The 57,671-nt window shown below is 31.2% G+C and carries 56 protein-coding genes and 1 riboswitch (2 of these 57 running past the window's edge); of the genes, 45 read left to right on the top strand and 11 right to left on the bottom strand.

The genetic code is table 11. The annotated features are described in order from the left end of the window. Positions 1-375 carry the final stretch of a Cof-type HAD-IIB family hydrolase gene (locus GQF29_RS00905; protein WP_008788715.1) on the top strand. 441 nt of this gene lie to the left of the window's left edge, so the window shows 375 of its 816 coding nt (coding positions 442-816); its start codon lies beyond the left edge, outside the window; the stop codon is at positions 373-375. Between the two features lie 223 nt (positions 376-598). On the opposite strand, the gene GQF29_RS00900 is transcribed toward GQF29_RS00905, so the two are convergent. Then, positions 599-1,219: a C39 family peptidase gene (locus GQF29_RS00900; RefSeq protein WP_017144234.1), complete on the bottom strand. Its 621-nt coding sequence runs from the start codon at positions 1,217-1,219 to the stop codon at positions 599-601. A gap of 273 nt (positions 1,220-1,492) precedes the next feature. On the opposite strand from GQF29_RS00900, the gene GQF29_RS00895 reads away from it, so the two are divergent. The 7 genes from GQF29_RS00895 to GQF29_RS00865 all read left to right on the top strand — a co-directional run bounded on the left by GQF29_RS00895 (position 1,493) and on the right by GQF29_RS00865 (position 8,762). Beyond that, complete coding sequence (locus GQF29_RS00895) at positions 1,493-3,874, top strand: FtsX-like permease family protein (RefSeq protein ID WP_008788717.1); 2,382 nt, start codon at positions 1,493-1,495, stop codon at positions 3,872-3,874. A gap of 10 nt (positions 3,875-3,884) precedes the next feature. Continuing rightward, the gene (locus GQF29_RS00890; protein ID WP_008788718.1) at positions 3,885-4,655 is read left to right on the top strand and encodes an ABC transporter ATP-binding protein; all 771 of its coding nucleotides are present in this window, start codon (positions 3,885-3,887) and stop codon (positions 4,653-4,655) included. A gap of 3 nt (positions 4,656-4,658) precedes the next feature. Next, positions 4,659-5,339: a response regulator transcription factor gene (locus GQF29_RS00885; protein WP_008788719.1), complete on the top strand. Its 681-nt coding sequence runs from the start codon at positions 4,659-4,661 to the stop codon at positions 5,337-5,339. Beyond that, positions 5,326-6,597: a sensor histidine kinase gene (locus GQF29_RS00880; protein ID WP_008788720.1), complete on the top strand. Its 1,272-nt coding sequence runs from the start codon at positions 5,326-5,328 to the stop codon at positions 6,595-6,597. The genes GQF29_RS00885 and GQF29_RS00880 overlap by 14 nt, the downstream gene beginning before the upstream one ends. 105 nt (positions 6,598-6,702) lie before the next feature. After that, entirely contained in the window at positions 6,703-7,338 is a 636-nt protein-coding gene (locus tag GQF29_RS00875; RefSeq protein ID WP_008788721.1) for a TetR/AcrR family transcriptional regulator, read from the top strand. 1 nt (position 7,339) lies between these two features. Further along, positions 7,340-8,041, top strand: a complete 702-nt coding sequence (locus GQF29_RS00870; protein ID WP_008788722.1) for a flavodoxin family protein — start codon at positions 7,340-7,342, stop codon at positions 8,039-8,041. Beyond that, the gene (locus tag GQF29_RS00865; RefSeq protein WP_008788723.1) at positions 8,034-8,762 is read left to right on the top strand and encodes a hypothetical protein; all 729 of its coding nucleotides are present in this window, start codon (positions 8,034-8,036) and stop codon (positions 8,760-8,762) included. The genes GQF29_RS00870 and GQF29_RS00865 overlap by 8 nt, the downstream gene beginning before the upstream one ends. A 65-nt stretch (positions 8,763-8,827) precedes the next feature. On the opposite strand, the gene GQF29_RS00860 is transcribed toward GQF29_RS00865, so the two are convergent. Further along, positions 8,828-9,133 carry a PTS sugar transporter subunit IIB gene (locus GQF29_RS00860; RefSeq protein ID WP_008788724.1) on the bottom strand — a complete coding sequence of 102 codons (306 nt, stop codon included), beginning with the start codon at positions 9,131-9,133 and terminating at the stop codon, positions 8,828-8,830. Positions 9,134-9,343: 210 nt separating this feature from the next. Here GQF29_RS00860 and GQF29_RS00855 point away from each other — a divergent pair, with 210 nt between their 5' ends. From GQF29_RS00855 to GQF29_RS00795, 13 genes are all read left to right on the top strand, one after another. After that, entirely contained in the window at positions 9,344-10,711 is a 1,368-nt protein-coding gene (locus GQF29_RS00855) for an MATE family efflux transporter (RefSeq protein WP_008788725.1), read from the top strand. Positions 10,712-10,737: 26 nt separating this feature from the next. Beyond that, complete coding sequence (locus tag GQF29_RS00850; protein WP_017144235.1) at positions 10,738-13,299, top strand: translation factor GTPase family protein; 2,562 nt, start codon at positions 10,738-10,740, stop codon at positions 13,297-13,299. Positions 13,300-13,398: 99 nt separating this feature from the next. Next, positions 13,399-15,744, top strand: a complete 2,346-nt coding sequence (locus tag GQF29_RS00845) for an HAD-IC family P-type ATPase (RefSeq protein WP_008788728.1) — start codon at positions 13,399-13,401, stop codon at positions 15,742-15,744. A 189-nt stretch (positions 15,745-15,933) separates the two neighbouring features. Beyond that, a complete protein-coding gene (locus GQF29_RS00840; RefSeq protein ID WP_017144236.1) occupies positions 15,934-16,452 on the top strand; it encodes a nucleoside-triphosphatase in 519 nt (172 codons plus the stop codon). After that, positions 16,445-17,467 carry an ABC transporter substrate-binding protein gene (locus GQF29_RS00835; protein ID WP_008788730.1) on the top strand — a complete coding sequence of 341 codons (1,023 nt, stop codon included), beginning with the start codon at positions 16,445-16,447 and terminating at the stop codon, positions 17,465-17,467. The genes GQF29_RS00840 and GQF29_RS00835 overlap by 8 nt, the downstream gene beginning before the upstream one ends. Beyond that, a complete protein-coding gene (locus tag GQF29_RS00830; protein WP_008788731.1) occupies positions 17,464-18,459 on the top strand; it encodes a FecCD family ABC transporter permease in 996 nt (331 codons plus the stop codon). Before GQF29_RS00835 ends, GQF29_RS00830 begins: the two co-directional genes overlap by 4 nt. Then, positions 18,456-19,229, top strand: a complete 774-nt coding sequence (locus GQF29_RS00825) for an ABC transporter ATP-binding protein (RefSeq protein ID WP_008788732.1) — start codon at positions 18,456-18,458, stop codon at positions 19,227-19,229. Before GQF29_RS00830 ends, GQF29_RS00825 begins: the two co-directional genes overlap by 4 nt. 16 nt (positions 19,230-19,245) lie before the next feature. Then, complete coding sequence (locus GQF29_RS00820; RefSeq protein ID WP_008788733.1) at positions 19,246-20,661, top strand: uracil-xanthine permease family protein; 1,416 nt, start codon at positions 19,246-19,248, stop codon at positions 20,659-20,661. Continuing rightward, on the top strand, positions 20,648-21,346 hold the full coding sequence (locus GQF29_RS00815) for a hypothetical protein (RefSeq protein ID WP_017144237.1): 699 nt from the start codon (positions 20,648-20,650) through the stop codon (positions 21,344-21,346). The genes GQF29_RS00820 and GQF29_RS00815 overlap by 14 nt, the downstream gene beginning before the upstream one ends. A 91-nt stretch (positions 21,347-21,437) precedes the next feature. Further along, positions 21,438-22,241, top strand: coding sequence for an FAD binding domain-containing protein (locus GQF29_RS00810; RefSeq protein WP_054325489.1), 804 nt, complete (start codon positions 21,438-21,440; stop codon positions 22,239-22,241). Continuing rightward, on the top strand, positions 22,231-22,701 hold the full coding sequence (locus GQF29_RS00805) for a (2Fe-2S)-binding protein (RefSeq protein WP_008788736.1): 471 nt from the start codon (positions 22,231-22,233) through the stop codon (positions 22,699-22,701). Before GQF29_RS00810 ends, GQF29_RS00805 begins: the two co-directional genes overlap by 11 nt. Then, positions 22,701-24,995, top strand: coding sequence for a xanthine dehydrogenase family protein molybdopterin-binding subunit (locus tag GQF29_RS00800; RefSeq protein ID WP_017144238.1), 2,295 nt, complete (start codon positions 22,701-22,703; stop codon positions 24,993-24,995). The genes GQF29_RS00805 and GQF29_RS00800 overlap by 1 nt, the downstream gene beginning before the upstream one ends. Continuing rightward, a complete protein-coding gene (locus GQF29_RS00795) occupies positions 24,992-25,591 on the top strand; it encodes a nucleotidyltransferase family protein (RefSeq protein WP_008788738.1) in 600 nt (199 codons plus the stop codon). Before GQF29_RS00800 ends, GQF29_RS00795 begins: the two co-directional genes overlap by 4 nt. 108 nt (positions 25,592-25,699) lie before the next feature. Here GQF29_RS00795 and GQF29_RS00790 read toward each other — a convergent pair whose 3' ends face one another. Next, entirely contained in the window at positions 25,700-26,581 is an 882-nt protein-coding gene (locus GQF29_RS00790) for an NAD-dependent epimerase/dehydratase family protein (protein WP_008788739.1), read from the bottom strand. A 183-nt stretch (positions 26,582-26,764) separates the two neighbouring features. Between GQF29_RS00790 and GQF29_RS00785 the strand changes: the two genes are divergently transcribed. The 5 genes from GQF29_RS00785 (at position 26,765) to GQF29_RS00765 (ending at position 32,422) form a co-directional block, all read left to right on the top strand. Next, positions 26,765-27,199: an AraC family transcriptional regulator gene (locus GQF29_RS00785; protein WP_008788740.1), complete on the top strand. Its 435-nt coding sequence runs from the start codon at positions 26,765-26,767 to the stop codon at positions 27,197-27,199. Positions 27,200-27,416: 217 nt separating this feature from the next. After that, on the top strand, positions 27,417-27,878 hold the full coding sequence (locus tag GQF29_RS00780) for a DUF6323 family protein (protein WP_008788741.1): 462 nt from the start codon (positions 27,417-27,419) through the stop codon (positions 27,876-27,878). Next, on the top strand, positions 27,865-28,782 hold the full coding sequence (locus GQF29_RS00775; RefSeq protein ID WP_008788742.1) for a DUF6179 domain-containing protein: 918 nt from the start codon (positions 27,865-27,867) through the stop codon (positions 28,780-28,782). Before GQF29_RS00780 ends, GQF29_RS00775 begins: the two co-directional genes overlap by 14 nt. An 80-nt stretch (positions 28,783-28,862) precedes the next feature. Further along, on the top strand, positions 28,863-31,370 hold the full coding sequence (locus tag GQF29_RS00770; RefSeq protein WP_008788743.1) for a ribonucleoside-diphosphate reductase subunit alpha: 2,508 nt from the start codon (positions 28,863-28,865) through the stop codon (positions 31,368-31,370). 11 nt (positions 31,371-31,381) lie between these two features. Continuing rightward, positions 31,382-32,422 (top strand): ribonucleotide-diphosphate reductase subunit beta, encoded by a 1,041-nt coding sequence (locus tag GQF29_RS00765; protein WP_008788744.1) that lies wholly within the window; start codon positions 31,382-31,384, stop codon positions 32,420-32,422. Positions 32,423-32,488: 66 nt separating this feature from the next. Here GQF29_RS00765 and feoB read toward each other — a convergent pair whose 3' ends face one another. Together feoB and GQF29_RS00755 are read right to left on the bottom strand one after the other, a co-directional pair. Further along, positions 32,489-34,624, bottom strand: a complete 2,136-nt coding sequence (gene feoB / locus GQF29_RS00760) for a ferrous iron transport protein B (RefSeq protein WP_160340689.1) — start codon at positions 34,622-34,624, stop codon at positions 32,489-32,491. After that, complete coding sequence (locus GQF29_RS00755) at positions 34,584-34,862, bottom strand: FeoA family protein (protein WP_054325490.1); 279 nt, start codon at positions 34,860-34,862, stop codon at positions 34,584-34,586. Before GQF29_RS00755 ends, feoB begins: the two co-directional genes overlap by 41 nt. Positions 34,863-34,969: 107 nt before the next feature. Here GQF29_RS00755 and GQF29_RS00750 point away from each other — a divergent pair, with 107 nt between their 5' ends. Together GQF29_RS00750 and GQF29_RS00745 are read left to right on the top strand one after the other, a co-directional pair. Next, complete coding sequence (locus tag GQF29_RS00750) at positions 34,970-35,410, top strand: metal-dependent transcriptional regulator (protein WP_054325491.1); 441 nt, start codon at positions 34,970-34,972, stop codon at positions 35,408-35,410. A gap of 56 nt (positions 35,411-35,466) precedes the next feature. Next, the gene (locus tag GQF29_RS00745) at positions 35,467-35,616 is read left to right on the top strand and encodes an N-acetyltransferase (protein ID WP_160340688.1); all 150 of its coding nucleotides are present in this window, start codon (positions 35,467-35,469) and stop codon (positions 35,614-35,616) included. A gap of 285 nt (positions 35,617-35,901) precedes the next feature. Here the strand turns inward: GQF29_RS00745 and GQF29_RS00740 are convergent, their stop codons facing one another. Next, positions 35,902-36,153, bottom strand: coding sequence for a hypothetical protein (locus tag GQF29_RS00740; RefSeq protein WP_160340687.1), 252 nt, complete (start codon positions 36,151-36,153; stop codon positions 35,902-35,904). 646 nt (positions 36,154-36,799) lie between these two features. Further along, positions 36,800-37,969, bottom strand: a complete 1,170-nt coding sequence (locus tag GQF29_RS00735; protein ID WP_160340686.1) for an IS110 family RNA-guided transposase — start codon at positions 37,967-37,969, stop codon at positions 36,800-36,802. A gap of 259 nt (positions 37,970-38,228) precedes the next feature. Between GQF29_RS00735 and GQF29_RS00730 the strand changes: the two genes are divergently transcribed. From GQF29_RS00730 to GQF29_RS00710, 5 genes are all read left to right on the top strand, one after another. Continuing rightward, complete coding sequence (locus GQF29_RS00730) at positions 38,229-39,413, top strand: IS110 family RNA-guided transposase (protein WP_160340685.1); 1,185 nt, start codon at positions 38,229-38,231, stop codon at positions 39,411-39,413. A gap of 1,612 nt (positions 39,414-41,025) precedes the next feature. Beyond that, positions 41,026-41,421 (top strand): hypothetical protein, encoded by a 396-nt coding sequence (locus tag GQF29_RS00725; protein ID WP_160340684.1) that lies wholly within the window; start codon positions 41,026-41,028, stop codon positions 41,419-41,421. 80 nt (positions 41,422-41,501) lie between these two features. Then, a complete protein-coding gene (locus tag GQF29_RS00720; protein ID WP_160340683.1) occupies positions 41,502-41,783 on the top strand; it encodes a hypothetical protein in 282 nt (93 codons plus the stop codon). Position 41,784: 1 nt separating this feature from the next. Continuing rightward, positions 41,785-42,249 (top strand): hypothetical protein, encoded by a 465-nt coding sequence (locus GQF29_RS00715; protein ID WP_054689039.1) that lies wholly within the window; start codon positions 41,785-41,787, stop codon positions 42,247-42,249. A gap of 81 nt (positions 42,250-42,330) precedes the next feature. Continuing rightward, positions 42,331-42,498: riboswitch (Lysine riboswitch) on the top strand. A gap of 79 nt (positions 42,499-42,577) precedes the next feature. Then, positions 42,578-44,077, top strand: coding sequence for a Na+/H+ antiporter NhaC family protein (locus GQF29_RS00710; RefSeq protein WP_160340682.1), 1,500 nt, complete (start codon positions 42,578-42,580; stop codon positions 44,075-44,077). A gap of 249 nt (positions 44,078-44,326) precedes the next feature. On the opposite strand, the gene GQF29_RS00705 is transcribed toward GQF29_RS00710, so the two are convergent. Further along, positions 44,327-44,890 carry a 3'-5' exonuclease gene (locus tag GQF29_RS00705; RefSeq protein ID WP_160340681.1) on the bottom strand — a complete coding sequence of 188 codons (564 nt, stop codon included), beginning with the start codon at positions 44,888-44,890 and terminating at the stop codon, positions 44,327-44,329. 731 nt (positions 44,891-45,621) lie between these two features. Between GQF29_RS00705 and GQF29_RS00700 the strand changes: the two genes are divergently transcribed. From GQF29_RS00700 to GQF29_RS00690, 3 genes are all read left to right on the top strand, one after another. Beyond that, on the top strand, positions 45,622-46,215 hold the full coding sequence (locus GQF29_RS00700; RefSeq protein WP_160340680.1) for a hypothetical protein: 594 nt from the start codon (positions 45,622-45,624) through the stop codon (positions 46,213-46,215). Continuing rightward, entirely contained in the window at positions 46,212-47,231 is a 1,020-nt protein-coding gene (locus tag GQF29_RS00695; RefSeq protein WP_054325497.1) for a hypothetical protein, read from the top strand. Before GQF29_RS00700 ends, GQF29_RS00695 begins: the two co-directional genes overlap by 4 nt. Before the next feature lie 685 nt (positions 47,232-47,916). After that, positions 47,917-48,906, top strand: coding sequence for a linear amide C-N hydrolase (locus GQF29_RS00690; RefSeq protein ID WP_054325498.1), 990 nt, complete (start codon positions 47,917-47,919; stop codon positions 48,904-48,906). 31 nt (positions 48,907-48,937) lie between these two features. On the opposite strand, the gene GQF29_RS19000 is transcribed toward GQF29_RS00690, so the two are convergent. From GQF29_RS19000 to GQF29_RS00675, 3 genes are all read right to left on the bottom strand, one after another. Then, positions 48,938-49,051 carry an AraC family transcriptional regulator gene (locus GQF29_RS19000; RefSeq protein WP_160340866.1) on the bottom strand — a complete coding sequence of 38 codons (114 nt, stop codon included), beginning with the start codon at positions 49,049-49,051 and terminating at the stop codon, positions 48,938-48,940. 27 nt (positions 49,052-49,078) lie between these two features. Next, on the bottom strand, positions 49,079-49,453 hold the full coding sequence (locus tag GQF29_RS00680) for an AraC family transcriptional regulator (protein ID WP_054325499.1): 375 nt from the start codon (positions 49,451-49,453) through the stop codon (positions 49,079-49,081). 211 nt (positions 49,454-49,664) lie between these two features. Next, the gene (locus GQF29_RS00675; protein WP_054325500.1) at positions 49,665-49,967 is read right to left on the bottom strand and encodes a hypothetical protein; all 303 of its coding nucleotides are present in this window, start codon (positions 49,965-49,967) and stop codon (positions 49,665-49,667) included. A gap of 338 nt (positions 49,968-50,305) precedes the next feature. On the opposite strand from GQF29_RS00675, the gene GQF29_RS00670 reads away from it, so the two are divergent. The 9 genes from GQF29_RS00670 to GQF29_RS00630 form a co-directional block, all read left to right on the top strand. Then, the gene (locus GQF29_RS00670) at positions 50,306-50,470 is read left to right on the top strand and encodes a hypothetical protein (protein ID WP_160340679.1); all 165 of its coding nucleotides are present in this window, start codon (positions 50,306-50,308) and stop codon (positions 50,468-50,470) included. Between the two features lie 62 nt (positions 50,471-50,532). Next, a complete protein-coding gene (locus tag GQF29_RS00665) occupies positions 50,533-50,889 on the top strand; it encodes a CidA/LrgA family protein (RefSeq protein ID WP_054325502.1) in 357 nt (118 codons plus the stop codon). Next, complete coding sequence (locus GQF29_RS00660) at positions 50,882-51,574, top strand: LrgB family protein (RefSeq protein WP_054325503.1); 693 nt, start codon at positions 50,882-50,884, stop codon at positions 51,572-51,574. The genes GQF29_RS00665 and GQF29_RS00660 overlap by 8 nt, the downstream gene beginning before the upstream one ends. Before the next feature lie 36 nt (positions 51,575-51,610). Further along, the gene (locus GQF29_RS00655; RefSeq protein WP_054689030.1) at positions 51,611-52,243 is read left to right on the top strand and encodes a lysoplasmalogenase family protein; all 633 of its coding nucleotides are present in this window, start codon (positions 51,611-51,613) and stop codon (positions 52,241-52,243) included. A 245-nt stretch (positions 52,244-52,488) separates the two neighbouring features. After that, positions 52,489-55,239 carry a PRD domain-containing protein gene (locus GQF29_RS00650; RefSeq protein ID WP_160340678.1) on the top strand — a complete coding sequence of 917 codons (2,751 nt, stop codon included), beginning with the start codon at positions 52,489-52,491 and terminating at the stop codon, positions 55,237-55,239. Further along, positions 55,236-55,697, top strand: a complete 462-nt coding sequence (locus tag GQF29_RS00645) for a PTS sugar transporter subunit IIA (RefSeq protein ID WP_160340677.1) — start codon at positions 55,236-55,238, stop codon at positions 55,695-55,697. Before GQF29_RS00650 ends, GQF29_RS00645 begins: the two co-directional genes overlap by 4 nt. Further along, positions 55,681-56,181: a PTS sugar transporter subunit IIB gene (locus GQF29_RS00640; RefSeq protein ID WP_054325505.1), complete on the top strand. Its 501-nt coding sequence runs from the start codon at positions 55,681-55,683 to the stop codon at positions 56,179-56,181. Before GQF29_RS00645 ends, GQF29_RS00640 begins: the two co-directional genes overlap by 17 nt. A 12-nt stretch (positions 56,182-56,193) precedes the next feature. Then, positions 56,194-57,000 (top strand): PTS mannose/fructose/sorbose/N-acetylgalactosamine transporter subunit IIC, encoded by an 807-nt coding sequence (locus GQF29_RS00635; RefSeq protein WP_054325506.1) that lies wholly within the window; start codon positions 56,194-56,196, stop codon positions 56,998-57,000. Beyond that, positions 56,997-57,671, top strand: the 5' portion of a protein-coding gene (locus GQF29_RS00630) for a PTS system mannose/fructose/sorbose family transporter subunit IID (RefSeq protein WP_054325507.1). 156 nt of this gene lie beyond the right edge of the window; the window shows 675 of its 831 coding nt (coding positions 1-675); the start codon lies at positions 56,997-56,999; the stop codon falls past the right edge of the window. The genes GQF29_RS00635 and GQF29_RS00630 overlap by 4 nt, the downstream gene beginning before the upstream one ends.

The following is a 57,671-nucleotide window of genomic DNA, read 5'->3' as shown; positions in this document are numbered from 1 at the left end:
AAAATCTTTTTAAGCTGCAATGAAGATAATTTTGATATGATCTTAAATGAAATGAAAGAAAAAATTGGACATATTATGACACCGGTAGACTGTGGTCATTTTGGGATTGATTTGATTATTCCAGGAATTAATAAAGCTCATGGCATTCAACTATTAATGGAGAGATGGAATATTGCTGATGAGGATGTAATGGCTTTTGGAGATAGCGGTAATGATCAGGAAATGCTTGAACAGGCAACATATAGCTTTGCTATGGCAAATGCTAAAGAATCAGTGAAAGCCATTTCTAAGTATACAATTTCATCAAATAATGATGGTGGCGTTTTAGAAGCTATTGATTGGCTTATCAATAAAGAGAAGATGTTTCAAGACTAATAAATATTAAATTTGACTTATGAGATTGAAAACTTATAAGTCTTTTTTATTGCATTAAATGTGTTAACATCAGTAACATATAAATTGGAAAATTAATAAAAATTTTCATCTTTCTTTTTATATTCATGAATAAGATCAATATCATTAGGGTGTTTTTTGATTTCTAAATCATTAACACTCATCACCAAAAGTAAGATAATATCACTTTTATAAAAAATTATTTTTATGGCGTAATTATAAAATAAGGAAAATCCCAGATACTATCAATATGATCCCAAAGTTTCTTAAACTTTGCTATTTCAGTTTTACGGTTATATATTAAACCTGATTGATCTTTACAATTTGCTAAATAATCGAGACTTTCAGCAAAATAGAAATAATCTTTATCATAACCGACAATAGGAACATAATGCGTAGCATGAGGATTATCATAAGGTTCTTCAATATGGATAAAAACAATCACAGGTGCACCTTTAGCAATTTCAGATTTAAGACCATCAATCGTACCATTCACAATATATTCTGCTTGATACCCTTGACTTTTAAAGAATTCAGTCACTCCATCTGGTCTGACTCCACCACCTGAGAGTTTACCAGGAAAAGTTTCAAATAGTTTTAAGCCTTCTGCTTCTTGGCCGTAGTAACGCAAAAGGTATGCAGATGAAAAAGCTGCACATTCTAAACCGGGTTGATAATCAAAATAATTGTTTGTCTTTACCATATATGAGTCTGGATAGTTTGATATTTGTGATGAATCTTCAGATTTTGTTTTTGGGAGAAGAAGCAAGCAGATAGAAACAATAAATATAATAATAGTACCTAGAATTGCCATTCTTTTCTTCATAGAATATCCTCCATATTATTTTCATCATTATTATAACATAAATCATTTAAAGATATGTTTTTTAGGATAAGCAGCAATAACATAATATGCATAGTATAAATGATTAATAAACCAAAAGGATATTTTTAATAAACAGAAACAAGTATATAAAAATATTTTTTAATTTATTAATTACAGTTATAATGAATTGAAATAAACTTTTAAAAAGATTTTAATTTAAGGATTTTTTAATAATTGATTCTTTATAATGAAGTTGGATAAAGGAGAAAAATTATGTTATTACAAATACTCAAAAAAGATATGATGAAAAGAAAAGGTGTCAATATGATCCTATTTCTCTTTATCACATTATCAACAGTGTTTTTAGCAAGTAGTATTAATAATATTATGATAGTGGGAACAGCAGTTGATTATTATATGAATTATGCTCATGTTCCAGATGTTAATATTGTTATGAATTCTAAAGAGGATCTTGATAAGATTAATAATTGGTTGGATCAAAAAAAGGTCAAGGGAGATATTGATGATTATCAGTATAATAATTTTCTTGAAATATCAGATAAATCAATCACTCTTAAGCAGGATAATCAAACATCAGCTTTTGATAACAAAGGTGCCAGTTTATTCTTGTCAACAGATAATGTTGATTATTGTAAGGTGTTTGATACAGATGGAGAAAAGATAGAACTTCATAATGGAGAAGTTGCTATTTCTGTATCTGTTCAAGAAAGAACTGATCTTCAAATTGGTGATCGTTTGATAATTAATCAAAATGGTGTGAAAAAAGAATTGATGATAAAAGCGATTGTCAAGGATGCTGCTTTTGGAAGTGAAATGGTTGGCATGAGTCGTTTTATGTTAAGTCAACAAGACTATGATGATTATGAAAAAGTGACATCTCAGCTTGGTTTATATTATATCAATTCAGATTTAGGTTCAAAGATTGCAGATCAAATGAATGATGAAGGTTTTAAAGGTATCATGAATACAATTACAGTGGATACGTATAGAATGGTTTATTCTTTTGATATGGTTATGGCTGGATTGCTTATACTCATAGGTATTTGTCTTATTTTAATTGCATTACTTGTGTTGAGATTTACATTGGTGTTCTCATTAGAAGAACAATATCAGGAAATAGGAATATTAAAGGCAATTGGTTTACGTAATTATGCAATCAAAAAATTATATTTGATTAAATATCTTGCGATTGTTACAGTTGGCGCTATAATTGGTGCCTGTATCAGTGTGCCAGTTAGTCAAATAATGATTGATGGAGTTAACAAAAATATGATCATGGCTAATAGTGAATTAAATATTAGTATTAATATTTTATGTGCTTTGTTCATTATTGGATTGGTATTATCTTTCTGTTATTTCTGTACAAGAAAGCTGAATAAAGTTTCAGCCATTACAGCTATTCGTGGGGGTTATACTGGAGAACGATTTCATAGTGGAAGAGGATTGCGTTTATCACGATCTTTGCGTTTATCAGTTCCTCTTTATCTTGGTCTCAATGATATTATGAGTCATATTACTCGCTATGTTGTTTTGATTATTACTTTTTGTATCAGTTTTATTTTAATTACAATTCCATTGAATACAATAAATACAATGAATAGTCCTGAGATGGTTAAAAAGTTTAATCTTGATCCTGATACATCTGTTTGTGTCCGTAAAATAGAAGAAGGTCAAACTGATAAATATAATAATTCTCAAAAGCTTATGAATGGTATCAAAAGAATCCAACAAGAGATGAAAGATAAAGGTTATAATGCTCAGATGACAGCAATACCCATCTATTTTATAACTTATGAAACAAAAGATAAGAATACAAAAAGTAATATCATGTCTCTTCAATATTTAGGAAAAGAACGAACTTATTCAGAATATAGTGATGGAAAAGCACCAGAATTAGAAAATGAGATTGCTTTTTCAAAAGCAATTATGAAAGAAAATTCATGGGTTATTGGTGACTATGTGAGTGCTACAATTAATGGTGAAAAGAAAGATTTTGTGATTACTGCAACATATAGTGATTATATGCAATTAGGAAAAAGTGCCCGATTAAATCCATTAGTGAACTGTGAAAAAGAAATGATGTTTGATTATTGGGCTATTATGGTTGATCTGGATATGGATGAATCACAGAGTGAAGTCGCTGAAATAATGCAAAAAGAATTTCCAGATTATAAATGGGGAACAGTTCAGGAAATTGTGAATCAAAATGTTGGTGGCATTCAAGATATATTAGCACAGTTCTTACTACCAATGACTGGGCTCTTATGTGCGGTTATTATGTTGATTACATTACTGATGGAAAAATTATTTATTACACGTGAAAAAGGTGAAATTGCAATGATGAAGAGTATTGGCTTCACGCAAGCAACAATTAGAAACTGGCAGTTAATGCGTATGATTTTTGTTGTATTGGCTTCAATGGTGATATCTATTCCATTGTCATTATTAAGTAATCAATTTGTATTGAAACCAATCTTTGCGATTATGGGGGCTGATGTTGCTATACAAGTGAATCCTTTAGAAGCTTATTTGATATATCCTGGTGTCTTGCTTATTGGAATTATAATAGCAACTGCCATTGCGACTCGTGGTGTGAGAAAAATTAATATTCGTGAAATGAATAATTTAGAATAGGAGAAGAATAATGGAGAGTTTAAAAGTTTCAAACTTATGTAAAACATATATTGTGAATAAGCGTCAAAATAATGTTTTAAGAAATGTCAATTTAGAAATTAAGAGTGGTGAGATGGTTGCTGTTATGGGGCCATCTGGCTCAGGAAAAACAACATTATTATATACAGTTAGTGGGATGGATGAAGCCAGTGCTGGGAAAGTTGATTTCTTTGGAAAAGAGTTAACCAATCTAAAAGCCAATGAAATGAGTGATTTACGTTTACAAGAGATGGGATTTGTTTTTCAACAGATGTATATGCTGAAAAATTTATCAATTTATGATAATATAATATTACCAGCATATCAAGCATCACATGATCATAAAACATCATCGCGTCATGAAATCAAAGAGCGTGCGAATATGTTAATGCAAAAACTTGGGATTAATGATGTTGCTGATAATGCAGTGACAGAAGTTTCTGGTGGGCAATTGCAACGTGCCTGTATTTGTAGAAGTCTCATCAATCAGCCAAAGATTATCTTTGCAGATGAACCGACTGGCGCTTTAAATAAACAGAATTCTATTGATGTTATGCGTGAACTCACAAACATTAATGCAGAAGGAACAAGCATCATGCTAGTTACGCATGATATGAAAGTGGCTTCACAATGTGAACGTGTATTATATATTGAAGATGAAGATATCAGAGACGAGATTACTTTAGGAAAGTACCAAGTGACTGATGATATGCGCGCTAGAGAAAGAAAACTCAATGACTGGTTAATTAAGATGGGGTGGTAAAACATGGTAGATATTTTACTTGTCGAAGACAATCAAGAGTTAGCAAAATTAATTCAAGCCTTTCTATGTAAGGAAGGCTTTTCCTACTATTATGCATCTTCTGCTGAAGATGCCTTTGTTTGGTTGAAAGTTCATCAGCCACAGGTTATCGTTTTAGATATTATGTTACCTGGAAGTGATGGATATGCATTCTGTCAATCAGTACGTCAAACAAGTGATGTGCCTATTTTCATGATGAGTGCCAAATCAGCAAAATCAGATAAGCTTATGGGCTTTGAGTTAGGGGCAGATGACTATATGGAAAAACCAATTGATCCAGATATTTTGTGTGCCAAAATACGAGCTATTCTGACAAGGCATTCAAAAGATAAACAATCAGACCAAATCATTAATTCAGGTGCTATTCGTATTGATGTTGCTGGACATAAAGTGTATCTTAAAAATAAATTGCTAGATTTGAATGTGAAAGAATATGCATTATTGATGTTATTTATTGAAAATGCTGGAAAGACATTGCATAAAGATTATCTCTTTAATGAGATATGGGGTATGGATAGTGAAAGTGAAAATCAAACATTGACTGTGCATATTAAGATGTTAAGATCTAAGATAGAAAAAGATTCACGGAACCCACAACGTATCCAAACAGTTTGGGGTATCGGTTATCGTTATGAAGAATTATAATCGTATTATCTTTTGTTCAATTATTCTCTATCTTTTTGTCGCTGTTGTTTTAGGCAGTTTTCTTTTTCATTCTGAAAATCAGAGGAACCATTTTTATCGTGTTGAAGCCAATCGCATTCTTTCAACACTCACAGATATTCAATCTATTGAGAATATAAATTTAGATGCTTATGAGACAATTTGGAAGATAGATTTCTTGGATAAAGAAATCAGTAATCAAAATGTTGTCAAAAACTTTTTTCAAGAAGACAATGCCAATAACATTTATATCCAGCCATTTTATATTCATAATGATTTTTTAGGTTATATCAAATTTATATATAAATTGCCTGTTTTCAACATTCAAAAACTGATTCTTATTGCAGAGATATCTTTATTCATTTTAGAATTCTTTGTATTGGTTGTTCTTATATATATGAAAAAGAAATTAGTTGAGCCTTTTCAACGTTTAAGTGAATTACCAATTCAACTAGCAAAAGGTCATTTGAAAGGTCATATTAAGGAAGAGAAAAGCCGTTATTTGGGAAGATTTATGTGGGGAATGGGACAGTTAAAGGATACACTTGATGTGTCTAGACAAAGACAGATTGAACTTATGAAAGAACAAAAGAAGATGTTATTATCTCTTTCGCATGACATTAAGACACCTTTGAATCTAATAAAACTTTATAGCAAAGCATTAGAGGAAGATATTTATACAAACGAACAGGATAAAAGAAATGCAGTGCATCAAATAGGTCAAAAAAGTCAAGAAATTGAAAAGTATGTTGAAGAGATTATTCAATCTTCTCGAGAAGATATATTAGACTTACCTGTTCATAATTCTGAATTTTATCTTCAAGATCTCTTATCCAAAGTGATGAATGTTTATGCAGAACAATGTGCACTTAGACATATAGATTTAAAGCTTGGCGATTTTGAAAATCGTTTACTCAAAGGTGATATTGAAAGATGTCAGGAAGTTTTAGAAAATTTGTTTGAAAATGCTTTTAAATATGGTGATGGTCGTCGGATTGAAGTCTCTTTTTATGAAGAAGATTACTGTCAATTAATACGTTTATTTAGTTCTGGTTCAACAGTCACAGATAATGAGTTTAATCATCTTTTTGAAAGCTTTTTTAGAGGAACAAATGCAAAAGGGATGAAAGGGAGCGGACTTGGATTATATATATGTAAAGAATTAATGCAAAAGATGGATGGGACTATTTTTGCTGAAAAATGTGAGGACGGAATGGCATTTATAATGGTATTGAGATGAGTTAGTTTCTAGAATAGAGAATCTAACTTTTTCTTTCGACTTGACAGCTAATGGTTATTAGCTTACAATAAGGCTAATAAGTATTAGCCAAAGGAGAAATGATAAATGAATGAAGAATTAACAACAAAACAAAAAATCAGAGATCAAGCTTTAAATCTTTTTTCAACCAAAGGTTTTGAAAGTGTAGGTGTTGCTGAGATTGCAAGTGCTGTTGGTATCAAGGCACCATCACTTTATAAACATTATGCTAGCAAACAAATGATTTTAGAAGCCATTGTTGAAGAAATGAATAATCGTTATAACCAATATGTTGCTTCAATGCAAATGGATGGAACTCATGCTCAAAAAGATGTTCATCTCTTTTTAAATATTGATGAAGACCGTTTGGTAGAAATGGGCAAGAGTATGTTTTTGTTCTTTTTACATGATGAATATACCAGTCAATTTCGCAAACTGTTAACCATTGAACAATTTCATAATCACGACTTAGGACAAATGCTGAAGCAGCAATATATGATTGAACCTTTACTTTATCAAGAAGTCATTTTTGGACGATTAATTCATACTCAACTTTTTAAGTCTTTAGATTCACAGATAACAGCATTACACTTTTATGCACCATTACGTCTTTTGATGGAATTATGTGATGTTGAACCAGAGAAAGAACCTGAAGCGCTTGTTATGTTAGAGAGACACATTCGTCAATTTAATCATATCTATCAATCTGAAAGTAGGTCATGATATGAACGTAACAATTATTCATGGACAAAATCATCAAGAGTCATCTTATCATGCTGGACGATTTTTAGTGAATCAATTCAATGATGTAGAAGAATTACATGAGTTCTTTTTACCAGATGATTTACCCGTCTTTTGCATAGGATGTTATCGTTGTATGCATGAAGGTGAGGAATATTGTCCTCATTATCAATATTTAAAACCCATAACACAAGCGATTGAATCATCAGACTTATTAATCTTTACAACACCAGTCTACTGTTTCCATGTTTCAGCACCTATGAAGACTTTGTTAGATCATTATTTTACATGGTGGGATAGTCATCGTCCAAAAGCAACAATGTACAACAAACAAGCTGTTATTATTTCATCTGGTGCTGGAGCAGGGATGAAAAGTGCTATCCAGGATATTAAAACAAGTCTATCCCACTGGGGAATTTCAAATATAAAAATATGTGGATTTCGTTCACAAGCAATCCATTGGAGTGATGTCAATCAAAAGAATAAACACAATGTCCAACAAAAATTAATAAAGATAGCCAATTCTTTAAAACAGCCACCACATCCTCAAATCAAAACAAAAGCAATGTTTATGATCATGCGCGTTACACAATTAAAGAAATGGTCAGCTTGTCAAAAGGATTATGATTATTGGCAAGAACAGGGGTGGCTAGGTAAAAAAAGGCCATGGAAATCATATGAATAGAATACGTGTTTTGACTTCTGGAACGCTATTTCTTTTTTCTTTATATTGTTTGTTTTTTAATCATACATTACCGTTTTCATTATCTATTGAAATCTATATGATTGCTTTTATTTATTTTGCATTTTTTCCTATTAAAGATATGCTTTCTTTTGCAAATCTATCTTTATATAAAGGAAGACAATTTGAAAAGAATTATATTCCTAATCCAGAACTTCAACAGCAGGAGTTTATAAAGATGAAACGTCGCTATGACTATCGAGCTATCTCTGTTTTTCTTTTTTGGATTTTGTTTATGGCTGTACCAGGCAGTTTATATCTGTTAGGATATATTGAAAAAATATGGATATTTGTGTTTTTTGCACTTTCAAACTTTTCTGTTTTCTTTGCTATATTTGGCTGGTGTCCATTCAATTCGATTTTTATTAGGCCTGATTGTTGTATGGAATGTCGTATCTATAATTGGGATTCATTTTTTCAATACAGTTTTCTTATCTTTATTCCCAATGTCATGACAGTTACTCTTTTTATATTAGGTGTTCTTTCTCTTATTGAATGGGAAGTTACCTATGCTAAATATCCAGAGAGGTTTTATAAGATGAGTAATGCTCATTTAATATGTGAACATTGTGATTTGGATGCCTGTCGCCAACACAAAAAGAAAATGTTTCATAAAACTCTCAAAGCAGAATATGATCAAGATAAAAAGAGAAGAGATAATTAATTATATAAAAACGCATCTATGAACTGATTTCAGCGATGCGTTTTTAAATAAAAGTTATCTTTTGATTATGATTTTTGCATAATATTGATAATATTATTGAAAATATTCTTACCATTCATTAATCCGTAGTCTTTCATTGATATTTCAATAACGGGAATAGGTGAAACTCTTTTTTCTATTTGTTTTTTTGCATATTTGACTTGAGGAGCAATCAAAATAACATCAACATCTTTTGTTTCTGCTTCAATTTCATTGACACCTTTTGCCCAAATATGAATTTGAATACCTTGCTTGTTAGCTTCATCTATCATTTTATTAACAAGTAGGCTTGTAGACATAGCGGCGCTACAACATAATGCAATATTTAACATTCTCCTCACCTCACGATATTTAGTATAACCATTATATCATATGTTATTTCATAAATTGTGATTTTACTGTTTTAGTAAGAAGTCTATTTTGTCAATCATATCATATTTTTATTTTCACTTATTGAAATTTGTAAGAAAATGAAATAAATGTATTTATAATAAAGGAGAAGTTCTGTATAATATTCAGGTATTTGTAGGGGAGGGAAATATATGAAGAAAGATATGACAAATGGCAGTCCATGGAAACTCATTATTGCTTTTGGAATTCCATTGGTTATTGGAAATATTTTCCAACAGTTTTATAATATGGTAGATAGTATTATTGTTGGAAAATATGTTGGAAAGGTTGCTTTGGCAGCAGTTGGGTCAACTGGCTCATTAAACTTTATGATTATTGGATTTGGTATTGGAATTTGTAGTGGGTTTGGGATTCCCATAGCCCAGAGTTTTGGTGGCAAAAAAATCAAACAAATGAAAGAATATATTATCAATGCATTTTATCTTTGTACAATCATCACAATTGTCATGACAATTGTGACAGTATTATTGTTACCTAAGATTTTAACATGGATGCAAACACCAAGTAATATTTATGACCAAGCCTATGATTATATTGTAGTGATTTTCTTGGGTTTATTTGCAACAATGATTTACAATATGTTAGCGAGTATTTTACGTGCAATTGGGGATTCAAAAACACCATTGTATTTTTTGATTTTATCATCGGTTATTAATATTGCTTTAGATTTATATTTTATTACACAGTTGAATATGGGAGCTGCTGGTGCTGCTTATGCAACAGTCATTGCCCAGTTTATTTCGGGAATTGCTTGTTATGTTTATATGAAAAAGAAAACAGATATTCTGACTTTTGAACATGATGAAAAAAGATTTCAAAAAATTCATTGTTTGAAATTATTGCAATTAGGATTACCAATGGCTATGCAGTTTTCAATAACAGCAATTGGAAGTGTAGTCATTCAATCTGCTGTGAATACTTTAGGTTCTGATGTTGTGGCTGCTGTGACAGCCGCTATTAAAATTTCCATTATGTTAACACAGCCATTGGAGACTCTAGGCTTAACAATGGCTACATATGGTGGACAAAATCTAGGAGCCTATAAAATTGAACGTATTTTTCAAGGTTTAAAGGTAAGTTGCATTATTGGTGCTATTTATTGTGTATTTGCGTTTATCTTTGTATATTTGACATCGGATTATTTATCCTTATTATTTATAGATGCTAGTGAAACAGCTATTATAGCGGATATTAAGCAGTATCTTTTATATAATTCATCTTGTTATTATATCTTAAGTATTTTATTTATTTTAAGAAATCTATTACAAGGTTTAGGTTATAGTTTCTTGGCGATGTTCGGTGGAGTTGCTGAAATGATTGCACGATGCATTGTTGCCTTTTGCTTTGTTGGTATGCTTGGTTTTAGTGCTATCTGTTTTGCGAATCCATTGGCTTGGATTTTCGCTGATGTTGTATTTGTAGCAGGATGGTTATATAAACGAAAAGAATTAAAATTAATGGTGAATCAAAAAGATGAATTTATTGAAATGAATTCATAAATATCTCAAGAAGAGGAGGTGAGAATATGCGAAAATGTGTGATAGGAACATTAGCTCATGTCGATGCTGGAAAAACAACCCTAACAGAAAGTCTATTGTATTTAGCAGGAAGTATACGTAAATTGGGTCGCGTTGATCATGGTGATGCATTCTTGGATTATGATTCGCAGGAGCGTGTTCGAGGCATTACCATCTTTTCTAAACAATCTCTATTACGATATAAAGATGTGGATATGACCTTGATTGATACACCGGGTCATGTTGATTTTTCAGCTGAAATGGAAAGAACATTACAAATCTTAGATTATGCAATCATTGTAATTAGTGGTTTAGATGGTGTTCAAGCACATACAGAAACCATTTGGAATCTCTTAAACGCATATCATATCCCAACTTTCTTATTTATTAATAAAATGGATATTTCACATTATGAAAAAAGTGATTTAATGAAAGATTTAAAAGAGAAGTTGGATGAAAGATGTGTTGATTTGACTTCGCAAGATGATTTTTATGAGGATATTGCGTTATGTGATGATATGCTTTTAGACTATTATCTTGAACATCAAACATTAACAAATTCAATGATTCAAGATGCTGTTGAAAATAGAAAAGTTTTTCCTTGTTTTTTTGGTTCAGCTTTAAAAATGAAAGAAGTTGATTCTTTTTTAGAAGCTCTCACTCTTTATACAAAAGAAAAAAGGTATCCAGATGAATTTGGTGCAAAAGTCTATAAGATTACAAGAGATGAACAAGGACAACGCTTAACACATTTAAAAATAACTGGTGGGATTCTGCATGTAAAGGCTCAGTTGGGTGAGCATAAGGTCGATCAAATTCGAAAGTATTCTGGTTATAAATATACAGTAGAAAATACTGTTTATGCTGGTGATATATGTGCAGTCAAAGGTTTAAAAACAATTCAAGCTGGTGATGGATTGGGATTTGAAGACAATGCTTTACAACCTCATCTGACTCCTTATATGAATTATCGGATTGTCTTGCCATCAGATTGTGACCGTTTTGAAGCCATTTCTCAGATACGTCAATTATCAGAAGAAGATCCCCAACTACATATGACATATCATGAAGACACACAAGATCTGACAGTGCAATTTATGGGTGAGATTCAAATTGATGTTTTAAAGAAAATGATTGAAGAAAGATTTCATCTTCATGTTGAATTTGATCAGGGACGGATTATTTATAAAGAAACAATCTTGGAAACAGTCGAAGGAATTGGTCATTTTGAACCGTTACGTCATTATGCAGAAGTTCATCTTTTATTAGAACCTGCTCAGCGAGGAAGTGGATTGCAATTTTCAATCAATTGTTCAGAAGATATGCTAGATAAACATTGGCAAAGATTAATTTTGACACATCTTGAAGAAAAGGAACACATTGGCGTTCTTGCTGGTTTTCCTATCACAGATATGAAAGTCACATTGTTGGCAGGTAAAGCTCATCAAAAACATACTGAAGGTGGAGATTTTAGACAGGCAACTTATCGTGCTTTAAGACAAGGGTTGAAAACAGCTCGTTGCCAATTATTAGAGCCTTATTATCAATTTCGCTTGGATATCCCCTCTGCTTATTTAAGCAAAGCTATTTATGATATAGAATCTATGAATGGTGAATTTATCTTGCCAGCAACAACAGGTCAAAATATTGTGATAGAAGGAAAAGCACCTGTTGCAAAGATGAAAGATTATCAATTAGCAGTTACACAATATACCAAAGGAAAAGGTCGTTTGTATTGTTTTCTTAAAGGTTATGAACCTTGTCTAAACCAAGATGAAGTGATTCATCAAATTCAATATGATAGTGAAAAGGATATGAATAATCCAACTGGATCTGTTTTTTGCTCACATGGGGCTGGTTTTTATGTGAAATGGAATGAAGTTAAAAATTATATGCATATAGATTTTCAATATCAACCTCAAGTTTCTCAAGAATATCAAAAAGAAATTTATTCATCTTCTCTTGATGGTGACGAAGAATTAGAAGCCATCTTTACACGAACATATGGAGAAATGAAACGTTATACATTTCATGATTTTCAATCTGACTCAAAAGAATATATGCCTTCAATGACTTCACAACCAAAATCTGAATGCTTGTTAGTAGATGGCTATAATATTATTCATGCATGGCCTGAATTAAAGGCATTAGCTGTGGATAATTTGGAAGGAGCAAGATTTCGTTTACTGGATATGATGTGTAATTATCAAGGCTATAAGAAGTGTTTGTTGATTGTTGTATTTGATGCATATAAAGTCAAACAAAATCTAGGAACAAGTGAACAATATCATAATATTCATGTTGTTTATACAAAAGAGTCTCAAACCGCAGATATGTATATAGAACGTGTCACACATGAAATGGCTAGTCAATATCATATGACTGTAGCAACTTCTGATGCCTTAGAACAACTCATTATAACTGGTGCAGGAGCTTATCGGATGTCAGCACGTGAATTAAAACAAGATTTGGAAAGATTAAATCGAGAGAAACAATCCAATTATTCTTCTCAACAGCCAAAAAGTCATAATTATCTTTTAGAAGATATTCGTAATTTTAAAAATGAGTAAATATAAAGTTTATATAAATATTATGTTAAGAATATGTAAAGTGTATATACTTCAAATAAAGAGTGTACTATAATATCTTAAATTTGGAGGGCTTTAATAATGGAAAATACACATGCATATCAAACACATGGTTTAAATACAAATGAAGTTCAAGAAAGAAAAGATGCTGGAAAACAAAATGGCATAAGTCAACCAGCTAGTAAAACTTATTATCAAATATTAAAAGATAATATTTTTACACTTTTTAATCTCTTGAACTTTTTCATCTTTGTTGCATTAATGATGGTTGAAGCATGGTCAAATCTTGTGTTCATGGCTATTATTATAGCGAATGCTGGGATTGGAATTTTACAAGAAATGAATGCGAAAAGACTGGTTGATAAACTTTCTATTTTGACCAAGCCAACTATCCATGTTATGCGTGATGGGCATAAGCAGGTGGTTGATATTCAAGATATTGTTTTAGATGATTTGTTAATTCTAGAAAGTGGAGATCAGGTATGTAATGATGCAGTTGTTGTCTTTGGAAGTATAGAAGCAAATGAGTCTTTATTAACTGGTGAATCTGATCCAATCCATAAGCATCAGGATGCTCATCTTTTATCAGGAAGTAGTGTTATATCTGGGAAATGTTATGCAAGGGTTGAAAAGGTTGGTAAAGATAATTATGCAACAACACTCATTCAACAAGCACAAGTGTCCAAAGAACAAAATTCTGAATTAATGGATTCTATGAATCGTGTGACACGAATAACCACTTTTATGATTATCCCTTTAGGAATTATTCTTTTTATAGAGGCATTGTGGTTACGTGATGATACATTATTGACAGCAGTTGTTTCTTCTTCAGCTGCATTGCTTGGAATGTTGCCAAAAGGACTGGTATTGCTGACGAGTGTTTCATTAGCAAATGGGGTTACACGATTGGCGAAACGTCAAGTTCTTGTACAGGATTTATATTCTTTAGAAACATTATCTCATGTTGATGTTTTATGTTTGGATAAAACAGGAACGATTACAGATGGCCATATGAAAGTTGAACATATGTTTACATATGGTGTTATCTCACATTTACCAAATAAAGAAATCATGGGATCTTATTTACGTTTTAGTGATGATAATAATGTTACATTTCAAGCCATGGATCATTATTTTCAAAAAAATCAAATCTTAAATCCTCTTCAAAAGATTCCTTTTTCATCATTACGTAAATGGAGTGCAATTGAATTTGAAAGTTTTGGAACAGTTGTCGTAGGTGCAACCGAAAAAATAATGAAACATAATTTACCAATTGAAATCAACGAATATATTCAGCAAGGAATGCGAGCAATTGCAGTTGGTTTTACGAAAGAGAGTGTTTTTGATGATCAGCCTTTGCCAGAACTCCAAACTTTAATGGTCTTGATTTTATCAGATAATATGAGAAAAAATACCAAAGAAACACTGGATTACTTCCATAAAGAAGGTATTGATACAAAGATTATTTCAGGTGACCATGTTGAAACAGTTGCTGCAATTGCTAAAAAAGCAGGAGTTAAAAATTATGAAAAATTTATAGATATGTCAACTGTTACAGATGAAGAAATCAGTACAGTTGTTGAAGATTATACAATCTTTGGAAGGGTTACGCCTTTTCAAAAGAAGCGTATTGTAGAAGAACTGCAAAAGGGTGGACATCATGTGGCTATGACTGGTGATGGCGTTAATGATTTATTGGCTCTCAAAGAAGCAGATTGTTCTATCGCCATTGCTGATGGAAGTGATGCTTCTAAACAAATTTCCCAAGTTGTTTTATTAAATAGTGATTTTACATGTTTGCCAGATGTTCTTTTAGAAGGTCGTAAGGTTGTGAATAATGTAACACGTGTTGCAGGCGTTTTCTTTATCAAAACAATTTATACAATCCTTTTATCAATCATTTGTGTCTTTACAAATACACCTTTTCCTTTTATACCATTGCAGATTACTCTCATCGATTTATTTATTGAAGCAATGCCTTCTTTCTTGACAATGTTTGAGTCTGATACAAGAAAGATTAAGGGGGCTTTCTTACCACAAGTCTTTACAAAGGCTTTACCAAATGGTATAAGTATTATCATTTGTTTTATGCTTGTTATGATGTTTTATCCAAGATTCTCATTTGATTATTTAGAAGCTGTAACAATTATGTATATTGTCTTAGGTGTTGTCAGTATGGTTGCAGTCATTCGTTCATGTATTCCATTTACCAATTTAAGAGTCATTGTATGTACTCTTATGATTTTGGGTTTTATCAGTGCAGTCGTTGTAGGAGCAGGACATCTTAATCTTGCAGTCATAACACAACGTATAGGGATTTATGCTATTGGTGTAAGTTTTATTGGGCTGGTTATTGAAAGGCTTTTCTATTCATATATTAAGAAGAACCAAACACCGCTTCAGGCTATTCCATATATATCTAAATAACTTAGCATTTTTGCTAAGTTTTTTTTGTTTTCATGTTGATACAATAAGATTGTAGAATAATGTTGCTTATGATATAATAATGTCGTTTTTAAGCACAATGGAAATAAAAGGAAATTTGTTTTTTTGTTCAAAGAAAGGATGTTTTTTCAATTGATTGATTATTGAAAAACTTTTTTGTGTGTGGGAATGATGAAAAATATTTTTATAACTGGAGATCGTCAAATTGGAAAGTCAACGCTACTTAATCATATTCTATCTGAGTGTCAAAAAGAATATGTAGGGTATCGAACACTCCCTGATCAAAAGGTATCAATTGGCTATACATATGTGATGCAAGATATAACAACTCAAGAGACGATGTCTATATCTTATTATGATGGAAATAGAATGATGGGAATACCTGAAACCTTTTCTAATTTAGGTGTCAGGTGTTTAAAACATGCTTTAAAATCTTCATGTGAAATCGTTGTCCTTGATGAATTAGGACGTTTTGAACAGGAAAATCTAGATTTTATTGAATCTGTTTATGATTTATTAGATAGTGAAAAATGGGTGATTGCTGTTCTTAAAAATGAACCTATTTCTTATCTTTTACAGATGAAACAAAGAGAAGATTGTCAGTTATATGATTTGAATACTCTTTCATTTGAACAAGCAGAACAAATGATTATTTCTGAAATAAAAATGAAGGGAGAAGAGGATGAATAAGAGATTATTCAAAAAGTTAGTCAGTTTGTTAATATGTATAGCAGTGTTTATATCTTTAATGGGGTGTTCTTCCAATCAAGATGCTAAGCAATCACAAATTGAGTTAATAGATCAAGCTGGAAGAACAGTCACTTTAGAGCAGCCAGCTCAAAAAATTGTGAGTTGTTACTATATTACAACATATGCAACTTTGTCTTTGGGTATCAGTGATAGACTTGTCGGAATTGAAAAGAAAGCAAATTCTAGACCAATTTATAAAATGGCTAATGGGAAATTACTGGATTTAAAACAAGTGGGAAGTTTAAAGGAATTGAATATAGAAGCTATTGCTGAATTGAAACCTGATTTGGTTTTGATGCCATTAAAATTAAAAGAGAAAGCTCAAATATTAACGGACTTAGGCATTCAGGTTTTGATTGTGAATCCTGAAACACATGAACAATTGGTAGAAATGTTAAAACTGATTGGAAAAGCATGTGGAGTAGAAGAGAAAGCAAAAGAATTAACAGATTATTATCAAAAACAAAAGGATAAAATGGCAAAGACATCCAATCAAAAGACACAAAGTGTTTATATGGGAAGCAATTCTGCTTATCTAGAAACAGCACCTGGAACAATGTATCAAAGTATTTTAATTGAAACAGCTGGTGGAAAAAATGTTGCTGAAGAATTAGATGGAAATTATTGGACACAAGTATCTTATGAAACATTATTAAAAATGAATCCAGATATGATTGTGATTCCATCAGGAGCAAGTTATTCTGTTCAAGATGTCTTGAATGATTCACAATTAAAATCATTAAAAGCTATTCAAGAGAAGAATGTTTATCAAATGCCAAAAGGAATTGAAGAGTGGGATTCACCAATTCCTTCAGGAATCTTAGGAACGATGTGGTTATATAGTTTATTGCATCATGATATCTATCCATATGATGCATTTATCAAAGATGTTCAAGATTTCTATAAGACATTTTATGGGTTTGATATTGATGAAAGTTTATTAAAGAATTCATGAAATCAAAACGTTTATTATTTTTAATGATGATTTTGTTATTGGTGATGACTTTTTGTCTTTCTTTAACAGTGGGAAGTTATTCTTTATCACTATCTGAAATTGGCTGTTTATTAGTTGGGCAATCAAATGATATGATGGCACAACAAGTTTTCTTTAACTTACGTATTCCACGTATTGTGATGGGTGTCTTAGCTGGTCTTGTTTTAGGGATTGCTGGTGGTGTTTATCAACTTATTTTTAGGAATCCTTTGGCATCACCTGATTTGACTGGTGTTGCTTCAGGAGCCAGTTTTGGCGCTGCTTTGATGATTGTTATAGGAGCAAACAGTGCAATAGAGATGATGTTTGGTGCCTTTGTTATGGGGATTGTTTCTCTTTTTTTTGTTATGTTCCTTGTCAAAATGACTGGTGTTCAACGCACAACAACTTATATTCTTGCTGGTATTGTTATATCTGCTTTGGCAGATGCTGGAATCATGATTTTTAAGTATATGGCTGATCCTATAAGTGAATTAGCAACTATAGAATTCTGGACAATGGGCAGTTTGGCATCTATTACCTTGAGTAAGATGCTGATTGCGCTTATAAGTATTGTGATTCCACTTGCTTTTCTTTTATTATGTCACCGTCAAATTGTGATGTTGTCATTGGGGGATGAAAATGCCAGATACTTAGGACTCAATGCCAGTGCATTAAGAATCATTGTCCTTTTATTAACAACTTGGATGGTTGCCTCCATTGTTTCTATAACAGGAGTCATTTCTTTTGTAGGATTGATTGCTCCACACATTGCTTATCTTATTTTACATAGGCGAACAAAATATTTTTTACTGATGAGTGGCTTCATTGGGGCTTTCATCATTATGGTGGGTGATATGCTTTCAAGGAGTCTTGTTCCAGGAGCTGAATTACCATTAAGTATTCTCACGATTTTCTTTGCTGTACCAGTCCTTATTTTTTTGATGTGGAAACAAAGAGGACAGATTCTATGAAGGAATTATTAGAAGTTAAAAACTTATCAGTTTCTTATCAGCAAAAAGTTGTGAGTGATGTTTCCATGACTTTACATCGTCAAGAAATTGTGGGACTGATTGGACAAAATGGTTGTGGAAAATCAACATTACTTAAAGGTATTATAGGTGGTCTGGTTTCAACACAAGGACAAGTGTATGTCAGTGGACAGGACTACTTTGCAATGAATATAAAAATGCGTGCTCAAAATATAGCTATGATGACACAAAGGTGTGAAGTGATAGAGGGGTTTACAGTCAGTGAAATGATTGAACTTGGTGGGTATGCATCTTCTCGTTTTTTTGATTCACATATTGATGAAGAACGGATTATGCAAATTGCTAAAGAGTTTCAAATTGCTGATTTATTAGATGAAGACTATACAAAGTTAAGTGAAGGACAAAAGCAATTGGTTCAACTGGCAAGATTAACCAGACAAAATACACCTGTACTCTTGTTAGATGAACCTGATAGTGCTTTAGATTTTGAAAATCGTCATCATATCTTCCAATTGATTCAAAAGCTGATTAAAGAACAAGAAAAAACAGGTTTCATAGTTTTACATGATCCACTTTACGCTTTTATGTATTGTGATCGGATTTTATTAATGAAGGATGGGAGAATCATTGATGAAATCATACCACTACAGGAAACATGTGAGATCATGACTTATAAGATGCAAAATCTTTATCCTCAAATGATTATTCAAAGGGATCAAGATTATCAACAATTTTATTGTTTAACAAAATAAGAAAGGATTTATATATATGAAAACAAATACAAATCAAGAGAATTCAACACCTTATGATTTTGAAGGAATGATACCTTTAAAACAAGCTATACCATTAGGTTTACAACATGTACTTGCGATGTTTGTTGGCAACCTTACACCTATTTTAATTATTACAAGTGCTTGTGCAGCGATGAGTGATGCGGAGCAATTTGCAGCAATTCAAGTTTCATTATTACAAAATGCAATGTTAATTGCTGGCGTTGTGACTTTAATTCAATTGTTTGCAGTCGGACCAGTAGGTGGAAAGGTTCCAATTATTATGGGAACAAGTTCTGGTTTTATTGGGGTTTTTCAAAGTGTTGCAAAAGTGATGGGTGGCGGTATCTTAGGATATGCTGCTATTATGGGAGCATCTATCATTGGTGGTTTATTTGAAGGGGTTTTAGGTTTTTTATTAAAACCACTTCGTCGTTTCTTTCCTGCTGTTGTGACAGGGACTGTTGTTTTATCAATTGGGCTTTCATTAATTAGTGTTGGTGTGGGTTCTTTCGGTGGAGGAAGTAATGCAAAAGACTATGGTTCTATTGAAAATTTATTGGTTGCATTAGCAGTTTTAGTGATTATCTTGGTTTTAAAACATGTGACAAAAGGAATGATGAGTTCATCATGTATCTTAATTGGTATTATTTGTGGTTATATTATTTGTAGTCTGATGCCAATGTTTTTATCTACAACTGGTGTCAGTGCAGAAGGAACTGAATTTGTGAAGTCATGGGTGATTAATTGGGATGCTGTTGCCCAAGCCAAATGGTTTGCTATTCCAGAATTTATGCCTGTCACTCCAGTTTTTGATTTACGTGCGATCTTACCAGTTCTGATTATGTTTATTGTCACTGCAGTAGAAACTGTTGGTGATATTTCTGGTGTTATTGAAGGTGGTATGGGACGTGAAGCAACAGATGAAGAATTATCTGGCGGTGTCATTTGTGATGGAATTGGTTCAAGTTTAGCAGCTGTTTTTGGTGTTTTACCAAATACTTCATTTAGTCAAAATGTTGGTTTGGTCACAATGACAAAGATTGTGAATCGTTTTGCACTTGCTTGTGGGGCTATCTTCTTAATCTTATGTGGATTGTTTCCTAAATTAGCGGCTTTAATTTCAATTATGCCTCAAAGTGTATTGGGTGGGGCAGCAGTCATTATGTTCTCATCTATTGTGATGAGTGGTATTCAATTGATTACAAAAGAACCATTGAATGCTCGTCGTATGACAATTGTGTCAGTGGCTTTAGGATTGGGCTATGGATTAGGTGCGAATAGTGCTGTTTTAGCTGGTTTACCAGAAGCTGTTCAAATGATTTTTGGTGGCTCTGGAATTGTTCCAGCAGCATTGGTTGCGATTATTTTAAATATTTGTTTACCAAAAGATAAAGAAGTTGATAAAATATAAAACGATTATGAAAACAATAGAATGTCAGTATTGTGATGAAATATCGATATATCATCTAGAAGCAAATTTTATGATATTTTGTCCAAAATGCAAAAGACGAATATATCTAGAATGTGAGTATGGGTATGGGCCTGTTACACCCTGTTCTATTTTACTTGGGAGTGAAAAGATAGGGGAAGTCGTAGTTAATGATAAAAACCAATATAGACTTGATATTAATGGCAAACAGACCCTGTTGAAAAAGACCTATTTAGAAGCTTTAGAGGAAGCAACTGTAATCATAAGAAAAATGTTAAATCCAAAATATCTAGAACAAAAAGATGATTTGTTTGAAATGAAAAGTAAAGGTGGGTTCTTGAGTTTTTATGGGGATCCATTTGGGAGACCTGGCGATAATTTTCATGAAGTGACAGACTGTTCATTTCATGATTGTCTATTGGAAATTCTATTTAGAGAGGGAGAGCGTTTAATTATTGTTGGACCTGAAGGAATTGTAAATAAAAAACATGAATTGATAATTCAAAAAGCACAGATCATTAAATGGAGCTGGATTCCTTATGGTTGTACAGAAAAAAGAGTTCAGAAAATTTCATATGAATGCCAAGATGGTAAGGTTTATAAAAAAACTTCTCATGGAGAACAATTATTAGAAAAAAAATCTCCTTATGCAGTTGTTATGAGATGATTTTAAATAGAAATGGATTGTAGATGTTTTATATATTTGACTTAATACAAAAATCAATTATTTATAAAATATAAAAAAAGGAGGTATTGTCTTGCTTGATATCAAAAAATATGTCAAAGTTCAAAGTCTTGAAGAAGCTTATGAACTTTGTCAAAATCGTAAGAATATTATTATTGGTGGTATGCTTTGGTTAAAAATGCAAAATAGAAGTGTTGATACAGCAATTGATCTTTGTGATTTGAATTTGAATCATATTGAGGATAAAGGGGACGAAATTCATATTGGTGCAATGGTGACATTACGCCAATTAGAATCAAATCCAATTCTTCATCAATATACACATGGAGCTATGAAAGAAAGTGTTCACAATATTGTTGGTGTTCAATTTAGAAATCTTGCGACTGTTGGTGGAAGTTTATTTGGACGTTATGGTTTTTCAGATGTATTGACAATGTTTATGGCTTTGGATGCTTATGTTGAACTTTATCATGGTGGAATTGTATCAATTCAAGAGTTTGCGACAATGCGTCCAACTCCAGATGTCTTGGTGAGAGTCATTATTAAGAAATCGCCTCTCCGTGTTGTTTATATGTCACAACGCAATACAAAAACTGACTTTCCTGTTTTAACGTGTGCAGTGAGTCAGATAGAAACTACTTATACATGTACAATTGGTGCTCGTCCTTTAAAGGCTGTAACTTTTAAAGATGAAAATCATTTTTTAGATTCATCTTTAAGTGATGAAAGTATTCAAGCGTTTGCTAATGATATTGCTAAAAAATTAGTTTTAGGATCTAATCTCAGAGGGAGTGCTGATTATCGTCGCCGTATTGCAAAAGTCTTAATGAAACGTGCTTTGACAGCGTTAAGGGAGGAGAATCATCATGCTTATTAAAATGAATTTAAATGGAAAAGATATTGAAGCTTTGATTGAACCAGATATGTTATTGATTGATTTCTTACGCTCTCAAGGGTGTTTAAGCGTCAAACGTGGATGTGATACAAGTAATTGTGGTTTATGTACAGTTTTAGCTGATGACAAACCTATTCTATCATGTAGTGTTTTGGCTGCTAGAATGGATGGTCATCAAATAATCACATTAGAAGGAATGCAGGAAGAAGCTCAAAGGTTAGCTGAATTTATTGCTGATCAGGGGGCTGAACAATGTGGTTTCTGTAATCCTGGAATGATGATGAATGCAATTGCTCTTTTAAAAGAAAATCCTTATCCTAGTGATGAAGATATTTTAGATTATTTAGCAGGAAATTTATGTCGCTGTTCTGGTTATGAGGGGCAATTACGTGGTATGAAAGCTTATATTGCTTATCTTGAACAAGGAAAGGAGAACTCATGATGAAAAAAACTTTCCAGCAGGTAAATAAACCTGTTCGTAAAAAAGATGCTATGAATTTATTATTGGGGAAACCAGCATATGTTGATGATGTGACACCAACAGATTGTCTTGTTGTGAAAGTTTTACGTTCTCCTCATGCTCATGCACTCATTGAAGATATTGATGTTGAAACGGCTAAACAAGTAGATGGTATTGAAGCTATCTATACTTATCATGATGTTCCTCAAAAACGTTTTACGATGGCTGGACAAACATATCCTGAACCAAGTCCATATGATCGTTTGATTTTAGATCAAAGAGTCCGTTTTGTTGGTGATGCGGTTGCGATTATTGCGGGAGTCAATGAAAAGAGCGTTGATCAGGCTATGAAACTTATCAAGGTTAAATATCAAGTCTTAGAAGCTGTTTTAGATATACATACTGCAAAAGATAATAAAGTTTTGGTTCATCCAGAAGACAATTGGAAAGCATTATGCCCAGTAGGGGCAGATAATCAACGTAATCTTTGTGCAAGTGATTCTAGTGTTGAGGGAGATTTAGAAGGTGTTTTCTCAACTTGTGATGAAGTGATGGAAAGAACTTATCATACCCGTGCGAATCAACAGGCCATGATGGAAACTTTTAGAACATATTGCGAAATTGATCCTTTTGGTCGTTTACATGTTATCAGTTCAACACAGATTGTCTTCCATGTTCGTCGTATTTTGGCTCATGCATTAGATATTCCTAAATCTCAGATTCATGTTGAAAAACCAAGAATTGGTGGTGGATTTGGAGCAAAACAAACAGTCGTTGCTGAAGTTTATCCAGCATTTGTCACTTGGATGACAAAGAAATCATCAAAGATGATATACTCACGTACAGAAACTCAAATTGCAGCAACGCCACGTCATGAGATGGAAGTGACAGTACGTATTGGTGCTATGAATGATGGAACAATTCGTGCGATTGATGTTTATACATTATCTAATACTGGTGCTTTTGGTGAACATGGTCCAACAACAGTTGGATTATCAGGGCATAAATCCATACCACTTTACAACAATCATCTAGAAGCTTATCGTTTTGCTTATGATGTTGTTTATACCAACTGTCAGGCAGCAGGAGCTTATCGTGGATATGGGGCAACACAGGGAATTTTTGCAGTCGAATCTGCAGTTAATGAACTGGCATCACGTCTAGGTATAGATGCAGTCGCTATTCGTGAAAAAAACATGGTTAAAGAGGGACAGGAGATGTCTGCTTATTATCATGAAGTCACAAAGAGTTGTGCTTTGAATCGCTGCATGGATCGTGCTCAAGAATTATTTGACTGGAAAAATAAATCAAAGCCTAGAATGATGCCAAATGGCAAAATTCGTAGTAGTGGTGTTGCGATGGCTATGCAAGGTTCAGGAATTTCTGGTGTTGATGTTGGTTCAGCAACGATTAAATTAAATGATGATGGTTTTTATGCATTAACAATTGGAGCCGCAGATATGGGAACCGGGTGTGATACAATTTTGGCTCAAATGGCTGCCGAATGTTTAGAATGTGATGTTGAGAATGTGATTGTCTTTGGAGCAGATTCTGATGCTTCGCCATATGATTCGGGTTCTTATGCATCAAGTACAACTTATGTGACTGGAAAAGCAGTAGAAAAGGCCTGCCTAGAATTAAAAGATCATTTATGTCATATTGGAGCAGAGATGTTGGGTTGTCCAAAATCCGAGGTGAAATTTACAAGTCAAGGCATTGAAACATTAGATGGCCAAAAACGTATATCTTTTAGTGATATTGCAACAAAATCAATGTGTGGAAACAATATACCAACACAAGTCACAGTTTCTCATTCATCACCAGTTTCTCCACCACCATTTATGGTAGGAATGGTTGAAATTGAATTAGATAAAGAAACAGGACAAGTTGAAATCTTAGATTATGTTGCAGTTGTTGACTGTGGAACAGTCATTAATACCAATCTGGCACGTGTTCAAACAGAAGGGGGACTTGTGCAAGGTATTGGTATGGCTCTTTATGAAAATGTTCAATATAGTGATAAAGGAGCGATTGCTGAAAACTCATTGATGCAATATAAGATTCCATCTCGCTTAGATATGGGGAAATTACGTGTGGAATTTGAAAGCAGTTATGAAGAGACTGGACCTTTTGGTGCCAAGTCAATTGGTGAAATTGTTATTAATACACCATCTCCTGCCATTGCTCATGCGATTTATAATGCGACAGGGGTATGGCAAAGAGATTTACCAATGACTCCTGAAAAAATCTTAATGAGTTTACCAGAAGAGTTATGAAAATACATATGATCTACTTAGCGGCGGGTAATAGCCGTCGCTTTGGTTCTAATAAATTACTTTATTCATTTCGTGGCTTACCATTATATCAATATGGTTTGAAACAATTACGAGAACTCTTAGAAAAAAATGAAAATTATACTTTAGATGTTGTGACTCAATATGATGAAATTATTGAGTATATCAAAGAATTATCATGTCCTCGTTTGTATTCAATAAAGAGTGAAAAAAGTCATTTAGGTTTATCATACTCAATTCAAGCTGGAATTCAAAAATATAGTAATGATAAAGATTGTTATTTCTTATTTTTGGTTGCTGATCAGCCTTATATTCAATCATCAACGATGAACGGTATGATTAATCTTATAATCAATAATCATGCTTTATTAGGAACTGTTAAATATCAACAGCAAGTCGGTAATCCAACAATGTTTCATTGTCAACTTTATAATGAATTGATGAAATTAAAAGGTGATGAGGGTGGAAGAAAGATTATTGATAAATATTCAAGTGTATGTCTAAAAGTTCCTGTTATGGATAGAAAAGAACTTTATGATTATGATTATCTTCAGGATATCAAAAATAATGAGGTATAAGTTCATTGAGCTTATACCTTTTTTTAAAGCTTTATAGTAAGGGACAGAAATTCGTTTTTGTCCATTCCTTATATAGAGCTACACTGGATACTCATTGTAAAAACAGTCTTAAATATTATGCTCATCTTCTGATATCTGGCAAATATAAAAGTCAATAAGCGGGAACAGCCAATCAGATAATGGAGTAAAATGAAAACCGATATTTTGAGCTTTTTCTACATTTAAACTATGTGACTGTATATCATGAAATGGTGCTTTATCGCCATCAGATGTTATCATAGCTTTTTTACCAGTATGATCTTCAATATAATCAAAAATTTCTTGTAGTGTTATTGATTGAGGGCTACATGCATTTATGGCTTCACATATATCTTTATCACTTAAATAAGCCAAAAAAGCACCAGCATCATGCGAGGATATGAAACTAAATGATGTTGTTAAATGATCTATATACATAGGTATACCTTTTAAAATATGTTCAACATAAAAATATAAACGTTTTGTATAGTCATCTTTTCCTAATACAACTGGAAAACGCACTCTTGTTGTTTTCTGTTGTGGATGTAATTGGACAATAGCACTTTCAGCCTGACGTTTCCCTTCATCATAAGAAAACGAACTCCTTACACCCATTTTTAAAACATGATGAGCTGCTACGAAATCATCTTCTTTTGTATTCAATTGAAAAGGATAAACAGCATTCGATGATGTTAAGATGTAGCGGTGACAATGTAAAGAATTGAAAAGAGTTTCGATATCCTGAGATGAGTACGCTAGATTATCATAAATAATATCAAATTCTTTATCCTTAAATATATCTTTTAATTGATTGATATCATAACGATCTACATGTATTCTTTCAACACTTGTTCCAAAAGAATCAGGTGTCATTCCTCTTGTAGCAATTGTGACATGATGTCCTTTCTTAATTAATTCATTGACTAAATGAACACCAAAGTAACGTGTACCTCCAAAGACCAATATATCCATAATTATTCTCCTTAGATTTTCATAAGATATACATATTATAACTAGAGAATTACTTATAAGCAATCAAATGAATGTTTATCACTATAAATATTTTTTAAAAAATTTCTTGAAAATCATTTTAATAGAATTTACGATGATTATGTTGAAGTCGACATCAACAATGAAGAATAGGAGAATAAAATTATGAAAATTGAAGAATTTAAGAATGTTACTATGATTTATATGCGTCATGTTGGTGAATATGGACTTAAGAATAAGGAATTGATGGAGACTTTTAAACAGTTTCTAAAAGATAATCATTTATTAAATGATCAATCAGTTATTTTAGGAATTGCATTAGATAATCCTCAAATAACACCTGTTCATCAATTGAGGTATGATGTAGGTCTTATTGTTGATGAAAATGAAAATAATATTTTGCCAAGTCGATTGATTGCTGATGGAAAATATGTAATATTTGAAGTACCTCATACTGCTCAAGGTGTCCAGAATTTTTGGATTCAACTACCAAAGTTGGCAGAAGATCTATCAATTGATGAAAAGAAACCAATTATTGAACGCTATACTATGAACAAAATTAAGAATCATTTATGTGAATTTTGTATTCCAGTTAAATAATTCTTATGAAATGAAGGTTGAAAATATTTTAGGATAGAATTCTATCCTTTTTTTGATAATTATAAAAGTAAAAAAACAACTCTTTATTTAAGTGTTGCTTGAATATATTTCATATATTTGTCTTCTTTTGTACCTATATCATACCATAAAATAGCTATTTTTTCAAGTCTTGTCATTTTCATGTAATAGGTGTATTAAGTATAGAGGAGGAAAATATATGGATAAAATTATGCAGTTTCAGGTCATTAAAAAAGAGGAAGAAATCAATCAGATTATGAAGTGTAATAAGGTATCAATTCAATATGGATTGACTCTTACACTACAGGATATTGAAGGACTATTAGAAACGAAACAGAAAATTCTACAAGATGTTGGAAGAATAGAATTTGATTCTACAATCTTACAACAAATGGTCTATGAGTTTTGTGATAGTTTATTTATTCATAAATATAACTATGTAGAAACAATGACTCAATTGTTAGAAATCTTTTATTATTATCGAGATGCAACAGAAGATTATTTAAGTGATGAAGAAATTATTCGTTATATGAAAATGGCATTTGATGGTTGCTGTCAGGGATCATTGTATTATTTATCAGAGGAACAGTTAAATACTTTAATGGATGATTTAAATGATAGAAATGACATTTATGTGGGGTTAGCATATGGAGATATCTAAAGTACAACTTTCATTTGAAGAATTATTAGATTCAAAGTACCTAGCAATTGAAATAAAGGATAAAATCACTCAAGGTATGATCAATATTTTGATGGAAAAGATGAGAAGATATACAGGTGGAGATTCATCATTATCTAAAGAAAAAACTCAAAGTCTAATGGATTCTATTCTCTATACTTTATCTTTTTATATGCGAGATATAGATATGCAGAATATGATAGAGATACTTAAGACTCAAGATGTTGTTGAAGTCTATAAACAGAGTCAGTATCACTTATTACAACAACTTCATCATTTATATTTACGAGTTCAAGAATTACAAAGTCATAAATTAAATATATCTTTAGATGTCTATCAAGAAACAATAACAAAAGGATTGACGGCTTTTTTTGATGTTTATAACTTTGATTATTGTAGTCAGGATATTGTTTTAACTTTGGATTATCCAACTTGTTATCCTTTAAAACAAGTTGGCTTAGAACAAATAATTGAATATGTTCATTATTTAGAAATAGAACATGATTTCTTAAATTGTTTTCAGGAAAGTGATATTGAAAAAGTCTTAAAAGGCTATTGCTTTTATGAGCATGGAATCATTGATAATATTTCATTGCTTTTTATCAATCAGCTGTTAATAAAAAGTTTGATAGGCTATAATCAGGATTTCTTATTTCAAAATCAAGAAGAAATCAATCAACTCTATCAAGTTTTATCATCTTATTCTTCAAAAGAACTTTATGATGTCTTATATAGACAACTTCAAATATTGATCAAGAGTTTAGAAAGTCCTTATCAACAAGAGATATTGATTTATTTTACATATATATTAAATGATTTAGTTTCTTATTTACATCAACATAACCAATTTCATACTCTAAAAAATGCAGTTGCATGTGCATTTTAAGATATCTGTGTTTATTTCAAGCATATGAGTGGAAGACTCTTTTTAAGATATGTTAGAATGCATTGAAGGATGTGGATGAAATGTTAATACAAAAAAGAAATGGTCTTTATCAAGATTACGATAGACATAAGATTGAAAATGCTATTATAAAGGCATTTGAGGGAATACATGAAACAATTCATCAACAACATTTAGAAAATATTTTAAATGATGTTGAAGATCAAATACAAGAGAGAATAAGTGTTGAATATATTCAGGATAAAGTAGAAGAGGCTTTGATGCGGCATGGCTATTTACAAGTTGCAAAGGCATATATTCTTTATCGTGAAAAGCATCATCATTTAAGAATTGTTATAGAAGAACTTATGCAGATGTTAAATGATGAAGGTATTGAATCTCTTTTGATAAAAATTCAAAAAGATTATCCTCAAACTGAGTATTCTTTACAATTGTTATTGGTGAAATTGAAAACATTTTATAAAGAAGGTATGAATCAGCATGATGCTTTTAAGATGTTAATGAAAGCAAGTGTTGAACTGATCAGTAAAGATGCTCCTGAATGGGAAAAGATTTCAGCAAGATTCTTAACTTATGATATTCATCAAAGAATTCAGGAAAAGATGGAAACTATGGGTATTTATTCTTTTTATGATAAATTGGTTTATTTAACGAAAGAGAATTATTATGGTGATTACATCTTAGAACATTATTCTCATAAAGATATTCAAGAATTAGAAAGTTATATGAAAGATGAAAGAAATGAAGTTTTTACATATAGTGGTTTAGAATTAATTATGAAGCGTTATTTGATTCAAGATAGAAATAGAGATATCTTAGAAAAACCACAAGAAATGTTTATGGGGATTGCCATGCATTTGGCTATGAAGGAAAAAGAGAAAGTCAAATGGGCTAAAGACATTTATGATATTTTAAGTACATTGAAAGTGACCATGGCAACACCAACAATGTCAAATGCGAGAAAACCATTTCATCAGATGAGTTCATGTTTTATTGATACTGTTGATGATTCGTTAGCAGGTATCTATAAGAGTTTGGATAATTTTGCTAAGGTCTCTAAGCATGGTGGTGGTATGGGATTATATTTTGGTAAAGTGCGTGCCAACGGAAGCAGTATTAGAGGTTTTAAGGGTGCTGCTGGAGGTGTGATTCGCTGGTTGAAATTAGTCAATGATACAGCAACTGCAGTTGATCAATTAGGTGTGCGTCAAGGTGCAGCGGCTGTTTATTTAGATGCCTGGCATCGTGATTTACCAGAGTTTTTACAGATTCGTACAAATAATGGTGATGATCGTATGAAAGCCCATGATATATTCCCTGCTGTCTGTTATCCGGATTTATTTTGGAAACTCGCTAAATCAGATTTGGATGCCTCTTGGTATATGATGTGTCCTCATGAAATTCATGAAGTCAAAGGGTATTATCTTGAAGATACTTATGGTGAAGAATGGGAAAGAAAATATTATGAGTGTGTAGAAGACGAGCGTATTTCTAAGCGTGTCATGTCAGTCAAGGATATTGTGAGACTCATTATCAAATCTTTAGTAGAAACAGGGACACCATTTGCTTTTAATCGTGATCATGTGAATCGTATGAATCCTAATGCTCATCAAGGAATGATTTATTGTAGCAATCTTTGTAGTGAAATTGCTCAAAATATGAGTTCTATGGAAATCTTGCCACATGAACAAATCCAAATTGATGGAGAAACAATTGTTGTTGAAAAAACCAAACCAGGAGATTTTGTGGTTTGTAATTTAGCCTCTTTAACACTAGGACATATTGATGTGAAAAATGATAAAGAGTTACAGCATATTATATATGTTGTCATGAGAGCATTAGATAATGTGATTGATTTAAATTATTATCCTGTTCCTTATGCAAAAATAACAAATCAAAAATATCGTCCAGTAGGACTTGGAACAAGTGGATATCATCATATGTTAGTGAAATTAGGCATGACTTTTGAAAGTCATGAACATTTAGAGTTTGTTGATCAACTCTATGAGAAAATCAATTATTATGCATTAGAAGCATCATGTGCTCTTGCAAAGGAAAAAGGAAAATATGATTATTTTGATGGTAGTGATTTTGATACAGGTGCTTATTTTGAAAAAAGACATTATCAAAGTTCATCATGGCAAGTCTTGCAAAATGATATTCATGAATATGGACTTAGAAATGGTTATTTATTAGCTGTTGCACCAACAAGTTCAACATCAATTATTGCTGGAACAACAGCAGCAGTTGATCCTATTATGAAGAAGTTTTTCATGGAAGAAAAAAAAGGGAGTATGATGACAAGAGTTGCTCCTGACTTAAATATGAAGACATTCTGGTTATATAAGAATGCTCATCATATTGATCAGCAATGGGTGATTGAAGCAGCTGGAATCAGACAAAGACATATTGATCAATCACAATCAGTCAATCTTTATATAACGAATGAATTTACATTTAGAAAACTTTTAGATTTATATATAAAGGCATGGGAAAAAGGTGTCAAAACACTTTATTATGTACGTAGTCAATCTTTAGAAGTTGAAGAATGTGAATCATGTAGTGCATAGGAGGAATACTAATGGAATTAAAACGTAAGGCTTTATTTAATGCATCTGGAGATATTGATGTGAGAAAGCGCCGTATGATTAATGGAAATACAACAAACCTTAATGATTTTAATAATATGAAATACAATTGGGTAAGTGACTGGTATCGTCAGGCAATGAATAATTTCTGGATTCCTGAAGAAATCAATTTGACACAAGATATTAAGGATTATCGCTTATTAAATGAGCATGAAAAAACAGCTTATGATAAGATTCTCTCTTTTTTAGTATTTCTAGACTCATTACAAACTGCCAATTTACCTAACGTTGGAGAATATATTACAGCCAATGAAATTAATTTATGTTTAACAATCCAGGCATTTCAAGAAGCGGTTCATTCACAAAGTTATAGTTATATGTTAGATTCCATCTGTTCACCAATAGAACGAGATGAAATCTTATATCAATGGAAATATGATGAACATCTTTTAAAAAGAAATGAATTTATTGGAGAACAGTATAATGCATTTCTGGAACATAAAGATAGTTTTCATTTTATGAAGACAGTTATTGCAAATTATATATTGGAAGGAATTTATTTCTATTCAGGATTCATGTTCTTTTATAATTTAGGAAGAATGGGGAAAATGCCGGGTTCTGCTCAAGAAATTCGTTATATTAATCGTGATGAAAATACACATCTGTGGTTATTTAGAAATATGATTTTAGAACTTCAAAAGGAAGAACCTGATCTTTTTACACCTGATAAGATAGAAGTGTATAGAGATATGATGAAACGTGGTGTAGAAGAAGAAATAGCATGGGGACAATATGTGCTTGGAGATCGTATTGAAGGTTTAACAATGAAGATGGTTAGTGATTATATTCATTATCTTGGAAACTTTCGTGCACAGGCTTTAAACTTTGAACCATTATTTGAAGACTACATGCAAGAACCTGAATCTATGAAATGGGTCAGTATTTATAGCAATGCAAATGATATAAAAACAGACTTTTTTGAAGCACGTTCAAGTGCTTATGCCAAATCAAGTGCTTTGGAAGATGATTTATAAAATAAATTGCATTATAATAGTGATTATAATGCAATGACGAAAGGTATATTGAAAAATATATCTTTTTTATATAAAGAAATATGCAGTTTGTGCAAAAAGAAAACAGACAAGTAAACCAATGAGAGTTGGCACAAGGAAAGAGACGATAGACCATTTCCAGCTACCAGTTTCTTTTTTGATTGTCATTAAGGTTGTTGAGCAAGGCCAGTGCATTAATGAAAATAACATGGTACTAATTGCAGTTATCCATGTCCAGCCATTCTGCACAAGCAAAGCTTTGAGTTCAACAAGATTGCTCATATCAAGAATTGTTCCTTGAGCAAGATAGGCCATGATAATAATAGGAACAACAATTTCATTGGCAGGTAAACCAAGAATAAACGCAATTAAGATAACACCGTCCAAACCTAATAATTTTGCAAAAGGGTCTAGAAATTGTGCACAGTGATTGAGTAAACTCATGTCACCAATTGTAATGTTAGCCATCAACCAGATAATGAGTCCAGCAGGTATGGCAACACATATAGCTCTTCCTAAAACAAATAATGTCCGATCAAAAAGTGAACGAATAATAATTTTTCCAATCTGTGGTTTACGATAAGGTGGTAATTCTAAAGTAAAGGAAGAAGGAACACCTTTTAATAAAGTTTTAGATAAACACTTTGTAACCACAAATGTCATAATGATGCCAAGTAAAATGAGACCAGTCAAAAAGAGGGCCGATAAAACTGATGAAAAGATGCCAGCACTACCTACAAAGAACATGGTAATAATCGCAATCAACGTAGGGAAACGACCGTTACAAGGAACAAAGTTATTTGTAATAATCGCAAGCAATCGTTCACGCGGAGAGTCAATAATACGACAGCCAATGACTCCAGCAGCATTACATCCAAATCCCATACACATTGTTAATGCTTGTTTTCCACAAGCACAGCAACATTTGAAAGGTTTATCAAGATTATAGGCGATACGGGGAAGATATCCAACATCTTCTAGTAATGTAAAGAGAGGGAAGAAAATAGCCATTGGAGGTAACATAACAGAGACAACCCATGCTAAAACTCGATAAATACCTAGAACCAAAACGCCATGTAACCATGCAGGAGCATGAAAATACATAAATAAATCTGTTAATCTATCTTGGATATAAAAGAGAATATCTGATAAAATTTGTGAAGGATAATTGGCACCAGTCATGGTTAACCAGAATATAATAGCTAAGAGAGCTAACATGATTGGATAGCCAGTCCAACGGCTTGTCAGAATATGGTCAATTTTGCGATCCTTTTGATTGTAAGAGGCATCTTCATATGTGACAACATCTTGGCATATATTTTCTGCTATATGGACAAGTGATGAGACAATTTGGTCTTTAATTGTTGCTGTATCAATATTATGTTTTTGTAAGTGTTCTTGAGCAATATTTATAGCTGAAATAAGTTCTTCTTGTTTTAAGAAATCAGTTCCTAAATGATGATCTATTTCAACTAATAAAGATGGATCTTGTTCTAGGAGTTTAAGACTTAACCAGCGACTATTGAGTTGACCTTGTAATTTTTCTTCTAAAATAGGCTGAATCATTGCGATAGCTTTTTCTAAAAGACGAGGATATGTGATTGAAATGTGTTCATGATGCTCTTTTGTATCAATAGTATCATCAAGACATTTCAAGAAACGATCCAAAGATTTTTTCTGACGTGCAACAGTACTGATAACAGGAACACCAAGTTTTTGGGAAAGTAATGGTAAATTAATATGGATATTTTTACGAATAGCTTCATCCATTAGATTGACACAAACAATCACATTTGGAGAAATTTCAATTGTCTGTAAAACAAGATTAAGATTTCTTTCTAAACAAGTTGCATCACAGACGACAACAGTCAAGTCGGGATGTCCAAAACAAATAAAATTACGTGCAACTTCCTCTTCAGCAGAGTGTGCCATAAGAGAATATGTGCCAGGAATATCAACCATCACATAATCATGTTCTGCAGTAGAACAAAAACCTTGTGCATTGCTGACAGTTTTACCAGGCCAGTTACCAGTATGCTGATTCATACCTGTTAAGTTATTAAAAACAGTACTCTTTCCAACATTCGGATTTCCTGCTAAAGCAATAACTTTTGCATCAGGAGATTGTTTGATAATCTCTAATTCAACATTTTTGAGTTCTTTTGATTGGATATCTTCCTTCAACCTTATCAGCCTCCATCATATTTTCAATCACAATATCTTCACAATCTTCACTTCTAATAGCAATCACTGCTCCACGTATAAAATAAGCTGACGGATCACCTTGAGGGCTACGTCCTAAACATTCAACAACAGTTCCATTAATGAGACCAATATCAAGAAGGCGACGACGCATACTGTCAGTTGCAGTAAGCGTTGTGACCTTTGCTTTTGCGCCTATAGGCAATTCATTTAAATTCATAAAATCATCCTTTTTAACATATTTTAGGATAAGGAAACTTTTTATCCTAATTCAATGTATGGTTATTTCTTTTTATTTGTGATTAAAAAGAGGAAAGGACATTAAAAATGAGCAAAGAACCTAGTGATTTTCATACTTTTACAGGCTATCGACTGACATCTAGCCAGGAGTTGACTCCTGCTATGGAAGATTATTTAGAAATGATTTATAGACTTTATCATCAACAAGTTAAGATTAGAATCGGTGATCTTTCTCGTCACTTGAATGTTCAGCCATCTTCTACAACGAAAATTGTTCAAAGATTAAAACAGTTTGGTTATGTTGATTTTGAGAAATATGGAGATATTACTTTAACTGATAAAGGGATGAATGAAGGACGATATTTGTTATATCGTCATGAAATACTTCATCGTTTTTTATGCGTTTTAAACCATTCTAATGACGAATTAGAACAAGTTGAAAAAATAGAACATTTTATGGATAAGAAAACAATTTTACAAATAGAAAAATTAACTCATTTTCTTGAAAAACATCATGATTATGATTGATGGATTCCTCATGTTTGTTATTCACCCTGAGTTTTTATTTAAGAATTGGTAGTGATTTGATAGATCTTATTTATCATGAAAGCCAGAAAAAGAAAATGAAAGCTATTTGTTTAGATGTTTATCAAGGTCATTTATCTGCTATACATCTCTATAAAAAGTGTGGTTTTCATTATATTCATACTGTTGATTTAGGGTTAAGTGAATAATTTTTCATTTATTAATAATAAAAAATCAAGAAAGAATTGATTATATTTAATATGAATTCATCAACTTTTCAAGAGATATAGATTAATTCATATATTCAAAAAATTTGTATATCGTCAATACCATAAGTTAATATAATATTTAAATGAAAAGGATACGAAAGTTTTGAAAAATTAAAAAAATGATCTATAATCATCAATAAATGTAAAATGGGGTATGACTACCCCAATAAAGATTTTAATTTTGTATAGACTCTTGTACTTATTTAAAATTAGAATATAGAATGTTTACATAGATTTATTAGCATTTTTTTCTCGATATCCAGCACATATATTTGCGATTACTAAACCACAGCCAATAATAAACATGACTAAAGAGCCATAATAGAATATCTTTATATTTTCAATTCCTAAAAACATTTCCCATGAAAGATTGTTCCCAAAACTTAAGAAAAGAAAGGATATAACAAATGATGTCATGACCAGCATGCCTAGTATTGTAAAAACAAATCCACTTAATAATATTGAAGTTTTTTTCATAATCATTTCCTCCTATTAGATAAAAAAATAATAGATGGCTTTTATATTTTCTTTAGCTTCAATATTTTAATAAGTTAAAAACTATTCCAATCTTAAATTTATAAATGAGAAATTAATATAATATGTAACATGATTATAAAAAAACATGTTTAAAACTGAAACTAAATGTCAAATAAAAAACCATTGATACAACACAAATAGTAAACAAGAATATTTTGCCAATTAACCCTGGTATATTATAAATGACTCATTTAATTAGTCACTTATAGTATACCTTCTCCTTTCTACCAACCTATTTATCCGTGGTTGATTACGGTTTAGTTTTACTATAAAATTGAATAATGTGATCATGGATTTGTATTTTTAACCCTGTGGCTTTGACTACTTTAAGGAGGTTCTTACCACGCCTTATTCCTAAATAATGATGAGTTAGATGAGTCTTGAATTCGTATTTTCTACCAGGTTTTGTGGTCTAAGTGTTGTGGATACCATTTCACATATTTTTAAACAAGAAAGCCAACTATATAGATGTCAATAGTTAAATTGACTTTTCTGTTGGAAATAGATGAAGATCTTTGAAAAGTGAATATGTGTACACTGAAAACAACTAACGAGTAGCCATTTAATAAATGATGATATAGCGTTATTATTTACACAAAGCAGAATCAAAGCTCATGTTTTCAGTAAGCAACTTAAAAATGACTCTTAGTAATTTACGAACAACATGGCCTTGAGCGCAACGATGGGATTTACCTTCTGAGCGTTTTCGGTTATAATACTCATTGAAAGTAGCATTGAATCTACAAAGAGGAAGTGCTGCTTGGTAAAGTGAGAGTCTTATGTGAGGAGAACCACGCTTGGTGATCGCAGTCTTATCTGCATTGTATTGTCCTGATTGATAAACTGCGCAATCTAAACCGGTGTAAGCGATAACTTTTGTGTGAGAGCTGAAGTTATCAATAGGCCCTAATTCACATAAGATCGACATTCCGGTAATCCAACCGATGCCGGGAATCGTAAAAATAGGAGAGTTCAGCGTGCGTGCTAATTCTTCTATTTTTCTATCCACAATATCAAGTTGATCCATAAGCAGTTCAATACTGGCGATGAGTTGTTTGATTTCAAGAGTCATGACCGCGTTATCCTCACCGATGGAAGTTTTAGCTGATTCTTTCAGACGTGTAGGATAATCCGAATTGATCTTGCCGTGTGAGGCGTCTGAGACGATTTTCTTGAGATGTTTTAGATGAGTTTCTCTGATGACTTTCGCAGAGCCACATTCCTTTAAAACGGCCATATAGGCTTTTGAATATTTCGTTGCAAAGATAGAGTTATATTCAGGAAATACAATATCAATGCATTTTTGAAGTTTGTTTTTGGCTTGATTCAAAGAGGCAGTGAGATCATGATGATAGCGAGTCAACTGTTTACCCTCACGCAAGGACAACTTATTTTTAGTCATATGTGTATAATCTCTGGATTGGAGAACAGCGCATATCGTTAAAGAATCTTTCTTGTCATTCTTGGTTTTACGAATCTTCTGTTTACGCTTGGCATCCGTAGAAATAGGATTAATGATACCTACTTGAAAGTCGTTAGCAAGCAGAAAACGCAGTAGATTATCACCATAGTGACCAGTAGATTCTAATCCGCTCATATGACGAGAGGATTGGAAGGGTTTGATGATATGTAAGAGAGCATCAAAACCATCGCTGTTATTAGCAAAGAAGAATGGTTCTACAAGAACTTCACCTTCAGAGTTCATAACAGCACAGCAATGATTGAACTTACCAACATCAATACCTATGTAATTCATAAAAACACGACCTTTCTAACAATGTGATGTGACCACAAACAAGAAACCAAAGAGCCTAGTGTGAAATACAAGTTCAAGACTTATCCAACTTATCACAATTACGGTCAAGTGCTGTGGCAATAGACTTTCTTAGGTAGTCAGGCTACAAGGATAAATCAAAGTACACATTCACTTTTCCATTTTAACAAAATCAGCTAGAAAGAGATATATGTAAATGACTCATTGGATAAGTCATAATCATTATACTAGGATGTTTTTTATGAAATTAGTTGGTATTGATATTGGTAAGAATAAACACTTCTTTTGTGTTATGGATAAAGATACTGGTGAACTTTTTGTTAAGCCTGTTTCTTTTCCTAATAATAAAGAAGGTTTTGATTTCCTTGTCAATAAACTGAAACCTTATTCTAAAAAATCAATTTTGATTGGTATGGAAGATACTGGACATTATCATTTTGCTTTATTAAAGTATCTATTGGACAAACATTTTACTGTCGCCTTAATCAATCCTAAAACCACTGATTTTACACGTAAATTGCAAGGTGGCATTACCAAAAATGATAGGCTTGATACTTTAACGATCTGTGATGTCCTTGATACCCCTGAACGCAAGAAGCAGTATCGCATCACTAAAGTGAATAGCTTTGATCTCTATGAACAAAAGCAATTGACCAGACATCATCATAATTTAAAAGAAGAATTAAATGTCTATGGCAATCGTCTTCAAAAATGTATTGATATCGTTTTTCCTGAATTCAATAGCTTATTTAAATCTAAATATGGCACTGTCTATATGAATCTTCTTAAAACATTTGGCAGTGCTGAAGCTATCGCTGATACTGATATCAGAACTATTCGCAAATGCTTTGATATCAACGGCAGAGGAAATCGCATCTCTTTAACACCTGAACAGTTAAAAGAATGTGCTAAATCTTCTATTGGTATTTCTTCTATAGCTGAAGTTATTCAAATCAAGCATTTGGTCAATCAAATAGAACTCATCAGTGAACAAATTACTGAGACAGATAAAAAAATAGAAGAGTTCTCCGTGAAAAACAACTCTCCTATCCTATCCATACCAGGAATTTCTCATTTCTCTAGTACTTCTATTTTAGCCGAATTAGGAGATATAAGCAACTATAAAAAGCCTTCTCAAATTATAAAATTTGCAGGAGTCGCTCCAATGCATTATGAATCCAGTCAATTTACTGCACAACATACCGCTATCACTAAGAAAGGATCTAAATATCTAAGGAAGACCCTATATCAGATTATATTGCCTGTAATTCATCATAATCCTGTATTTAGACAATATTATGATTTAAAGATTTCTCAAGGCAAGGGTCATCGCTGTGCTCAAGGTCATTGTGTAAGAAAACTGCTTAGAATCATATATCATTTATTAAGTACTGATCAAAAATTTGATCCTGAGCTTTTAAGATAACTATACAAATTTCTAAGAATGCCATTTTAAAGGTTGTTTTTGTCATGCCCAAAATCACATATAAATATTCAATTTTCAAGATTCTATACAAGTTAACTCATAAAATCAACAGTTTTAAAATTTTCAAACTTTTTCATAAAAACTCTTGATTTTTATATAGTTAGCTCCTTTACAATTTATTATATTAAATGTGGCTACATATTATAAATATTTTAAATGACTTTATCTACTATCAATTTACCAATAAAAAAACAAATTTGCAACAAGTTTCATTCAATATTAACTGACATATAACTTTATTGAATTAAAATTATTTTTTATACATACCAAAGTATCTAGAGGTATATTTATAGGAAACTATGATAATGAAAATATGAGTGATAAGATAAACTTTAAAATTTTATACCTATCATCTAAATAGTTCTATTTTTCTATATGAAACAATTCTGAAATATAATATATTGGCATGTTAAATTCCTTAACCATGTTTTAACCAATTATAAAATGTCTTTAAAACTTTCTAACTTTTTGAGGTTTCTCTTGATCAAATTTCAACTAACATATTGTGTATACATGAGAAACTAAAAGATGCAAGATTCTATATCATAGATGAATAAGCTGTATAAAAAAGCTCTTTTGCTTATCCATAATTATTCATATGATTTTATTTTCAATTCAATATTTGATAAACTACGATTTATTTGCATTACACTTCGCTTTTCTTTGGTTTTCTCTAAATGTATTTTTGTTAAAAACATGGTTTAGGACAATTGTTGTATCTTGTCATAAATGATAAACATTATAAATTATGCTTTGAAAATACATTAAACTTTTCAATAATCAATTCTTTAACTCTATCTAATCTTGTATGTTTTCTTTATCAAATGTTTTCAAGTGTATATATTATTGTTTTTATGAATATCATAATAAATAAGGGTGTTACTATTTAGATTATACTACTTCTTCAATTTTTTAATATCTTTTTTATACCTTTTCTGATTATAGTCATTTCATAAATCTTTAAAAAATTTTTTATCCTCCAACATGTCATATCTTCACTCCAAACTGTCATTTTCATTTTATTAAGATTTTTTATAATGAAACATGAATAAGGAATCATTTTTGTTTCTACATTAAATATGATAAAATAATAATATCTTTAAATATAGAGTAGGGGTAGAATTTATGAACTATCAAATCATTAAAAATCAGTTAAAATAATGAGAAGAAACGTATCAAGAGATATGAGATGATGTTGAATTGATTATTGAAGAATCCACTGCTTTAAGAGAAGTAGAATAATTAGAAAAAGGTTTAAACTGCTTTTATCAGGCTGAACCAATAGAAGGTTGATTTTAAAGAGAAACCAAATATAAAATAAGTGATTGAGATTATTGGATATGCTTTAGGGGAGTCTTTTGTACATCATGGGTATATGAGTGAAACAGTTAAGGCGACGTGCAACAGCTAGGTATTAGACATGCGATTGCTGAAACAGAAAAAGAGAATAAAGCATCACAACGACTTTTCCAAAGATGTGGTTTTATAGAATATTTGAGAAATGAAACAATATAGTGACGATTGTCATAGAAGGAGTGTAAGAGAAATCATTATGAAAACCAAGAAGATTGTTATTAATCGTGATAGTGTATGTATGGGGGATGATTGTATGTCTCATGAAAAAAATCTAAGTATTAACGAAGATATGACAATGATAGATTTATTTGAATACTTAATTGAGTATGTTCCTTCTATGAATAATGTCATTTGGGCTGTTCGTTCAGATAAAGGAGTATGTGGCTATATCATTACTGATGAGAATGGGAAAGCAGTTATTGAACTTATTGATGAAAATCAATTCATTATGAATACAGAATTGCACGATATAATGTGTGTATACTATTATCCATCTTGTTTTTCTTGGATAGATGGAGAAACTGGTGAACATGTTCATAAATATAGTGAAAGTCTCTCTTTTCTAGAAAAAGTAAGAAAAGATAATGAATAGTAAGAAAAGATTTTGTTTAGATATGGAAATAATAACAACTTATATCTTAGAAAAGAATAAAAAAGGATTACGTGATTAATATGGTTGAATTAATGTATAAATCTCATAAATTAGCACAAGTTTATATTTGTCATAGTGAATTATTTGAAATCTATGGAGACTATGTAGAATATCCAATTATGAGTAAATATGAAGAGTTTTTTGAAACTTTAATATGTGAAGACGGTTTTGATAACTCTCAATTTGATGATGAGTTATTAAATGCAGAAAATTGGTTCTTATGTGATGATGGCAAAATGATTGGAATTGAATGCCCTGCGCTCTATAAAGAAGACCATTCTATTTATATAAGGTTTAGATAATATGCAAGAAGATCAAAAACAGAGATTAAAACAACTCCTAGAACAACAAAAACAAAGAATATATAATGCAAAAATCAATGAGCAAAAGGAACGTATTTTAAGAGAAATACCTCAATTCCATCAACATTATCAATTTGCTGATAAAGACAATATTATAAGATTAAAAATGTTTCTAAAAAGTTTACCCACTTTAACAAGTGTACGTTTAGATATCTCTCAATTTCCTATTTGGCATGTTATTAAGTCTTTTAAAGATATCAATGATCATTTCAATGTTTGGATTTGTTTTCTAAGTGGTTCACCTGAACTTTTTGAATTGTATCCATATGGAGATATTCAAAACTTTATCAATGATTTTGAAAGTTGGCAATATATAAGTCCTTATTTGATTTTGGTATGTGATAATTTTAAAGATTTCATATTTATTGATGATGAGAAAAAGATAATCCGATCGCAAAATGCTTAAGTGAGAAATATAAATAGAAGTGAAAATATGAACATAAGAGTTGACATAATTAAATATTGTATGTACACTAAAACAAGTTGAATAAATGGTAGAGGTGCAATGATCAAGAGTCCATAATCACAATGTTTGGTACAGTGATTATGAAAAGGGTGATTTGCCGAAGTGTTTTCATGATACCAATAGTGAAAATGCTGGGGGATGATAGAATATATCATCAACTGTCACAATATGTGGAGGGCTATCTCATGCAAATGTATTTTATAATGCTTTGATTGATTGCCAGTCAAAGTTTTTCTTTTGCCGTTTATATCACAAAAAGGAGGAAAACATGAATTTTATTGGAACATTCTGGGCTTTAATCCCAGCGATTATTGCAATTGTGATTGCATTAAAGACAAAAGAAGTTTATATATCGTTATTTATTGGAATTTTTGTTGGAGGATTATTATTGACTGGTTTTCAACCTATTGCAGCTATTGAAACAGTTTTTGAAACAATGATGACAAGTTTATCTGATACTTGGAATATTGGAATATTAATTTTTTTAGTATTTTTAGGAACAATTGTTGCATTAATGACCAGAGCAGGTGGAAGTCGTGCATATGGTGAATGGGCAACACGCAGAATTAAAAATAAGCAAGGTGCATTGTTTTCTACTTTTGGATTAGGGGTTTTAATCTTTGTTGATGATTATTTTAATTGTTTAACGGTTGGGAGTGTCATGCGTCATGTTTGTGATGAATTTAAGATTTCACGTGCTAAACTGGCTTATATCATTGATTCTACAGCTGCACCAATCTGCATTATTGCACCTATTTCAAGCTGGGCTGCGGCTGTGAGTGGTTATACCAGCGGTGATGGTTTTCATCTTTTCTTACAAACAATTCCTTTTAATTTATATGCACTTTTAACAATCATTATGGTTCTATGTGTTATTCGTTTTGATTTGAATATTGGGAGTATGAAAGAACATGAAATATCTGCTCAAAAAGGTGATGTTCATCATGGTAATGAGGAATATAAAGATGTCCATATTATTGAAACATCTGATAAAGGAAAGGTTTTAGATTTAATTTTACCAGTTCTCTTTTTGATTATCAGTTGTATGACTTGTATGGTTTATACAGGTGGTTTCTTTAATGGTGTTTCTTTTATTGAAGCTTTTACAAATTGTAATGCTTCTTTAGGGCTAGTATTAGGATCATTTTTGACATTGGTTTTTACCTTTTTATTATATTTACCACGTCATATTCTCACTTATAATCAATTTGCTGAATGTTTGCCAACTGGATTTAAAATGATGGTTCCTGCAATGACAATTTTAGCTTTGGCTTGGACATTAGGAGATATTGTATCTACACATTTACAGGCTGGTTTATTTGTTTCCACAATATTAGAACAATATCAAATCAGTGTTGCAATTTTACCAGCATGTTTATTTATCATTGCTGCTGGATTAGCCTTTGCAACAGGAACATCTTGGGGAACGTTTGGTATCCTTATTCCAATTGTGACAGCTATTTTTACAGAAGGAAACCCAATGCTTGTTATTTGTATATCATCTATTTTAGCAGGAGCTGTTTGTGGTGATCATATTTCACCAATTTCAGATACAACAATTATGGCATCAGCGGGTGCACAATGTCATCATATTGGTCATGTTTCTACACAACTTCCTTATGCGATGGTTGTTGCAGTTGCATGTATTATTGGCTATATTGTTGCTGGTTTGACACAGAATGTTTGGCTAACATTTCTAAGTGGTCTGATAACTTTATTAATCATGATATTTTGTATTAACAAGAGTAACCTTGTTGTGAAAAGATAATAATTATATATTGCATAACTAAAGATGATATTCTAGATAGAAAAAGTACTGTTATTATATTTTATATATTTGAATTGATTATAATTAACCAGCAACAATTATTGATATAATCAAAAAAACATTAAATATATCACATAAAAATAGAATTTTATTTCTGTCAGTTATGAAAGCGTTGTTATATCTGGGTTTAATACTAATATATGATGTTCTGAAAGTTATTTATAATAAAAATATCCCTATATTAAGATGCTATAGGGATATTTTTTTATCTTCAATTTCTATTTTTATTTTTTCATAAAGTTCATATGTAGCAATACAATCTGCAATTGATCTATGTTCGTTATTGGAAAGGTTTAAGTATTGGACCATATCGGTTAAACGATGATGTTTCATATGAGGATAGACCTTTCTACAAAACTGAAGTGTATCCATATATTCATTTTCAATATCTATATGAAATTGATTCGCAACAAAGTTTAAGTCAAAAGATGTATTGTGTCCTAATAAAATATCATCACCAATAAAATTGAAAACATCGTCTCTAATCTCATCAAGGGCTGGCATTCCTAATAACATATCATTTGTAATTCCTGTGAGTTTGGTTATAAAAGGGCTAACTTCACGTTCTGGATTAATGAGTTGAGAATATTTATCTATAATCTGTTGATTTCTTATTTTCAAAATTCCAATTTCAATAATCTTATCATCAGCCCATGATAATCCTGTTGTTTCTAAGTCAATAACACAATAATCATCAATGATTTTCTTTGTATATTGTCCACGTTTTCTTGATTTTTTATATCTTGTTTGCATACCTTTACCTCAATATCTTTCATCTTTCATTAAATCGGATTTTATCTTAAAAATCAACTGTTTTAGATAATCTCATTCATTTTAAAGTATTTATATATGACTTTTAAAATGTCATTTATGATATATTTGATACCCAAAATAGCTGAGTAAAAACAAAGAGAGTATTCCAATATAAATAAATGTTGTGATGTTTGAGAATGATTAAACATCGCAATAATTTTTTCACTTCTTTATTGCATGAAGAATAGATTTTTTATACTTTTTTTGCCAAATTGATTATCTTCTCTCTTATATAGTTTATTGAAAGAGACTCTAGTTTCACAATTTGATTTTTGAAAACAAACAGATATATATCATACTTATACTTATTGTTTTTTGATTAACCATATATCATCCACAATATTTATAATAGCATTGGCAAAGTGTCGTAAAACGTCGAATTAAACATGTTGATATTATGATTTTTAAATGTTAATCTAATATTAGATAAAGAGATTTAAAACCATTTATAATATGTAGCTCCATATAAAATATAGTAAAGGAGGTATGAATAATAGAGTTTAAATTTAGTGAATAATAGAGTTATAGTTTATTTATTAAAAATCATTTATTATGGTGATTTATAGTCCTTGTTCTCAAAGTTTTGTTAATTATTATTATAACTCAATTTAAAATAATGTCTGTATAGTTAATATTTATATGTTTTTTAGTAGAGAGGGATGGAGGAAAATATGAAAAAAAAAGGTTTATTTGTTTCTTTAATAATTATTTTAGTTTTGTTCATTTTTTGGGTTCTTAGTGTAGGATTCCCTAGACATATGGAGGATTCATATTCGTCTGTCAAAATATTTCAATTCAAAAGCACAAAAAAATTCTATGATTTTTATTCTCCACAGTCTTATTTTAATCAAAAAATAAAAAAACAAACATTAACAGATATAAATAATATTGATATTTGGTATCAGGGAAGTGCAGATAATTACTATAGCATTGTTTTTAAAGGGGCATTATTTGAGCAAGAAATACTGCACAAAAATATTGAAGTGACTTATTCTGTGTCAAATTTTACTGAAGATGAATTTGAAAAAATAAAATCTAAGTATGAATTAATAGATGATGATTTTAGTATTTATTTTTATTTTGATGAAGGACATATTTTTGCTGTTCATAATCATAACAATCAAGAAATAGTTGAAATTTTTATAAGTAATACAAATATTAACGAGCAGTCAGAAGATGATTTTTCTTTAGATGAACTGAAACCTATTATTTATGAAATGATGAAAGATAGTATAAAATTAAATGAAAGGAATAATCAGGAATGAAAAATAAAATAAAATGTTTAATTGCCTTTGTTTGTGTTTTCGCAATATCATTAAGTATAACTACAGTTAAAGCAATGGATCACACAAATAACATTAAATTAATTGAGTCATTAACATACTATTTGGATAATGAATTAACTAATGTTAAATTTGCAAGAGAACTCAAAGACATTGAAGGCGAATATAATTATTATTTGTATAAGGTTGATACGTCTGGTTATGCAATTATCGCCAAAACAAATAACAATATTGTTGAAATAAAATATGATGGGTTCCCAAATGACGAATATGAATATTACATAGGAGCGCAATCATTTTCAAAAACATCTGTAAATAGTATACAATATCGTTCTATTGATAATGAAGATTTAACAGCGCTAAAAGATGCAAATAAAAGGATATTAAATTCTCCAAGTGATAATATTGTATTATCTGAAGATAATTCTTTATTGCGTGGGCGTCCTTATCCTTCAAAACCATCAGGTGTTGGGTCTCCTGTAGGATTGGCGGATTCTAAATTAAATGATTTTAATGGTTCTAATTGGACAAATACTGGTAGTCAATGTGGGGCATATGCTGCAGCGGTAGCTCTTTCGATTATGAATAGGGATTTTGGTGGCGGTTATTATAGACCAAGTGGTTCGTATGCCTACGGTTCTGTATTGACAAGATTGATGAAAAAAATTACAACGGTTTGCTTGCTCCCAAAAGTCCAGAATTCAATTAACTCAATTATGTTAGAGGATTATCCAAAACAGACACATGCATCAACTATTACGTATAGTTTGAGTACAGTTAAAACACAGTTAGGCAAAAATAAGCCTGTTGTGATTGGACTTTATGATTCACCTAACTATACTATACCAAATAGTTATGGCAAGCACATTGTGTGTGCATATCAGTATGCACCAGCAGGTAATAATACATGGCTCAAAGTGCATGATAATTGGGGCGGAAACAATCACAGAGGATGGATAACTTGGGAATGGGCTAATGGTGCTCTTTATATAGTTTAAAAAATATTAAAAAACTCTTGATTTTAATTTATTGCAACTTTCTTTATAAAAACAAGTTTGCTTAATACAGGCTTGTTTTTTATAATATACTACTATCTTATATCTATTATATCCTGGTCTCCTATTTTCTTGTTTACGACAAATATTTCTTTCTTAAGTTTAAAATCGATCTTAGAGATTATTCCTTCAGTTTTAATGTAGTGATCAAAATGGAAAATATGAAATGAATCATGAATATTTCAGAAAATGCATTCCTTGGTGTATTGGTTTTAATCAATATATGCACTTAGATATTACAAAGATATCAAGGCAGATAAGAAAATATCCAAAAAAATGTTAAGTTTTCATTCATCGTATGAATGGCATAATGCTATTGCTTAATAAAAAAGTATTTGGGTTAAATCAAATACATGAGATACTAGCACATAAAGTTACACTCAAACACTCTATAAAAAGTTAAAAATCAAGATGAATCCATATCTTCTTCAAGAATAAAAAACGAACTTTTCAGAATAAATGTTTCACACCCTCGTTTTATCACATTCAAAAATATTTCATTCTTTTTTTATCTTTAAATTTGACCCAAAAATAATTTTACTAATATCTAATTGCTTTATAAACTGGTATAAATATAAAGATATAAAATATATATAATTAAAAGCATGTATATAAATGGAGTGATTTTATGTGTACAGGAATGAATGTCAAAACAGAATATGGAGATATTTTCTTTGGTCGAACAATGGATTTTTCACATGAACTTGATCCTCAAATGTATGTTGTCTCACGAGGGTATGAATGGTCAAATATATTAAATACTCATACAATCGTAACGCAGTATGCTTTTATGGGAATTGGACAGGATATTTCTCCAGTTACTTTTGCAGATGGTGTCAATGAAAAAGGATTTGCAGTCGCCACTCTTTATTTTCCTGGGTTTGCTAAATATGATGATATTGACTTACAAAAACAGGATGTTCCATCTTTGGCAGCTATTGAACTTGTTAAGTTTCTTTTAAGCACATGTGGATCCGTTAAAGAAGCAACAGCGATATTACAAACGATTAAAATTGTTGGAATTGAAGATGCAGTGACGCAATCTGTTGCACCATTACATTGGATTATGGCTGATCGAAGTGGTGATTGTATGGTTATAGAGAAAATGGCTAATGGTTTACATCTTATTCCTAATACAATAGGAGTCTTATCGAATAGTCCCAATTTTCAATGGCACGAAATGAATTTACGTAATTATATGAATGTTATGCCTTATCAAAAAGAAGATATGATATGGGATCAAACGTATTTAAAACCATTTGGACAAGGAGCAGGTACTTTTGGGCTACCTGGTGATTATACACCACCATCAAGATTTGTACGAGTTGCATATCAAAAGACACATACGCTTTATTCTCAAAATAAGGATGAATCAGTTATGGCATGTTTTCATGTTATGGAGAGTGTCAGTATTCCTAAAGGTGTTGTTGTGACGCAAAGAGAAACAAATGATTATACCCAATATACATGTTTTATTGACCTTCATACAAATGAATATTATTTTCGGACATATAACAATCATCAAATTATTAAAGTTCAACTACCGTTATATCAAAATACAGAATGTATGAAATCGTTAGGTCAATTAAAAAAGAATATAGTTTTTAATCATATATAAAAGGACTTATTGATTTAAGTCTTTTTTGTTATTAATGTTGATGAGTATCTAAATGGTTTCTATACTCAATTGGAGTACAATTGACATATTTTTTAAAAACATTTGTTAAATAACTTTGAGTGTTAAAACCTAAAGAAGTGCTAATCTCTAAGAGGCTTCCATGAGAGTGTTCTCATAAAAACTTGGCTTCTTCTATCTTTTGTCTATTTATATATTCAATTAAGGAATAACCAGATAACTTTTTAAATTGTACAGATAGATATGTAGGTGTGAGATGAACAAGCTCTGATAATTCTTGGAGTGTGATGGAACTATGTAAATGAGCGTGAATATAATCCAAACATGTTCTCATCCAGACAGGGTAATTATGAAATCTTTTGGTTTTCACAAACGTACAGAAATCTGTGATAGTGTTCATATATATTTTATGTAAAACTTGATCATTGACACATTTGTCGATCTTTTCAATATACAGATTTCCTAATGAGAAAGCTGATTTTGTATCAGCACCAGCATCAATAACAGCTGTTCTAAATAAAGCCATCATTTGAGAAAAAGTATACTTATAACAATGTAATGGTTCAACATTTGTGATTTCTAATTTTTTGTGTTTTTAAAATATCATTAACAGTTGTTTGAGAACGTGTTTTTTCACCACGTGAGATATAATGAAGAAGTTGCTTTTCTAAATGATGAGGATAAGGTCTGGAATTATATTCACTTTCAAAATGTTTAAGATTATAGAGTATTTCATTATCTTAGACTTCAAATCTTGGCTCTCTGAAACTTGCAAAGATGTCTTGGGTACTTAAAGATTTATCATAAATCATTTGATAGAAAGGGTGTAAGAAAGCAAAGAAACGATTACTTGCATGAGGTATTTTTAATAAGGTATCAATGGTTCTTGGATATATATTTAATGTATTTAAAAAATCATTATCATAAATTTCACTATTATAATAAGGTGTATGATAAAGAATTGGACCTACTACAATTATTGAGATATTATCATGATGGTATGGAATGAAAGTATAGAATTCTAACTTGAATTTGATAATCATAATCCAATAAATAGATTGGATAGGTTGTTGCAGTGGGGAGTAATGGGACTATGTCTTGTCAAGTTTGTAATTTCATAATAATATCCTTTCTTCAAAAATAAAGTATTTCTTATTTTAATATTTCATTTTTAATAACAGTTAACTATAAATAGTGTAAAAAATCATTATATATTATAAGAAAGCGCTTTTTTTATGTTTGTAATGATATTGAATTTAAAGGAGGAGTCATTTATGAATTCTGAAAAATTTGAAAACATGTTGTCTAAATTCGTTATGCCGATTACCAATAAAGCTAACAATAACAAAATGTTATCATCTGTGGCAGAAGGTTTTGTAAGATGACACCTATTATTTTAGGAGTTGCGGTGATGGTAATTATTGGAAAATTACCAATTTCAAGGTGGGGTGAATGGTTAATGGCTAATCAGTTAAAATCTCACTTCGATACTGCTTTAGGGACATGTACATATTGGCTAATTTTTTTCTTTGAAAGAAATGTATGAAATCAATATCGATTTGAGAAGAATAGTGTTATAATAGTAAAATTGTAATGGGGGTATTGAAGATGAAGTATATACATCAATTTTTAATTATTATGTCGATATCATTTGTAGGAGAGTTATTAAGTTTATTACCGTTACCAGTGCCAGCAAGTGTTTATGGATTATTGATTTTATTGACTTGCTTATTTACAGGAGTTATTAAACTTAAAGATGTAGAAGATGTTGCAGATTGGCTGATTTTAATTATGCCAGTTTTGTTTGTTCCTTCTGCTGTCAGTTTAATGAATGTTGGAGATGAGCTCTTGGGGGATATTGTTGTGATTGGTGTTGTACTTGTTGTGAGTACAATTGTTGTCATGGTGACAACTGGAAAAGTTGCACAGTTGATTATTGAAAGAAAGGAGAACAAGAATGGATAAGATTTTTGTAGAAACTATGTATTTTGGAATTGTATTGAGTTTATTATCATATTGGATTGCTGTTCAAATACGTAAGAAATTTCCATATCCACTTTTTAATCCTTTATTAATGAGTGCACTGATATCAATTGCTGTACTGTCTTTATTTCATATCAATTTTGATACATATAATCAGGGGGCTCAAATGATTACATTTCTATTGACACCCTCAACAGTTTGTTTAGCTGTTCCAATGTATAAACAGAGTCAAATTCTGATGAAACATTTAGATGCTATTTTATTAAGTTTATTGAGTGGGTGTTTGGCAGGTTTGTTAAGCATCACAGTATTGTGTCTTTTATTGAATGCTAGTCATACGTTATTGTTTTCACTTTTACCAAAATCAATTACAACAGCTATTGCTATTGGTGTTTCTGAATTAATTGGAGGAAATTCAACAATCACTGTTGGAATGGTTATTATTACAGGAATTTTTGGTGCTATGATAGCCAAAACAGTTTGTCATTTCTTTAAAATCAATCATCCTGTTGCGATTGGTTTAGCATTAGGAAATAGTGCACATGCGATTGGAACAGCAAAAGCCATTGAATTTGGAGAAATTGAGGGAGCTATGAGCAGTCTATCAATTGTCATTGCAGGTATTTTTACTGTTGTTTTTGCTCCGCTTATGGCAAGTTTATTTTAAATAGAATATAATAAGTATAAAGAAAGGGTGATGACTATGATTTTTGCAATCTATAGTGTCTTTGTCGTCATGATGCTGTTATCCATAAAAAAGAAGTCTTATATTATTTTTAAAACACTTAATAGTTTGGCCTTTATAGCTGTGGCTGTTTATTGTGGTATAACTTCAGACCATATGTCTATGCTGGTAGGGATTTTGCCTGGATTGATAGGTTGTCTAGCAGGAGATTTTATGCTCGCAACCCAATATAAAAAGAGTTTTTTATACGGATTAACCTGTTTTTTGATTGCTAATCTTTGTTTTGTTATTTATTTTATTAATTTTCAATCATTATCTATAATAGAGTTCATTTTACCAGTTGTTTCTATTATGATTGTCATTGCTCTTTCTTATTTGCCACGAATGGATTATGGTGTATATGATAAAGCTATTTTGGCATATGCTTTTATGATTACTTTAGCAATGGTTAGAAGCGTCGTTGTGTATTTCACATTATCAACACCTATGTTTCTATTCTCTATGATTGGTTTTATTCTTTATTTTCTTTCAGACATTATATTGCTGTTTGACAAGTTCTATGAATGTCGCTTTAAAGCAAAATTAACTGTATTCAATTTAATAACATATTTTTATGGCATGTTTCTTATTGCTTTAAGTTTAATCAAATAGGATATGTTAAAAATTGGAAAATATGAGATGTCTTAATAATGCTACAATAAAAGTAGTGATGAAATTGAATGGATAAGTGTTGTCAGTATCTATCTATCATTTATAAATGATAAGAATATATTCGACACTTATCGACATTCTTTCAACACTACTTTTCTTATTGCCAAAAAGTGCAAGAAAGTTTGTCAATTATGACAATTTATACAAAACAAGGTATGCTTGAGTTACCGGTGAAAGGAGTCTATATGATAACAACGAGAGATGAAATAATCGATTATATGGAAGTGTGTACACAAACAAGAAAAGACAAAGATATTCAAATTTTTTCTGCCAATCATGTGGCTGATGAATTAAAAATTAGTAGAAGCTTAGCCAGTCAGTATTTAAATGAACTATTTAAAGAAAAATGTTTAATTAAGGTTTTGACAAGACCAGTCTTGTTTTTCCATAGAAAAACATTAGAACAACAAGGAGGTTTTGTATTTCAACAGTTAGATTTCCTTAGTATCAACGAATTACAAACTTATCTTCAAAATCATTCCCGTCAAGACTATGCATTTGAAGATATTATAGAGGCATATGGTTCTTTAAAAGGGATTATAGATAATTTTAAAGCTTGTATGAAATATCCTACAAGAGGGTTACCACTTGTTTTAATAGGTGAGAAAGGAACAGGTCGCAAAAATCTTATTAGAGCAGTTTATAAATATATGCTTTCCCAAAATATTATAGAAACACATTCACAATTGATAGTGATTGATATGGCTGATCTTCAAAATAAGAATGATATTCTTGATATCCTTTTTGGAAATCCTCACAAGAAAGACATCTATCCATCTCAAATCTTACAAAGTCAAAATGGGATGGTTTATATTCGTAATGCTCAATATCTTTCATTGCCGCTTATCCAAAAAATTATTCGTTATTTTAATCCAGAATGCAGTGATGATGATTTATATGTGCTTTGTTCCCAATCAACAGCGAGAATCGTTTTAGAAGCAACGATGAGTCATCAACAGCAGCTTGATATGTTTCAGGATATCCCTATTATTTGTACAATGCCAACTCTCTATGAAAGATATAATGAAGAAAAAGAGGCTTATATATATCGGTATTTTCAAAGTGAGTCAAGAAAAATTGGAAAGAAGATTATTGTCAGTACAAATGTTATGGGGAAATTAATGGCTTATCAGTATACCGATAATATTGATGGTTTAGAAAATGTTATTCAGATTATCTGTGCCAATGCCAATGCTGATCATCATCAGGAAGATCATTTAAAAATTTATACATATCATTTACCTGTTCCGATCTTATCGGTTGAATCACATGATATGACAGAATATAAAAATGAATTGTCTTTTATAGATGTTCAAGGTTATCAGCAAGGACAAGAAAATCAACAAGTTGAAAGGATATTTGATGCTCTTTTACAAGATACAGAAAAGTTTTTTATGAGTAATGATGGTCAATTAGATGAATTCATGAATGTTATGAAAAGACATTATCATCAATATTTTGAATATCTACAATTTCATAAAAGATGTGATCAAAAACAGATTCGTCATATTGAATTATCTATCAATGACATCATTGATACAATTTTTGAAAATTATAATGTCAATGAGCCAACCAATTTTACTTCACTCATTTCAAAAAGTATTTATTTTATTAAAGAGAATAGATCATTTATGAATACTTGGTTTACAACACATCATCAAAAAATTCATGAACTCTCTTTATTTATTCAACAATCATTTAAAAATGAATATGAAATGATAGAGTGTATTCATCTTTATATTTATGACTCATTAGGAATTAAATTTGATGAAATTAATAAAACAATCTTTACTGTTTTATTAGCTGATTATATTCGTGGAATTGTGAAAAAGAAATGTTTAGGTATTATTGTTTCTCATGGATATTCAACAGCCACCAGTATTGCTGATGCCGTTAATACAATGATTGGTAGAAATGTCTTTGATTCCATTGATATGCCAATAGAAACAACAACTCATGAAATTGTTGAGAAGATTAAACAGTATTTAGTCAGAGTTGTTACAAAAAATGATTTATTGGTCATGGTTGATATGGGATCTTTGCAAGATATTGGTGAATCATTAATGGCTGTTGCTCAAAGTGATATAGGTGTAATTAATCATGTTTCTACGGGTTTGGCATTAGAAGCAGGATACTTGATTTTAAAAAATGAATCTTTAAAACATATTCTTGATAAAGTCAATGATATTTCACAAACTTCTTATCGTTTGATAGAGAATACAAAACGAAAACCAGCGATTCTCTTTACATCAGAAAATGGTGTCAATACAGCACGTCGTTTATCAGAACTCTTTATTAGAAGTTTACCTAAGAATATAGATGTTGATATTTTAACATATGATTATTTTGAATTGATGAATACAATTCAGCAAACAGATGTCTTTGAAAAGAAAAATATTTTATTTATCTTTGGTGTCAGTAATCCAAAGATACCAGAAGTATCATTTGTCTCTTTAGAAGATATTATGAGTATGAATAAGGTTGATGAACTTTATCGTGATTTTTCAATTTATTTAACTGCCCATGAAATTAATGAATTCAAAAGAAACTTAATGAGAAATTTTTCTTTAGAAAATGTCATGAAGCATTTAACGATTTTAGAACCAACACGATTAATTGAATCAGTATCTGAATCAATTGAGAGACTCCAAAAATTACTCAACGTTGAATTTTCTAATCAAACGATTATGGGGTTATATATTCATATTAGTTGTTTAATAGAAAGACTAGTCACAAAAGAAGCATTAAACTATGGAGATGTGACCAAGTTTGCCTTAGAGCATACAGATTTTATAGCCCATGTGAAAACAAGTTTTGAAAATATCTTTCGTAATTATGGAATAGATCTTCCATTAAGTGAAATGAGTTATTTATATGATTATATCTCTATAGATTCTACAAATCATATAACACGTCAGAAAAGGGGTTTGTTATGAAAAAAATATTAATTGCGACACACGGAATGTTAGCAGAAGGGTTAAAGAGTTCTATTCATGTGTTAGCAGGGGATGGTTATGACATTCAAACAATTAATGCTTATACAGATGAGTGTCAGGGTGATTATTCTCATCAGATTAAAGCATTTATCACATCTTTAAATCAAGATGATGAAGCAGTAATTTTTACTGATTTATTAAGTGGTAGTGTAAATCAGAAAGTCTGCCAATTGTGTGTGCAAAGGCCATCTTATTTACATATTGTTACTGGTACGAATTTAATGTGTGTGTTGGCTGTTTTGTTAGAAACACGACCATTAACACAAAAAGTCTTAAAAGAAATTGTAGAGAACTCGGTTGTCTCTCTGATTGATTTGGAAGATCAAATTCAATTGGAAGAAACTGATGAGGATTTTCTATGTGTAGAGGAGGAAGAAAGAAATGATTGTTTCCATTAGAATTGATGATCGCTTAATTCATGGTCAGGTTGCTTTAGTTTGGTCCAAAGAATTAAATACAACAAGGATTGTTGTAGCGAATGATGAAGCAGCAAGAAATGATGTCATGAAAATGACATTGAAGATGGCAACACCAGCAGGGATTAAATTGTTGATTAAGCCATTACAAGAATCTATAGATGTTTTTAATGATTCAAGATCTAAAGATTTGAAACTCTTTGTTTTAACAAATTGTATTCAAGATACATTGGAAATTGTTAACAATTGTCCTGATGTAGAATCAGTCAATGTGGCTAATGTGGGACGTTTTGATGAAAGTGATCCAGCACTTAAGACACAATTAAACCCATGTATTATTTTGAATCCGCAGGAATTGGAAGCTTTAAAGGAGTTGGCAAAATGTCAATTACCTGTCTATGCACAGGTTGTTCCAACGAATCCAAAAATACCAATTCAAAACTTATTAGATGGAATGAAAGGATAGGAGGAGAGAAAAATGACAGTCACTGCACTATTAGCAGCTTTATCTTACTTTATTTGTTATGGTGGTAACTGGTTGCTTGGTCAATGTATGATTGAAAGACCAATCGTTGTTGGAGCGGTCACAGGTTTGCTTTTAGGAGATTTACCAACAGGCTTGATTATGGGAGCATCATTGGAAGCTATTTTTATGGGCTCTGTTAATATTGGTGGACAGATTTCTGCTGAACCCGCAGCTGCAACAGTTTTTGCAGTCACATTTGCAACAATGCAAACAGTTGATGCCAATGCAGCTTTAGCAATTGCTGTTCCAATTGGAATTTTATCAGCCTTTGTTTCTATGTTTATTAATAATATTGCTTTTAACTGGTTTGTTCCTTTTATTGATAAGTATGCAGAGGATAATAATGATCGTGCGATTACTTTTATTAATTTTGGAGCATGGCTTTTAAGATTTACAATTTTCTCAGTTTTAATGTTTATTGGCGTTTATTTAGGACAGGGGCCAGTTCAAGCGTTTGTCAATAGTATTCCAGCAGTTGTGATGAATGGTTTAACAGTTGCAGGTAAATTTATGCCTGCTGTTGGATTTGCTATTTTAATGAAGATGTTATGGAGTAAAGAATTAGCAATTTATTATTTCTTAGGATTTATCTTGGTGACTTATATGGAATTACCATTGGTTGCAGTTTCAGCAATTGGAATCATTATTGTTTTGGCAGTTTCATCAAGAGATTTACAATTCATTAAAATGCAGCAAAATGCAGCAGTTGGACAAATTGCTGAAGACAATACAGATGATGTGGAGGATTTCTTATCATGAAAAATAAAGATGCATTAACAAAAGAAGATAAGAAGATGCTAAATAGTATCTTTCTAAGATCATTTACTATTTTTGCAGGACGTTCTGGTGGACAGGTACGTCAGCATGCTGCTGGATTTATCTATTGTTTATTACCAGCTTTCAATCGTTACTATAAAAATGATCCTGAAGGGCGTCGCAAAGCGATGGTCAGACATACGATGTTTTATAACATTACTCAAAATTTAGGGACTTTTGCAATGGGGCTAGTTGCTGCAATGGAAAAGGAAAATAGTGAAGATCCAAACTTTGATGCGCATTCTATTGTTGCGATTAAAACAGCTTTAATGGGTCCTATGTCAGGCATTGGTGATTCTATATTCTGGGGTGTTTTAAGAGTCATTGCTGCTGGTATTGGAATTAATCTGTCTTTACAAGGTTCAATATTAGGACCAATCTTATTTTTATTGGTTTATAATGTTCCTTCAATTATCTGTCGTTATTATATGACTTATGCTGGTTATACAGTTGGTTCTAAATTTATTTCTGAGATCAATCGTAGTGGCTTGATGAGTGTTCTAACCAAAGGGGCAAGTATCTTAGGTTTGATTATGATTGGTGGGATGACTGCTTCAACTGTTACTTTTACATCCGTTTTAAGTTTCCCAGTGAGTGGTAGTGATCCGATTCTT

This window comes from Coprobacillus cateniformis, assembly GCF_009767585.1.
GTDB classification, from domain to species: Bacteria; Bacillota_I; Bacilli_A; order Erysipelotrichales; family Coprobacillaceae; genus Coprobacillus; species Coprobacillus cateniformis.
The sequence above is the reverse complement of the archived record's forward strand: the minus strand, read 5'-3'. Positions and strand labels throughout refer to the sequence as shown.

Bases quoted from the DNA above. Each gene is read 5' to 3' on its own strand.
- GQF29_RS00665 (WP_054325502.1), top strand. From the start codon at position 50,533: ATGAAGTATATACATCAATTTTTAATTATTATGTCGATATCATTTGTA.
- GQF29_RS00750 (WP_054325491.1), top strand. From the start codon at position 34,970: ATGAGCAAAGAACCTAGTGATTTTCATACTTTTACAGGCTATCGACTG.
- GQF29_RS00690 (WP_054325498.1), top strand. From the start codon at position 47,917: ATGTGTACAGGAATGAATGTCAAAACAGAATATGGAGATATTTTCTTT.
- GQF29_RS00790 (WP_008788739.1), bottom strand. From the start codon at position 26,581: ATGGATATATTGGTCTTTGGAGGTACACGTTACTTTGGTGTTCATTTA.
- GQF29_RS00845 (WP_008788728.1), top strand. From the start codon at position 13,399: ATGGAAAATACACATGCATATCAAACACATGGTTTAAATACAAATGAA.
- GQF29_RS00770 (WP_008788743.1), top strand. From the start codon at position 28,863: ATGTTAATACAAAAAAGAAATGGTCTTTATCAAGATTACGATAGACAT.
- GQF29_RS00740 (WP_160340687.1), bottom strand. From the start codon at position 36,153: ATGAAAAAAACTTCAATATTATTAAGTGGATTTGTTTTTACAATACTA.
- GQF29_RS00885 (WP_008788719.1), top strand. From the start codon at position 4,659: ATGGTAGATATTTTACTTGTCGAAGACAATCAAGAGTTAGCAAAATTA.
- GQF29_RS00840 (WP_017144236.1), top strand. From the start codon at position 15,934: ATGAAAAATATTTTTATAACTGGAGATCGTCAAATTGGAAAGTCAACG.
- GQF29_RS00675 (WP_054325500.1), bottom strand. From the start codon at position 49,967: ATGATTATCAAATTCAAGTTAGAATTCTATACTTTCATTCCATACCAT.
- GQF29_RS00825 (WP_008788732.1), top strand. From the start codon at position 18,456: ATGAAGGAATTATTAGAAGTTAAAAACTTATCAGTTTCTTATCAGCAA.
- GQF29_RS00640 (WP_054325505.1), top strand. From the start codon at position 55,681: ATGATTGTTTCCATTAGAATTGATGATCGCTTAATTCATGGTCAGGTT.
- GQF29_RS00820 (WP_008788733.1), top strand. From the start codon at position 19,246: ATGAAAACAAATACAAATCAAGAGAATTCAACACCTTATGATTTTGAA.
- GQF29_RS00720 (WP_160340683.1), top strand. From the start codon at position 41,502: ATGGTTGAATTAATGTATAAATCTCATAAATTAGCACAAGTTTATATT.
- GQF29_RS00645 (WP_160340677.1), top strand. From the start codon at position 55,236: ATGAAAAAAATATTAATTGCGACACACGGAATGTTAGCAGAAGGGTTA.
- GQF29_RS00830 (WP_008788731.1), top strand. From the start codon at position 17,464: ATGAAATCAAAACGTTTATTATTTTTAATGATGATTTTGTTATTGGTG.
- GQF29_RS00655 (WP_054689030.1), top strand. From the start codon at position 51,611: ATGATTTTTGCAATCTATAGTGTCTTTGTCGTCATGATGCTGTTATCC.
- GQF29_RS00765 (WP_008788744.1), top strand. From the start codon at position 31,382: ATGGAATTAAAACGTAAGGCTTTATTTAATGCATCTGGAGATATTGAT.
- GQF29_RS00670 (WP_160340679.1), top strand. From the start codon at position 50,306: ATGACACCTATTATTTTAGGAGTTGCGGTGATGGTAATTATTGGAAAA.
- GQF29_RS00775 (WP_008788742.1), top strand. From the start codon at position 27,865: ATGGAGATATCTAAAGTACAACTTTCATTTGAAGAATTATTAGATTCA.
- GQF29_RS00705 (WP_160340681.1), bottom strand. From the start codon at position 44,890: ATGCAAACAAGATATAAAAAATCAAGAAAACGTGGACAATATACAAAG.
- GQF29_RS00850 (WP_017144235.1), top strand. From the start codon at position 10,738: ATGCGAAAATGTGTGATAGGAACATTAGCTCATGTCGATGCTGGAAAA.
- GQF29_RS00860 (WP_008788724.1), bottom strand. From the start codon at position 9,133: ATGTTAAATATTGCATTATGTTGTAGCGCCGCTATGTCTACAAGCCTA.
- GQF29_RS00730 (WP_160340685.1), top strand. From the start codon at position 38,229: ATGAAATTAGTTGGTATTGATATTGGTAAGAATAAACACTTCTTTTGT.
- GQF29_RS00890 (WP_008788718.1), top strand. From the start codon at position 3,885: ATGGAGAGTTTAAAAGTTTCAAACTTATGTAAAACATATATTGTGAAT.
- GQF29_RS00805 (WP_008788736.1), top strand. From the start codon at position 22,231: ATGCTTATTAAAATGAATTTAAATGGAAAAGATATTGAAGCTTTGATT.
- GQF29_RS00695 (WP_054325497.1), top strand. From the start codon at position 46,212: ATGAAAAATAAAATAAAATGTTTAATTGCCTTTGTTTGTGTTTTCGCA.
- GQF29_RS00895 (WP_008788717.1), top strand. From the start codon at position 1,493: ATGTTATTACAAATACTCAAAAAAGATATGATGAAAAGAAAAGGTGTC.
- GQF29_RS00715 (WP_054689039.1), top strand. From the start codon at position 41,785: ATGCAAGAAGATCAAAAACAGAGATTAAAACAACTCCTAGAACAACAA.
- GQF29_RS00660 (WP_054325503.1), top strand. From the start codon at position 50,882: ATGGATAAGATTTTTGTAGAAACTATGTATTTTGGAATTGTATTGAGT.
- GQF29_RS00865 (WP_008788723.1), top strand. From the start codon at position 8,034: ATGAATAGAATACGTGTTTTGACTTCTGGAACGCTATTTCTTTTTTCT.
- GQF29_RS00650 (WP_160340678.1), top strand. From the start codon at position 52,489: ATGATAACAACGAGAGATGAAATAATCGATTATATGGAAGTGTGTACA.
- GQF29_RS00680 (WP_054325499.1), bottom strand. From the start codon at position 49,453: ATGATGGCTTTATTTAGAACAGCTGTTATTGATGCTGGTGCTGATACA.
- GQF29_RS00755 (WP_054325490.1), bottom strand. From the start codon at position 34,862: ATGAATTTAAATGAATTGCCTATAGGCGCAAAAGCAAAGGTCACAACG.
- GQF29_RS00880 (WP_008788720.1), top strand. From the start codon at position 5,326: ATGAAGAATTATAATCGTATTATCTTTTGTTCAATTATTCTCTATCTT.
- GQF29_RS00785 (WP_008788740.1), top strand. From the start codon at position 26,765: ATGAAAATTGAAGAATTTAAGAATGTTACTATGATTTATATGCGTCAT.
- GQF29_RS00795 (WP_008788738.1), top strand. From the start codon at position 24,992: ATGAAAATACATATGATCTACTTAGCGGCGGGTAATAGCCGTCGCTTT.
- GQF29_RS00835 (WP_008788730.1), top strand. From the start codon at position 16,445: ATGAATAAGAGATTATTCAAAAAGTTAGTCAGTTTGTTAATATGTATA.
- GQF29_RS00870 (WP_008788722.1), top strand. From the start codon at position 7,340: ATGAACGTAACAATTATTCATGGACAAAATCATCAAGAGTCATCTTAT.
- GQF29_RS00635 (WP_054325506.1), top strand. From the start codon at position 56,194: ATGACAGTCACTGCACTATTAGCAGCTTTATCTTACTTTATTTGTTAT.
- GQF29_RS00800 (WP_017144238.1), top strand. From the start codon at position 22,701: ATGAAAAAAACTTTCCAGCAGGTAAATAAACCTGTTCGTAAAAAAGAT.
- GQF29_RS00900 (WP_017144234.1), bottom strand. From the start codon at position 1,219: ATGAAGAAAAGAATGGCAATTCTAGGTACTATTATTATATTTATTGTT.
- GQF29_RS00725 (WP_160340684.1), top strand. From the start codon at position 41,026: ATGAAAACCAAGAAGATTGTTATTAATCGTGATAGTGTATGTATGGGG.
- GQF29_RS00855 (WP_008788725.1), top strand. From the start codon at position 9,344: ATGAAGAAAGATATGACAAATGGCAGTCCATGGAAACTCATTATTGCT.
- GQF29_RS00700 (WP_160340680.1), top strand. From the start codon at position 45,622: ATGAAAAAAAAAGGTTTATTTGTTTCTTTAATAATTATTTTAGTTTTG.
- GQF29_RS00875 (WP_008788721.1), top strand. From the start codon at position 6,703: ATGAATGAAGAATTAACAACAAAACAAAAAATCAGAGATCAAGCTTTA.
- GQF29_RS00735 (WP_160340686.1), bottom strand. From the start codon at position 37,969: ATGAATTACATAGGTATTGATGTTGGTAAGTTCAATCATTGCTGTGCT.
- GQF29_RS00780 (WP_008788741.1), top strand. From the start codon at position 27,417: ATGGATAAAATTATGCAGTTTCAGGTCATTAAAAAAGAGGAAGAAATC.
- GQF29_RS00710 (WP_160340682.1), top strand. From the start codon at position 42,578: ATGAATTTTATTGGAACATTCTGGGCTTTAATCCCAGCGATTATTGCA.